Raw genomic sequence first — 57671 nt, forward strand, 5'->3', positions numbered from 1 at the left:
TCAACGGTTATGGTAGTAGCGGTGAATGGTCGGCAACGGCGATGGCGACGGGTGTCTATGTCGATGATTTTACGCTGAAAGTGATCGGTGCTTCTTTGAGTTTTGATAATCGATTCGAGCTGAGCGTTGCGCGGCAAACCTTTGATTTGGATACTATGGGCGGCGAGTTAGGCCAAGATATCTTCGGCGTAAAATACAAGCTTGCCGGAGAGCTGCTTTATACGGCTATGCCGCAAATTACCTTAGGTGCCCAGTATAAAAGAGTCGATGACTTTGCGATTCCTCAGGCGGTTGGGGCGCGGGATGATTGGGGTTTAGATGTATATGTTGCTGCCAGCAAAGTATTTTTTGATGCGGTAGCGGGACGAAATGTATTACTTAATGGGACCGTGCGTGTGACCAAGGCGAATCAAACGGGTTTATTGGGTTTTGGTACTCAAGCCAATCATGATTACCAGTTTGTGCTCGAAGCCTCTGCCGCGGTATTGCTGACGGATAATGTGGCACTGGGTATCGAATATCGCCAGAAACCCGATGAGTTAGCTTTTGCCCGTGAGGATGATTGGCAAGATGTGTTTTTAGCGTGGTTTATCAATAAGCATCTTTCCGTGGTTACGGCCTATGCGAATTTGGGCAGCATAGCGGGTTTTGACGATCAGCAAGGTTGGTATGTGTCGCTGGAGGGGGCGTTATGAGGCGTTTACGGGTGAAGTTAATACCTTTCGTCGCAGTGTTTTTTTTCACTGGCTGTGCGGTGCAAACGACCGAAACCTCAGCATCACAAACTCACTCGAGTCATCAAACCGCAAGCCATCAAACCTTATACCAAGATTTAGGAGGTAACGCAGGCGTATCGGCGATAGTCGATGGTTTGCTGGCACGTATCGCCACCGATCCACGCATAGTGCATCACTTTCAAGAGACAGATATTGCGTTATTTCGTGAGCGTGCCATTGAACATTTTTGTCTGGTTGCCGATGGCGGCTGCGTGTATCACGGTGAAAGTATGCAGCACAGTCATAGAGGATTGAATATTACTCAAGCGGATTTTGATGCCTTAGTCGGTCATTTGATTGAATCGATGAAAGAGCAACATATTCCGCTATCGACCCGTAATGCCTTTCTAAAACGTCTCGCCCCTATGTATACGGACATTACCTATCACTAGTGTGTTGTTTGTATTATCAAAAAGTGGCCTTTAAATATGGCGAAGGTGTTTGATGCGGTTAGTGTGATGAATCGCCTCATTTTTGTCTTGTGACTAGAGCAATAACGCCTCATCGATAGGGTGAAATTGAGAGGCTGCATCCCTTAAGGATTTAGCCGTCAGGGTAGGGACGCCATACACTTGGGTTTCAACGCCATACTTTTGATGAATTTTTTGCAGCAATAAATCGAAATCGCCATCACCAGACAATAAGATCACTGTATCCACTTCACTCGCCGCTTCCATAATATCTATGGTGATCCCCACGTCCCAATCGCCTTTGGCCGAGCCATCGCTGCGCTGAATAAACGGTTTTAACTTCACCTCAAAACCTATGTGCTTTAGTGCGTCTTGAAATTTCAATTGCCCATCGTCGCCCTTATGGATGGCATAAGCCACGGCCAACGCTATATCACCTTCATAACCTAAGTGCTGCCACAGTTTACGATAATTAAATTGGCGACCATAGGCTTCACGGCAGGTGTAATAGATGTTTTGCACATCGACAAATAAAGCGATTTTTTTCAAGGCGTTTTCCAGCGGCTAGGGGAGTAAGGGCACTATAGCATATCGAGGCAATGGTGTTTTCAAGGATGTTAGAGTGTTAGGTTCAGCCGTCGAGATTGTGAACCCAAAGCGTATGTTAGCTTCTATGGTATTTTTGATATTCGCCCGGTGACATGCCGCAGAGTTTTTTAAAGTAACGCCCCATATGACTTTGATTGGCAAAGCCATTATTGAGGGCGATATCGGTCAAGGATTGCGTTGAATGGCTCAAGCTTTGTTTGACCTTTTCAATGCGCACTTGCAGCAAATACTCTTGTGGCGTCATTGCAAATTGGCATTTAAACATACGGCAAAAATGGTACTCGCTAAGTTGGGCAAGCTCGGCCAACTCAGACAAGTAAATCTGCCGATGGGAATGGCAATAAATAAACTCTTTGATTGCTTTGGCCACTTTAGGTGCGAGTCCGCCCTTAATTGGCCCCACCGACAAATTAAAGCCTGAACTTTGCAGCAAAGTCACCAGCACAGTGTCGGTTACCTGTTCCATCATCAGATGGTGATCACTCGTCTGCCAATCGAGCCCTGCAACTTGGTGCCGAAACAGCGCCTCTAATCTCGGATTATCGACAAAGGTCAACTCAGGTAAACGCACTTGGCGTGGATCTTTATCAAAGACTCGCACCGCCAATTTTTTAAGATGTTCATCGCTAAAATATAAATGCATAAACTGCTGCGGTTGCCCCAGTTGCCAATGGCTTTGGCAGCCTTGGGGCATAAGACAAAACTTACTGGGCGCGCCATAGTCGGCCTTGATATCGGTTCTGTGGGTTTCGTAGCCGCCATCCAGATACATACTCAGCGTATGTTGTGCATCGTTTTGGTAATACAGACGCTCGCTCGCATTTTGATAATGAGCCCAAGATAAATCCTCCGTAATCGCTTGTTTACGAATACAGGTTTTGGCGGATTTATCAAAACTGATGTATTTGGGCTCCATGGGTTCCTAGTGATCTCACTGGCTAAGCATTTTGTCTTTCCAAATTATCGCACTTATGGGCGTGGCTCAACGTCCGCTCGCGATTAAAACCGCAATATCGTGTTATGGCCAACAAGATGGTGACATAAGGACGAAAGCCATCGCTGTATAGTTTGCTCATTAAGCATTTTATGAAGGTGTAGGGGACTCATTATGGCTGCTGTGATGTATTTGCTGATGATTTTTGTGTGGGGTTTTTCGTGGATTGCCATTAAGTGGCAGCACGGTGAGGTGGCGACGGAAGTCTCGATTTTCTATCGGTTTGCGATTGCGAGTCTCTTGATGTTCGCCATTGGCTTTGCCCTTAACAAGCTGCAAGCGGTAAAGCTTAGGCAGCATCCTTGGTTTGCGTTACAAGGCGTGTGTCTATTTTGTTTGAACTTTATCGCGTTTTATACCGCAACCCATTATATCGCCAGCGGTTTAACGGCAGTAATTATGGCCACTGCACCCATTTTTAATGCGATACATGGCCGCATTTTTTACGGTACTCCCACCAGTCGCAATTTTTGGTTAGGAGTGGGGGTCGGTCTGGGTGGCATTAGCTTACTCTTTAGCGCCGATTTACTCGCGACTCAGTGGTCACAAAATTTAGTGTGGGGCTTATTGTTTTCGCTGTTAGGTACGTGGTTTTTCTCGATTGGTAACATGATCAGTATGCGCAACTCGCGCGATAATGTGTCGCCCTTTACCTCGACAGCGTATGCCATGTGCTATGGCAGTGCGGCGTTACTGCTCATCATCTGGTTTAAAGATTTAAGCTTTAGTTTACCGCTGACAACCCGTTATCTTGGCAGCTTGTTCTACTTAGCTGTTATCGCCTCTGTGATTGGCTTTACCGCTTATTTGATCTTGGTTGAGCGAATTGGCGCTAATGCCGCTGCATATCTGTTGGTGATTACCCCTGTGGTGGCGTTAAGTGTATCGAGTGTGTTTGAGGATTATCAGTGGACTTGGTATTCAAGCGTGGGACTCTTGCTAGTCGCGCTCGGTAACATGTTAACCCGCCGTCAAAAACCGCTTGGTGCTGGTCTCGGTTTACTTTTAGGCTTAGCCAATAAAGCAAAAAACGCTTAAAATGTTAATGAGAAAAAAGCCAAGACACTGAGTACCTTGGCTTTTTGTTATTCGATTATCAAGAGCTATGATTCGCGTTAGGCTTTAGGTGCGAGTTCCTGCTTTGCGGCCACCTCTTGGGCCGCTAACTCTTGCGCTTTAATCGCCGCTTCGAGCTTAGCTTCAACATAACCCGGTGAATGGGTCGCTGCCGAGATTAATCGATACATGGCAGGGATGACGAGTAGTGTCACAAAGGTGGCGAATGCCATACCGAAGAACACTACAGTACCCACAGCGATACGACTTTCTGAGCCTGCGCCCGTCGAGAAAATTAACGGCACAGCGCCCACTAAGGTGGTGAAGGCTGTCATTAGGATTGGCCGCAAACGACGGGATGACGCATCGATAATAGCTTTATCGAGTTCAAAACCGCGGTCACGCAATTGGTTAGCAAACTCTACGATAAGGATACCGTTTTTAGTTACCATACCAATCAACATGATCATGCCTATCTGGCTGTAGATGTTGATCCCTTGGCTGGTGATCAGTAGTCCTAAGAAACCACCGAATACACCCATAGGCACAGTAAACATCACCACTAACGGGTTGATAAAGCTCTCAAACTGTGCGGCTAATACTAAGTAGGCAACCAGTAAAGCCAAACCAAATACGATAAAGATACTGCTTTGGTTTTCTTTAAAATCTTTGGATTCGCCCGTGTAACCAATCGAAATATCTTTAGGTAATAATTCAATGGCTTTAGCGTCAAGGAACTTTAAGCCTTCACCTAAGGTGTAACCTTCACTGACGTTAGCCTTGAGGGTGATCGATTTTTGCTTATTGGTGTGGCTTAATCTTTGTGCCGAGGCAATTTCTTCTATATGGGTGACAGTATCGAGAGTGACTAATTCACCCTTAGCTGACCGCATGTAGATTTGGCTCAGGTCACCGACATTGTTGAAACTGTTTTCATCACCGCGTAAATACACATCGTATTCTTCACCTCGATCAACAAAGGTCGTTTCGGTGCGTCCACCCAGCATGACTTCTAAGGTTTCCGATACTTGGTCGACACTGATCCCCAGTTCTGCGGCGCGCTCTTTATCGACAGTAACAATGAGTTCTGGCGTTGTTTCTGCGTAGTCTAAGTCAGCCCCTTCCATCATAGGGCTAGCATTAGCCTCTTCTTTCAATATCTGCGCCCACTTAAACAGTTCGGCATAGTCCGAACCACCAAGTACAAATTGCACGGGTTCGCTCGATTGCCCTCTAAAGCCTGGCATCATAGGGCGAACCATTACATCTGGGATATCTTTTAAGGCATTGCTAATAATTCCAAGGGCTTGCTGCGCTGTCACATCGCGGTGTTCCCAATCTTCTAGCTGCATGATGACAAAACCTGTTTGATCACCAGCACGGCCACCAAAGGCGGGAGCTTGTACGCTGAAGGATCGCAGCACACCTTTACCTAGCAAGGGCATGAGTCTGTCTTCGACTATGTCCATGTTGGCTGTCATACGGTTATAACTGGTGCCTTCGGCGCCTTTAATAAAGGCGAACAACACGCCGCGGTCTTCCTGCGGCGCAAGCTGTGACGGTACTTGTTGCATTAACCACGCGCTGCCGCCGATACAAGCGAGGATGACTAGCGGTGCGAGCAGGCGGAGTTTAATCGCTCGAGTCACGGCGACGCGATAAACGCTTTCCATGCGAGCAAAGCCGCTGTCGACCCAACGATTAAAGCGATTCGGTTTGACGTTGGCTTTAAGTAATTTACTGCTCAGTACAGGCGTAAGTGTGAGTGCCACTAAGGAGGAGAACAGCACTGACACCGCCAGCATCACGGAGAACTCGGTAAATAGTAGCCCGACCATGCCCTCCATAAATGAAATTGGGAGGAATACCATCACCAGTACCGCCGTAGTGGCGATAACGGCAAAGCCCACTTCTCGAGTACCTTTATAGGCGGCGAGTAAGGGCTCTTCACCTTTTTCGATATGGTGGAAAATGTTTTCAACCACCACAATCGCATCATCCACCACTAGACCGATGGAGAGGATTAATGCCATCAATGTCAGTAGATTAATCGAATAACCTAGCATGTTGGCGGCGATAAATGCCGAGATCAAAGATACTGGAACCGTCACCGCTGGGATTAACGTTGCTCGTGCTTGTCCAATGAAGATATACAGCACGAGTACGACCAAGGCGCCGGTGACATAAAGGGTGCTATACACTTCGTTAATCGAGCGGTCGATAAATACGGTCGAGTCGAAGTCGACCACTAGGCTAGTGCCTTCGGGCAGGAAGTTTTGTACGCGATCAACTTCTTTATGCACTTCTTTGGCAACGAGCAGGGGGTTGGCATCGGACTGGGCAATAATGCCTAAACTGATGTTAACTATGCCGTCACTTTTGAAGGTCGAGTTTTCGTTTTGTGCGCCAACAGCCACATCTGCCACATCTTTTAAGTAGATAGCCGTGCCATCGCTGGCGGTACGCACCACAAGATAGTCGAAATCCTTCGGCGTGTAGTACAAGCGTTTGGTACGCACCGACATCACAGTGGTGTCGTTGCGCACTTGGCCGCCGGGCGTTTCGATGTTCTCTTTACGCAGGGCGTTGATAATATCCGTTGCGGTAACATTACGTCCTGCCATTTGTTCGGGTCTGAGCTTGACGTACATGACCTTATACAAGCCGCCGGAAATGCTGATAGAACTCACGCCGCTGATTAAGCTGAATTTGTCCTCGAGTACTCGCTGGGCGTAGTCCGTTAATTGAGTACGGTCCATCACACTCGAGCTTAAGTTCACATAGACTGAGGGTTCGCCGGAGCCGTTGTCTTTTGAGACGACGGGGTCTTTTGCATCTTCTGGGAGCCTGCGTTGGGCGCGGGCCACAGCATCACGCACATCGCTGACCCCTTCGGTTAAGTTCCAACCGAGGAGGAATTTAACTGTGATACGCGAGCTACCGTTACGTGTGGTCGAGGTGATTTCGTCAATACCACTGATCCCTGTTAGCTCATCTTCTAAAGTCTTAGTGATCTGGCTTTCCATAATCGCCGCCGATGCACCCGAGTAACTGGTGCTGATGGTGACCACAGGGCTTTCGACGTCGGGCATTTCCCGTATTGACAGTTTAGTGAACGACACTATGCCGAATACACATAGCAGTAAGCTTAAAACGATGGCAACGACAGGGCGTTTAACCGAAACATCGGATAACCACATTATTTCGTCTCCGTTGCTTTAAGACCTGAAAGCTCTGTTGCACGGGCTGAGGCTTTATCATCGAGCGTGACTTCATTGATTTGCAGGCCATCGCGCATATTGACTAAGCCCTGTACCACGACTTTGTCACCTATGTTTAATCCACTTTCGATTAAGACTTGGTTATCGATACGTGCCCCGAGTGTCACTTCTGTGCGGTGGGCAATATGGTCGGCGCTAACTACGTATACGTAACGTTTAGTTCCTGAATATTCAAGAGCTTGTACTGGCACCATAGGTGCTGAAATCGCTGGGAAGGTGATGGTTGACGACATCATCATGCCCGGTTTTAAGCGTTTCTTCGGATTATCGAATAGCACCCGTACTTTGAGGTTTAAGGTTTCCTCATTGACGCGGGGATCGATAGCCACCATTTTGCCAGTAAAGATTTCATTCGGCCAAGCGCGACTGGTGGCTGACACTTGCATGCCAATACTCAGTTGCGATAGGAAATGCTCAGGCACTTGTAAGTCGAGGCGCATGCTGGACAAATCATCTAGCGACATCAACTCAGTGCCCATGCTGACCATCTTGCCTTCGCTGAAATTAATCAGGCCAGTATTACCCGCAAACGGCGCTATCAGCGAGTGGTAATGTAAATCTGCTTGGGCGGAAGATAAGCGTGCTTGGGCGATATCAACACTGGCTTTTTGTGCGTCAATCTCGGTTTGGGTAATGGCGTTACGGCTGATCAGTTTTTCAAATTCTTTGAGTTTACGTTTTTCATCATTGAGGAAAGCATTGGCCTCGGCGACAGCAGCTTGGGCTTTCATATCATCGAGTTCGATCAGTAACTGGCCTTTTTTCACCGCTTGGTTTGAGGTCACTGCGACTTGTTTAATCTTACCTGTGACTTGCGGTGCAATGATCACTGCACGTTCAGCCGCGAGTTTGCCGATAAGAGAGATAGATTGCGCTAATGGATATTCAATCACTTCACCCGTGACCACAGGAACGGTACGCATAAGATGTGGTGCGTTCTCGGGTTTAGCCGCTTGAAGGACATCACTAAAACTCACCGCTGTGGCGATAATCGCGAACAGGGCAATGGCAATAATGGTTTTTTTCATTGTAATTATTATCTCGCGCAAAGGCAGTTTAAAAAGGTAATCGCTCTAATGGCGCTATTCTAGTGAATAACGTACGCCAGTTGGGTAAAAGTTTGTAAAGGTAAGCGAACGAAAATGAAAGAAATTGTGTTTTTTGAGCATTGAGCACAATTCAACGAGAATTGTGCTGTTTTTTTGTACTGCTATTGCTTTTTAAAAGCTGGACGGACTTTAGGGATGGACTTCAGTTCGCGTTTTTTCAATCGGCGCTTGAGTCGTTTCAACCTGAGGATATTGGCTTAAAATTGCCGCTAATCGTCCATCGCGGCGCATACTCTCTAAACCTTGATTAAAATCCGTCACTAACTGCGGATGATCCGCCACAGCCAAAGAGATCCCTAAGTGAAATACCTCAGTCGCTATGGGTTGGCCGACTTGCTCAAAGGCCCCCTCATATTCACTTGGTCCTTTTTTAATTAAATACCTCGCTAAGTTATGGCCAATCAAGACTAAGTCAATACGTTTTAAAAACAGCTTTTTGAGATTCATCTCATCCGAATTTCCTTCCTCTGTGGTGAGCCCCGCGGCGAAGATTTCTGGCGGATTAGCGTAACCGCGACCTATACCGATAGTGAAAGGTTTAAGATCTGAAAGTTGACTGAAACTCAGCGGTGAATCTTTACGTTTATAAAACACAATTTGTACGGGTTGGATAGGCGCAGAATATTGGGCCCATTGCTCGCGCTCTTTACGATACCAGAGCCCAATGATGCCATCAGCTTGGCCTGTTTTAACGAGTAAAGCCGCGCGGGCGAAGGGATAAAACTTGAGACTGGCAGTGTAACCTTGACGTTTAAAAGCTTCTTTGACGACTTGCGCAACGCCGCCCTGTTCAGGTAAAGCATCGGCATAAAAAGGAGGATAGTTAGTGGCGACTAATTGGAGTTCCCTGCCCGCAAATGCTGGGGGATAGAAGCTGAATAGAAACAAGCAAAAGCTAGATAATGTGAGTAATTTCTTCCCCATTTCTACTCCAGCACTTAGGTGAGTCGCACTTGGCTTGAGTATAGTCAGAGTTAATTAGAACAGGCGAACTTATGGATATAAAGATGAGTGCATATTGAGCGCCATACGATTGAGCGTTATGCCGATTGAGTACCATGGTGGGCGCCCATTTTACCCTTGCTCATTCATGCCTTATTTGCCCCAGCGAATTTATGGATTAAGGCGCTAGCTCATTCACGTATTGGGGCAAAAGATATTAGTGAGGCAGGTTATAGCGAAACCTGCTCACCCTGATACAAACCTCGGCGGAGTTTGCCAGCGTCGATAAGTAACAGCTCACCGGATTTACCATTCTTAATGCTGCTATCTATCGCAATGATTTTATTATGATAAAGCCCAAGTACTTGTTCCTGCGATGTGTGCCCTACGACGATATGAACGACCTTGAAATAGCTCAGTATGCTATCGATATCCGACTCTTTCAGTTCATCTTTAAAGTAGCCACGATACCAAGTTGGACCATTGGTAAAAAACAAAAAGTTGAGTAAATCGTCTTGCTTTAAATCGGCTTTTTTATCATCTAAATGCTGACGAAATAATTGGTTAGCATCGCTGATATTTAATTTACGCTCGACCCATTCAGGGCTGATGCCACCGTGCATAAACAAGATATTATTGATTTTGACTAAGGTATGTTTGCTGCGAAGCCATTGGCCTATTTCGGTGTCTTTGTTGTAGAGCTCATCGTAGCTGCGTTTGAGTAAATCTGCCGAGACTTGATAGCGTTCATTGACGTAGCGTAAGTCGCCGCGAAACACCATTTGCTCGTGATTGCCCATGAGTAGATGTAAGCGTCCGCCCGCAGCTTGGGCTTCTTGGTCTAAGGAATATAAAAACCACAATACTTCATTGACTTGATGACCACGGTCAAACATGTCGCCCGTCATCACCATATGACCGTCACCAAAGGCCCAGTGGTTATCTTTGTCGATAATCTGGTGGGCTTTTAGCAAGTTAATCATTACATCAAACTGGCCGTGTACATCGCTAAGGGCGACAATTTTGCTGACCTGGGTGAAGGTATCTGGCTCAACCGTGACAGCTTGTGTATGAAGGTGCGGTTGGGGTAACTCACCGCAATTGGTAGGGCGAGTTAACTGCGCCTTCGCAATCGGTGTTTGTTTTAGCTCGCTTTGGCAAATCCAATAGGCTGTGTCTTTTTGAGCATCATCTAAAAACACATAAGGGCCATCGGTGATGCTGCTTTCTTGAATTTTTAACTCTGTATCAGTTTCACTTGCATTGGTCGTCAGTGAGGTTAACGCAAGTGAGGTAAAGGGGAGTGCGGTGACAAGCCATAACAGTGGCGTGAATTTTCTATGTTGCTTGAGTATCCATTGGCTGGCTCGGCTAAGTCGCGCCATAGATAGCATGATTGGGTGAGCCCCGACTGGCATCGAATTGATTTGCATTAGACCGCATCCTTGTTCTTGTTTTAGTTATTTATTTTGTCATTTTAGACACTTAAGTTAATGAGTCTTAGAACGTGCAGCTTGATGAATTCAATTTCAAGCGCTTAATCCAAACGCTTAATCGCAAGTGCTTAATCTTAAGTACTTAATGTCAAGTGCTCAACCTATTGAAAATACTAAATCATACGGATAAGGCTTATCATCGGCAAGTCGTGGGGCGGGCTAAATTAAACTTGCCCGCCTCATTATTCAGTTATTCCATCATTGCATTTCTATCGTGCATGACTGTCTTTACATAGTATTGGCAGTTACATGGCATTGACGACGGTATAACTATCAACAAACTGCTCGAAACTGACGATTTTTCCGCTGTGTATTTTCCATAAATGGGCGACTCGGGCGCTAAAATACTTGCCCGTTTTGACATAGGTACCTGAATAAGTGCCGAAGGCAAAAACCTTATCGCCTTGGGCGACATAGTCTTCGATATCGACGCGATAGTTATCCCATTCAGTTTCGAGGCGGGCGAACACATTGGCGGCTATCGCGCTAAAACCTATGTAAGTGCCCGCATAGGGAAAACCTACCGCCTCTGTCCAGCGTGCGTCATTTGCCAGTGCATGCTCAAGATTTTTGGCATTTTCGGCAGAGCTGTGTCCTGCGTAAGTACTTTTGACAAGTGCAAGATTCGCATCAGTTTGTCTTGCTGTTTCGATAAGATTTAACTGAGCAGACTCACTCACTAAAGAGCTTGTTGGAACACCATTAAGCGTTGGCATGATTATGACTCAAATTGCGCTTCAAGATGGCTTAACCACTGGGCGGGTTGGCCGTAGAAGCGGTTGATATTAATGGCGGTGATGTTGCCGTTATTATCCTCTATAGCCATCGAAGGGAAACCTTGGGCACCTATCAGATTCAGTAATGCTCTGGATTCAACAATATGCTCATATAGCTTGTCTTCACCTTGGGCATAATGCTGCGCAAAGCTCATAGGGTCGAGCCCAAGTTCAGCGGCTAAGCTTGCGAGATTACCTTCATCACTGGCGCTGTGACCATCACGGTAATGGGCCAGTTGTACTGAGTGTAGATAGGCCAAACTGTCGCCACCCATAGCATCGACTGCGAGCATGGCTTTAATAGGAGGCGCCGAGTCGAGTACGATTGTGGTATCGCGCAGCAGACCATCAAAATAGTTTTCCCCAAAAGGTTGTCCGGTTAGCTCGGCAATACGCAGATCGTGGGGCATAACATAGTCGCGCCAGTTAGCATCGATTTGTTTACGTCTTGGGCCTGTGAGCATACCGCCGCCGTGGAGCTTAATGGTAAAGCCTGCTTTTGCGGCGGCATCGAGTAAAGGCGCTGCGGCATAACACCAACCACATAAAGGGTCGATAATGGCGTGCAGAGTGCGCTCTTTGGCCGTTGCTGTGCTGCTGGTTGTGCTAGTTGGATGAGCTGTTGGCTGAGTCATAGTGTTAAACCTTTTGGCTTAAGTTTTTCGCGATATTGGCAGCTTAAGTCATTGATATGGTTATGTTAAATGGCGTGGTTGGTACGGCTATTGATATGGCTATTTAAGTGCAGCTAGTCAGGTGCAGTTATGTAGATGCAGTTATTTAGGTAAGGACTGGCACTCAATCGAACACGTGCCTGTCTTTAAATGTTTGCACTTAACTATCTTTTACACCTAACTAGCTGTACCTAATCGCCGAGATAGATATGGCTGGGCTTACATAGGCCAGGTCATTTCGCCCATGTAAACTTTGGCGCTGATCTCAAGCCCTGCATCGGCTGGCATTTGTGGGTATAGCGCCAGCATCTTTTGGATTAATTCGGCTGAATCTTTCGAGGCTTTTGCAGCGATTTCAAAGGCTTTTACATATTCACGAGTAAAACCGATGGCGTGGGTATTAAATCGCGCTTTGCCTAAATAGTGCCCTGGGATCACTGTGGTCGGCAGCAGTTTTTCCATTGCATCTAAATGGGTTAACCATTCCTGACGCTCAGAGGCAGTTTGAGTGTCAGCCATCCAAACATGCGTGTTATCAAATACTTCCACGCCACCTGTAATAGTTTTTGCCGATGGCACCCACAGGAAAGTGTGTTTAGGGTGTTTATCATTAAAACCTTTGATAATCACTTGCTCACCGTCGATGGTGAAAGTGTCGCTGTGTATCGCCTTAGGTAACACTAATTCGCTTGGCGCATTATCTTTTAAAATCGGCCCCCAGTAGGCGAGTTTGCCTTCCATTGAGGCTTTAATAGCATCGACAGTGGTTTGAGTCGCGACGATTTGTGCATCGGGGAAATTCTTTTTAATCACGGCTAAACCGAAATAAAAGTCAGGATCGCTATGACTGATATACACCTGAGTCAGCTTTTTACCGCTGGCCTTAATGGTGTCGACCAATGTTTGGGCATCGTTATTTTGAAATTGCGCATCGACTAGCATCATTTCGTGTTCGCCGCTGATAAAGCTCGATGACACGGCAAAGATGCTGTTTTCGCCCGGATTAAAATGGCTCACTTGCAATGGCGCAGCATTGACCGCACTAAGTCCTGCCAGCAACAAGGTGGCGGCTAGGCTTATTTTAGACGAGGCCTTCAATGTGGCGTTAACTGTGTTACGTATTGCATAGGTCGATGTGTTCATTTGGGGCTCACTTATAGTCACAGGGTGAAAGAGTAAAAGGTTCGATTTAGCATTCATTGATTTGCAGCTGCTGCAAAAGTGAGTTAAGTATAGGTTGCAAAAATCAATAGATAAATGCGAGTATCTGCCCATATTTGTTGCATTAATCGGAGGAATAGCCGTATGTACTCTTAGTTATTATTCATGTGGTGACGTGAGTATGTGAGTGGGCCTTCGAGTGATTGAAAGTGAGTGATTGAAAGTGAGTGGAGATAAATCATGGATAGACTCGAAGCGGCTAAGGTGTTTGTGACTATTGTTGAGCGCGGCAGCATGATCAGCGCCGCCAATGCCTTAGATATGTCGCGTTCTATGGTGACCCGTTACTTGAGCGAAATGGAAGAATGGTCTGGTGCTAGGTTGTTGCATCGCTCGACGCGTAGCCTCAGCTTAACGCCCGCGGGTGAGCAAGTGCTGGACTATTGCCATCGGCTGCTCGAACTGGCTAACGAAGTCCCTGCGGTAAGCCATGCCGCTGTGGCTATTCCGCGGGGATTACTACGTATTAGTTGCTCCCAGTTTTTGGCACATCAGATTTTAGCGCCCGTGGTACAGCAATATTTAGCCAGTTATCCGCAGGCGAGCGTGAATTTCCACGTGAGCAGCCAAACCGTCGATTTAGTCGCCGAGCGAATTGATCTGGCGATTCGCATCACCAATGAACTCGATCCCAATCTTATCGCTAGGCGTTTAGGGGAGTGTGAGTCTGTTGTGTGCGCTGCACCGAGTTACCTTGCCGCGCGCGCCGCCGTGCTGCATCCAGAGGATTTAACTCAGCATAACTGTTTAACCTATTCCTATTTTGGCGATGTGATGTGGCGGTTTTATCAAACCGATGTGGTTGCGAAACAGGCTCAGGCGCTTAACTCCGATCCTAAGTCAAACCAAGGTCAAGTATTTAACGTGCCTGTGAATGGGAATTTTAGCGCCAATGATTCCATGGTGGTGCTCAATGCCACGCTGGCAGGTGAGGGGATCGCTATGCAGCCTGTTTGGGCGGCGAAACCCTATTTAGACTCGGGTCAGCTAGTGCCTTTATTAATGGAGTTTAAGCCGCAGTCCCTCGGTGTGTATGGCGTGTATCAATCCCGCAAACACATGCAGCCTGCACTTAGGGTGATGATGGACATGCTGGTGGCCTACTTTGCCAGCTTGAATTGAAATCGTGCCAGTTTGAAATAGTGTTAGCTTGAAATAGTGCCAAAGCTTGCGGCACTTATAGCGTAACGGGATGCCATAAAAAAGGAGCTTAACCCTTTCGAGTTAAACTCCTCAGATACATGCTTGACTAGATTCTAGATTCTAGATTCTAGATTCTAGATTCTAGATCTACTTAATCATGCGCTTGTATTTCAAGCGGTGTGGCTCAACCACATCGGCGCCATAGGTGTTTTTCAACCATGCCGAGTATTCTGTGTAGTTACCTTCGTAGAAGTTCACTTGGCCTTCGTCACGGTAATCCAGAATGTGGGTCGCGATACGGTCGAGGAACCAACGGTCATGCGAAATCACCATAGCGCAACCTGGGAATTCCAGAATCGCTTCTTCCAGTGCGCGCAGGGTTTCAACGTCTAAATCGTTGGTGGGTTCGTCGAGTAATAATACGTTACCACCCGCTTGCAGCAGTTTGGCTAAATGTACTCGGTTACGCTCACCGCCCGACAGAGTGCCGATGATTTTTTGCTGATCGCCACCACGGAAGTTGAAGCGGCCTACATAGGCACGGCTCGGGATTTCCATGTTGTTGATACGCATGATGTCTTGACCACCGGAGATTTCTTCCCAAATGGTGTTCTTATCATTCATCGAATCGCGGAACTGCTCAACCGATGCCAATTGCACTGTTTCACCCAGCTCAATGCTGCCGCTGTCAGGCGTTTCAGTGCCGGATAACATGCGGAACAGCGTCGATTTACCCGCGCCGTTGGCACCGATAATGCCGACGATCGCGCCCTTAGGCACAGAGAACGACAGGTTGTCGATCAATACGCGGTCACCGTAAGACTTGGTCAGGTTATTCACTTCAATAACCTTGTCGCCTAAACGTGGTCCGGGCGGAATAAACAGCTCGTTGGTTTCGTTACGTTTTTGGTAATCGTTAGTGTTCAGCTCTTCAAAGCGCGCCATACGGGCTTTGCCCTTAGACTGACGGCCTTTCGCACCTTGGCGTACCCATTCCAATTCCTTTGCAATGGTTTTTTGACGGGCGCTTTCGGTAGCCGATTCTTGCTTCAGACGGGCATCTTTCTGCTCAAGCCATGAAGAATAGTTACCTTCCCACGGAATACCTTCACCGCGGTCGAGTTCTAAAATCCAGCCAGCAGCATTGTCGAGGAAGTAACGGTCATGGGTAATCGCGACCACAGTACCAGCATATTCCTGCAGGAAGTGCTCAAGCCACGCCACAGATTCAGCATCCAAGTGGTTGGTCGGTTCGTCCAGTAACAGCATTTCTGGTTTTTCAAGCAGCAAGCGACAAATCGCCACGCGGCGACGTTCACCACCGGATAATACTTCGATTTTCTCATCCCAATCTGGCAGACGCAGGGCGTTGGCGGCGCGCTCAAGGACGTACTCTAAGTTATGGGCATCTTGGGCTTGGATAATGGCTTCGAGTTCGCCTTGCTCTTTTGCAAGGGCGTCGAAATCGGCATCCGGCTCGGCGTAGGCGGCATAAACGGCATCGAGGCGAGTCAGGGCATTTTTTGCCTCTGCTACCGCTTCTTCAATCGCTTCACGCACGGTTTGATTCGGATCGAGTTTAGGTTCCTGCGGCAGGTAACCGATTTTCAATCCCGGCATTGGGCGCGCTTCGCCTTCAATTTCGGTGTCGATACCCGCCATAATGCGCAGTAGTGTCGACTTACCTGAACCGTTGAGGCCGAGTACGCCAATTTTGGCGCCGGGGAAAAAGCTTAAAGAAATATCTTTAAGGATCTGCTTCTTAGGCGGAACAATTTTACCCACCCGCAGCATGCTGTAAACAAACTGAGCCATTTTTCTCTATCTTAAGTGACTAATGATGCGGCTAATTCTACTCGATTGCGCGCCGAACTCAACTCGACAATGAGCCAAGTTCAAGCACTCTCTGCAGGAATTTCATGTTTCAAATACTGGGATTGTGACCGCGTTCCGAGTAGAATACCGCGCAACCCTACCTATAAGAATTGGCAGCTGGAGTAAGCAATGCTGAAAAAAGATATGAATATCGCAGATTATGATCCGGAACTGTTTAACGCAATTCAGAATGAAACTCTGCGTCAAGAAGAGCATATTGAGCTGATTGCTTCTGAAAACTACACCAGTCCACGCGTGATGGAAGCGCAAGGTTCACAGTTAACCAATAAGTACGCTGAAGGCTATCCAGGCAAGCGTTACTACGGTGGTTGTGAGTATGTGGACGTAGTTGAAACCTTAGCGATTGAACGTGCTAAACAACTGTTTGGCGCAACTTACGCTAACGTACAACCTCATTCAGGTTCACAGGCAAACAGCGCGGTTTACATGGCATTGTTAAAACCTGGCGATACCGTACTGGGCATGAACTTAGCCCACGGTGGTCACTTGACCCACGGTTCACCCGTTAACTTCTCTGGCAAACTGTACAACATCATTCCTTACGGTATCGACGAGTCTGGCAAAATCGACTACGACGAAATGGAACGTATTGCCTTAGAACATAAGCCTAAGATGATGATCGGTGGTTTCTCCGCCTATTCAGGTATCGTTGATTGGGCAAAAATGCGTGAAATCGCAGACAAAATCGGTGCTTATTTATTTGTCGACATGGCGCATGTTGCCGGTCTTATTGCTGCGGGCGTTTATCCAAACCCAGTACCACACGCGCATGTTGTGACATCTACGACCCACAAAACCTTAGCGGGTCCCCGTGGTGGCGTGATCTTATCTGCTGCTGACGATGAAGACTTGTACAAAAAGTTGAACTCTGCGGTATTCCCAGGCGGTCAAGGTGGCCCATTGATGCACGTTATCGCCGGTAAAGCGGTGGCGTTCAAAGAAGCCCTAGAGCCAGAATTTAAAGTTTACCAACAGCAAGTGGTTAACAACGCTAAAGCTATGGTTGAAGTGTTCCTTGAGCGCGGTTACAAAATCGTCTCTGGCGGAACCAGCAACCACTTAATGCTAGTTGACCTGATTGGTCGTGACTTAACGGGTAAAGAAGCCGATGCCGCCTTAGGTAGCGCTAACATTACCGTGAACAAAAACTCAGTGCCAAATGATCCACGTTCACCCTTTGTGACCTCAGGTGTGCGTATCGGTACGCCAGCGATTACGCGCCGCGGCTTTAAAGAAGCGGAATCGAAAGAGCTGACTGGCTGGATTTGTGACATCCTTGATGATGCGAACAATCCTGCTGTGATTGAACGTGTGAAGGGCCAAGTATTGGCACTTTGCGCACGTTTCCCTGTTTACGGCTAATTTGCCTATGCATCTACGCTTAGTAGATGAAGGGCCGAGATTGACCGCCGACTGACTTGATACTTATCACATCAGGTATTTAGCATCAGGCACTTAACATCAAGTAGTTAACATTAGGTTGTTAAGCTCAGGTAGTTAACCTCAGCCCATAAATAGGATAAAATCCCATGGCCGCATCTTGCGGCCATTTTTATTGGTAAAATCTTAGGCTTAAATCCATTGCGTTTGACTGAGATTTAACAGGTAAAGCCATTAACGCTTTACCACCATTCACTGGCAGGAGGCTCAATGCATTGTCCATTTTGTAGCGCGACAGATACTAAAGTCATCGATTCCCGATTAGTGGCAGAAGGCCACCAAGTGCGCCGTCGCCGAGAATGCACCGAATGTCATGAAAGATTTACCACCTTCGAAGGCGCCGAATTAGTTATGCCTAGGGTGATTAAGCGCGATGGTTCACGCCAACCCTTTGATGAAGAAAAACTCCAAGGTGGCATGTTGCGCGCCGTTGAAAAACGCCCCGTATCTATGGATGAAATAGAGCAAGCACTCAGCAAAATCAAGTCTACTCTGCGCGCCACTGGCGAGCGGGAAGTGCCGTCAGAAATGGTGGGTAACTTAATGATGGAGCAATTGATGAGCCTAGATAAAGTCGCCTACATTCGTTTCGCTTCTGTGTACCGCGCCTTTGAAGACGTGTCTGAATTTGGCGAAGCCATCGCCAAGCTGCAAAAGTAGTCATTGAGTTTTGTCGCCGACAAGGCAGACGTGTACGAGCGATTGGCGTGAAAGCACAAATTTAAAAGACAGGTTTGTAAGACTGGTGAAAGCCGAAACCTTTAACAACAGGGTTGAACATGAGCTTGAACATAAGTTGGTCCGTACTCGATACCCAAATGATGAGCCGCGCGATTCAATTGGCGCGCAAAGGCTTTTACACCACGAGGCCCAATCCCAGTGTGGGCTGCGTTATCGTTAAAGATAATCAAATCATCGGTGAAGGTTATCATCAAAAAGCGGGTGAACCCCACGCCGAAGTGCATGCGCTACGTATGGCTGGCGAACGCGCCCGTGGCGCAACGGCCTATGTCACTTTAGAGCCCTGCAGCCATTATGGGCGCACGCCGCCCTGCGCCTTGGCACTGATCAATATTGGCGTTAAACGTGTAGTAGTGGCGGTGGAAGATCCTAATCCGCAAGTGGGTGGTCGTGGCATTCAAATGTTGCGTGACGCCGGCATTGAAGTGGATGTGGGATTACACCGCGATGAAGCCTATGCCTTGAATTTAGGCTTTATGAAGCGCATGGAATCGGGTTTACCCAGAGTTACGGTAAAATTAGCCGCGAGTCTCGATGGTAAAACCGCGCTGTCTAACGGTGTGTCTAAATGGATAACTGGTCCAGAATCTCGCCGCGACGTGCAGCGATTACGTTTACGTTCTTGTGCACTGGTCACGGGAATTGAAACCATACTGGCGGACGATCCCTCACTCAATGTGCGTTATCAGGAACTTGGCAGCTTAAAAGACCGTCTAACCGAAGCGCAATTACTGCAGCCATTAAGAGTGATACTCGACAGCCGCGCCCGTTTGCCGTTATCGGCCGCCTGCTTGGCTATCGTATCGCCCATACTCTTGGTCTCTACCGTGGCTTATTCCGCAGAGTTTCAAGCACAATTGCCCTCCCATGTGAGTTGCCTCGTGTTACCTGCAATTGCAGGTCGCGTCTCATTGCCTGAACTATTAAGCTATTTAGGCCAAAGCTGTAATCACGTGCTGGTGGAAGCGGGTGCAACCTTAGCGGGCGCATTTTTAGCGCAGGGGCTGGCCGATGAGTTAGTGCTATATCAAGCGATGAAAATCCTCGGTGGGCATGGGCGTAATCTGCTGCAATTGCCCGATTATCAAACCATGGCACACATTCCTGCACTCACGTTGGTCGATGAGCGCAAAATAGGGCCAGATACCCGTTTAATCTTGAGCGTTAAGCTTGATACTTCTTTATTTAATTAAGTGAGTTAACCATGTTTACTGGGATTATTGAAGCCGTTGGCACCCTGCGCAAACTGGAGCGTAAAGGCGATGATATTCGTCTTACCGTGGCGAGCGGCAAACTGGATTTAAACGATGTACGTCTAGGCGACAGTATTGCTACCAACGGTGTGTGCTTAACGGTTGTGCAGCAATTAGCCGACAGTTATGTGGCTGATGTCTCTGCCGAAACCGTGAGTCTAACCGGCTTTGCTCACTACAAAGTGGGCACTAAGGTGAATCTTGAAAAGGCCGTCACCCCAACCACACGCTTAGGCGGCCACATGGTCAGTGGCCATGTGGACGGTATGGCAACGGTTGAGCAACGCTTAGTGCGTGGTCAAGCCATTGAATTTTGGTTAGCCGCACCCGTAGAGCTTGGGCGTTATATTGCCCATAAAGGTTCCATCACCATTGATGGTGTGAGTCTGACGGTTAACGAAGTGGACGGCAGTCGATTCCGCTTGACCATAGTGCCGCATACCGCAGGTGAAACCACGTTAATCGACCTGCAAGCGGGCGATAAGGTGAATATCGAAGTGGATTTAATCGCCCGTTATCTTGAACGTTTGATGAATTATGATGGCAAAGACAGCAAGAGCGGTGGCGTCACCATGGAAATGTTAGCCCGTGCCGGCTTTGTGCGTTAGTGCACAGGAGCAGATTATTTAACTTAAGCTTATCGGCAGCTTAGGTTATTTAGGTATAGAATTTCATAATAACAGCAAAATCATAAGGTCCTACAATGGCGCTGCACAGTATAGAAGAGATCATCGAAGATATTCGTCAAGGCAAAATGGTTATTTTGATGGATGACGAAGACAGAGAAAACGAAGGTGATTTGATCATGGCGGCCGAAATGGTCACGCCAGAAGCGATTAACTTTATGGCGAAATATGGCCGTGGACTTATTTGCCAGACCATGACTAAAGCCCGTTGCCAGCAGTTAAACTTGCCTTTAATGGTGACGAATAATAACGCCCAGTTCTCGACTAACTTTACGGTTTCTATTGAAGCGGCGGAAGGTGTGACTACCGGTATTTCGGCCCACGATCGCGCTGTAACGGTGAAAGCGGCTGTGGCTAAAGAGGCTAAAGCGTCTGATTTGGTGCAACCAGGGCATATCTTCCCGTTAATGGCACAGGACGGCGGCGTATTAACCCGCGCAGGCCACACTGAAGCTGGCTGTGATTTAGCCCGTCTTGCGGGACTTGAGCCATCGGGCGTTATCGTTGAAATTTTGAACGAAGACGGCACTATGGCACGTCGCCCAGATTTGGAGATTTTCTCCGAGTTGCATGGCATCAAAATCGGCACTATCGCGGCTTTAATCGAGTATCGCAATACCAAAGAAACCACGGTTGTGCGTGAAGCTAAATGCAAATTACCGACCCGTTTTGGTGAGTTCGACATGGTGACCTTCAGAGACACTATCGACAATCAACTGCACTTTGCCTTAGTCAAAGGTGAGGTGAAAGAAGATTGTTTGGTGCGCGTGCATTTGCAAAATACCTTCAACGATTTACTCCACTCAGAGCGCGATCAGCAACGCAGTTGGCCACTCGAAAAGGCGATGGAGCGTATTTCTGCAGAAGGTGGTGTATTGGTTTTACTCGGGAATCAAGAACATCCCTGTGAAATCCTCTCTAAGGTGAAAGCCTTTGAAGCCGAAGATCAAGGCCAAGCGCCTGCTTCTGCAAAATGGCAAGGGACGTCGCGCCGTGTGGGTGTTGGCTCGCAAATTCTCGCCAGCCTTGGTGTGACTAAGATGCGCCTGCTCAGTTCGCCTAAACGCTACCACTCACTTTCAGGCTTTGGCCTTGAAGTGACTGAGTATGTGGCGGACTGAAACCCAAAGTTACACTGAAGTAAAATTAACAATTTCTGATAATTTGCATAGGGCTCTGGGCAATTGGCTGTGATATCATGTCGCCACTTTTCGCCCCGAGCTGGGTGCTTTAGCTAAATTAGGTAAGATAATGAACGTAGTTCAAGGTAATATCGAAGCGAAAAATGCCAAAGTTGCGATTGTAATTTCGCGTTTCAACAGCTTTTTAGTTGAGAGCTTGCTTGAAGGTGCACTTGACACGCTGAAACGTTTTGGCCAAGTCAGCGACGACAATATCACTGTTGTCCGTGTACCAGGTGCGGTTGAGTTGCCACTAGCTGCGCGTCGCGTAGCTGCCAGTGGTAAATTCGACGGTATTATCGCATTAGGTGCGGTGATCCGTGGTGGTACTCCTCATTTTGATTTTGTTGCAGGCGAATGTAATAAAGGTCTAGCTCAAGTTGCTTTAGAATTTGATCTGCCTGTTGCTTTCGGTGTTTTGACCACTGATACCATTGAACAAGCGATTGAACGTTCAGGTACCAAAGCGGGTAACAAAGGCGGCGAAGCTGCTCTAAGCCTGCTTGAAATGGTCAATGTTCTGCAAGAACTTGAACAACAGTTGTTATAGTAGGAAAAATAATGAAGCCTTCTGAGCGCCGCAAGGCCCGCCGTTTAGCCGTTCAAGCCATCTATTCATGGCAACTAAGCGGGAATAATATTGCCGATGTCGAGCATGAGTTTTTAACTGAACAAAGTCTCGATGGTGTTGATGTAGCTTATTTTCGTGAGCTATTTTCAGGCGTTGCAACGAAGAAAACCCAATTGGATGAGCTGATCATCCCGCATCTGGAACGCCCTATTGATGAAGTGTCTCCAGTAGAGAAAGCCATAGTTCGTTTAGCGACCTATGAGCTGACTTTCCGTAAAGATGTGCCATACAAGGTCGCGATTAATGAAGCGATTGAGTTGGCAAAAGCTTTCGGTGCGGACGAGAGTCATAAGTTTGTGAACGGACTGCTCGACAAACTGGTTGCACGCAAGTAATAAAGACAAACGGTATCTTAGGATACCGTTTTTCATTGCTAACAAAGGTGGCCGATGTAAGTCGTGCCAAACTGTACAGTGAAAGAATTCCAATTAATTGAATGTTATTTTAGCAACCGCGGCCCCACTCGCCGTGATGTGAAGCTTGGCATCGGTGACGATTGCGCTTTAGTGCAACCCGCAGAAAACAAGTCGATCGCTATCTCCTGTGACACCTTAGTTGAAAATGTCCATTTCTTCCCCGACATGCCTCCCGCTGCCTTAGGTTACAAAGCTTTAGCGGTAAATTTATCTGATCTGGCTGCCATGGGCGCTGAACCCGCGTGGATGACGCTTGCCTTAACGCTACCCGAAGTCGATGAGACTTGGCTAAGTGGCTTTAGTGAAGGCTTGTTTGAAGCGGCCGATTACTATGGCATCGCCTTAATTGGCGGCGATACGACTCGTGGTCCACGGGCGATTAGCATCACTGTGCACGGCCAAGTCCCACAGGGTAAGGCTCTCACGCGTCATGGTGCTAAAGCCGGTGATTGGATTTATGTCACGGGCACGCTCGGAGATTCGGCTTTAGGTCTGGATATCATTCGTGGCGCGCAACAGGCTAGAGCCGAGCATAAAGAATTCCTGATCAATCGCCATTATCGTCCAACACCAAGAGTTTTAGCGGGCCAAGCTTTGCGTTCGCTTGCCTCCAGTGCAATCGACCTTTCCGATGGGTTTATCTCGGATATCGGTCATGTGCTTAAGGCTTCGGCAGTCGGTGCTGTGGTGGACGTTAATTGCATCCCGCTTTCACGCGCGATGCAAGATACCGTCAGCGAGGAGCATGCCTTAGGTTATGCGCTTACGGGGGGCGAAGATTATGAACTGCTGTTCACCGTTCCTGAGGCGCAAAAAGGTGCGCTTGAGACAGCGTTGAGCCATGCAGGAGCAAAGTTTGTTCGCGTTGGACAAATTTGTGCAGGCAGTAAGCTCAAGTTGCAACTCAATGGTGAGCCGTTTACACCGCCGTATCACGGTTTCGAGCACTTTTAAGCGAAGAGCATGTTAATGAAATGGTTGTCAAAGGATCAGGTGCTAACGCGCCTGTCATTAAAAAATCCTGTCCACTTTTTGGCACTCGGTTTTGGTAGCGGACTCGCCGCTAAAGCACCTGGTACTTTCGGTACCTTAGCAGCCATTCCCCTCTATTTATTGATGGCGCCATTACCGCTCACTTGGTATATCGGCTTAACCTTATTGAGCGCATTTGCGGGATTTTATATCTGCGGTAAAGCCGCTCAAGATATGGGGGTACACGATCACGGTGCGATTGTGTGGGATGAAGTGGTTGGGCTACTGATCACTATGATAGCGGCACCAGCAGGTTGGGGTTGGTTGTTAGTCGGCTTCGGTCTATTTCGCTTTTTCGACATCATCAAACCTTGGCCTATTCGATGGCTCGATGCCAAAGTTCATGGTGGCTTTGGCATTATGATTGACGATGTCTTAGCGGGCGTGTTTTCGTTTATTTGTCTGCAAGGGCTAGTCTGGTGTTTTAGCTAACATTATCGCTAGCCTAACATGATAGTTAACCTGACATGTTAGTTAGCATGACCAACAACTAACCCTTAGTTTTTGATATAGCCCCTTAGCTTGTGATATAGAGTGTGTAGATTCAAGCGTTTAGCGACCTTATTCGTTATCTGATCCATATTACTATTGCAGCAGTTCCCTTGCGTTCGCGAGGGTATTGCTGGTGATAGTATCGCCACCTAACAGTCTTGCAAGCTCTTGGATACGCTGCTCACGATCGAGCGATTTCATTGTGGTCTCAGTACTGCCTGCCTTATTAAATTTATCGACGAACATGTGTTGATGACCATTGCCCGCAACTTGCGGCAAGTGAGTCACGCACAGTACTTGGGTCGATTCCCCTAAGCTGCGTAACATGCGGCCCACCACTGCGGCGGTGGGGCCGGAAATCCCGACATCCACCTCATCGAAAATTAATGTCGGTGTGGCAACTTTCTTCGCGGTAATCACTTGGATCCCTAATCCTATGCGTGAAAGCTCACCGCCAGACGCGACTTTCGAAATTGGTTGCAAAGGTTGGCCAGGGTTAGTGGTTACCATAAATTCGATATTGTCACTGCCATTGGCTGACATTTGCTCGGGGTGGAAATTGACTTCGATCGTAAATTTACCCTTAGGCATATTCAGTTCGTGGATTGACTGAGTCACCAGTTTGTCGAGTTCTTTAGCATAGCGGGCACGGCTTTGGCTGAGCTTTTGCGCATTGCTAAGATAAGTGGCTCTACTTGCCTCGACTTGAAGCTGAATTTCTTCAAGTTTACTTTCATCACTGTCTAAGGTGCTCAGCTCAGCCTTTAATGCTAAATGATGCTCGGCCAGTTTATTCGGGCTAACATGATGCTTACGCGCTAGTTGCATGGCTTTTGATAGCCGTTCTTCTAAATAGGCAAAATGGGTCGGATCGAGTTCGAGCTTACTCAAATAGTGCTGCAACTCGCCGGCACTTTCTTGCACTTGGATTAAGGCATCATTGAGCATAGTGTTGATATTGCTTAATGCAGGATCGTAGCTTTGCAGATCTTCGGCGAGGGAAACGACTCGATTGAGCAGCGACTCTATATTGTTCTCTTCGCCCTCTGTGAGTATATCTAAGCTCGCCTGACAGGTATCAATCAACTCAGTGCCATTGGCCAGACGTTTGTGCTCTTGCTCAATCTCATCGAACTCATCAACTTTAAGATCAAACTCATCGAGTTCTTCTACTTGATATTGTACTAATTGCTTACGGGCAATACGTTCATGCTGGGAGGCTTCGAGTTGTTTTAGATCGGCCTCAATTTGCTTGCAGCGTTGAAAGCTAGCGGCAACCGTATCGATAAGCAATCTGTGGTTGGCATAACTGTCGAGCAGGGTGAGTTGATGTTCACTTTTTAACATTGCATGGTGCGCATGTTGACCGTGAATACCGATAAGCAACTGACCCAGTAATTTTAGCTGCGTCAGCGGCACTGGATTACCATTGATGTAGGCGCGTGAACGGCCATCGCTACCAATAGTCCGACGTAGAATGCACTCATCATCGAGTTCAAGATCGTTATCTTCTAACCAACGTTTTGCCAGTGGAATATCATCCAAGGAAAAGCGGGCGCTGACCTCGGTTTTATTGGCTCCGGGACGAACACTGCTGGCATCGGCGCGATTGCCTAGGCATAGGCCTAGCGCATCGATGGCAATCGATTTACCTGCACCGGTTTCACCTGTGATGCTGGTCATACCGGGGCGAAAATCCAGTTCTAAAAAACGGACGATAGCGAAGTTATTAATGCTGAGTTGGCAAAGCATAGTGAATTCCTGTCGAAAAACATACCAAACCACTGTATTGATAAACAGTATATACTGATTTTATATACAGTAAAGTGGCTTGGGTAAATAATCGGCATTATCGGTAGTAAATATTTTTAATTAACTGATTATGCATAGATTCTTACTAAGCTTTCTAAGATAGGCAAACTGAAGAAAGTGACTAAGGTACCAAATAGAATACCCTGAGCACTGGTAGAAGCCTGAGTGTTATAACGCTGGGCAAGTAAGTACACGCTAGCCGCGGTGGGCAGTGCGCTCAAGATCACGCCCATGATCAGGTAGTCACCACTTACTCCAAAACGGTTAAGCATAAAGTAGACGAGTGCAGGTTGGATAGCCAGCTTGAAGAGGTTGATAAGGCTCAGTTCGATAAAATTCTTGGGGCTAAATACGCTGCTATCTTTCTGGTAGCGCATCGCTTTGGCGAGTACCATGCCGATAGCAAATAGGGCGCAGGGGCTTGAGGTATTGCCTATTTGCTGGATCATTAGCGCCAGCCCTGACGGCAGTTTTATCTCTAGCGCCGAAATGCCGACGCCAATTAAGCTACCAATAACGATAGGGTTTTTACCGACCGCCATTGCCATTATGATTAAGGCGTGGTGTTGTCTTTGGGTGTTAGTGGCCAGTTCCATCGAGACTAAGGCGACGGCAAACATCAGCACGGATAATAAGCTGGCAATCGCGGCGGCGACTAAGGCACTTTGTTGGTGCGGAAAGAGGATGATGAGCAGTGGAATACCAATAAACGCCGTATTACCAAAGGTGGCATTGAGGGCTCGAATGGCGGCAACTGCATGCTGTTTAGGGTTAGCGATCAGCGATAGCCCTAGGCAGACAAGATAAGTGATCACCATAGCTGTGCTGTAGCCCGCAATAAATCCCCATTGCAAAATCTCGTCAATCGGCTGCTGGGCGAGGGCGATAAGCATGATTGCAGGGAACGCAATATAGTAGACATATTGGTTTAGCACTTGATCCGTATCGACGGGCAAGAGTTTTAGTTTTTGCACTAGTGTACCGAGCAACATGATCCCGAAGACGGCAAACAGAGGGGTTAAAATGGTCATTTCCCTCACTCATCCTTACGATTAAATTTGAATAAACTCGCCCACCGTCGTCATTTTACTGTCGCTATGATTCTTGGTGGACAGAGTTACAGCACTTGCTTCTTTTTATGTCACTTTAGAGCCAGATTTAGCGCCAGCGCAGTAAAACTCGCCACAAAATAACATACCATTTCAATCTAAGGCTATTGCGCTATGGTCGTATAAGTGAATAATTCAATGTTTAAAACACAATCACTTAGTGAATTTAGCGTTTTAACGTCAATACCCAATATGTGAAATTAGGATATGCAATGAGTGATGATTTAGGCGCTGAACTACAACTTGTCTATCTTTTTGTGCATTTAGTCAATGCGGGCAGTTTTTCGCAGGCGGCGAAGGAGCTCGATATGCCCATCGCCACTGTGAGCCGCAAGTTAGCGAAGTTGGAAGAGAAGCTCGATAAACAGCTCTTTATGCGCAGTACCCGCAAGTTACGATTGACGGAGGAAGGGCTGGCGCTCTTTCAACGCTACCAGAGTGTGGTTGCTCAATTTGATGAACTAAGTGGTTTAGGCAGTGATAAACCCGAGGGAACCTTACGCATCGCCGCGCCGATTTCGATTATTTCCATTGTATTTATTCAAGCATTGAATGAGTTTGGCCGCCTGTATCCCGATATCCGTTTGCACATTTCCCAGAGTAATGAGTTAGTCGATTTGATCGACAAAGGCATAGATGTGGCGATTGTTGGCGGGGCTCAGCCTGATTCTTCTTGGGTGTCGAGTACCTTAGGCGAGCTCGACTATTGCCTGTTTGCCACGCCAGAGTATTTGTCTCAGGCACCTAAACTTGAGCATCCCGATGATCTTGAAGCCCATCAACTGATAAAAGTCTGGCCGCTGTTTAATTGGCATTTAAAGCATCCAAGCGGCGAGTCTTTTTATTTTAATGGCCCGACTAAGCTCACCCTCACGGATTTACACGGAGCGATTCAGGCGACCTTAGGCCATGGTGGGATCTTGTATGGTCCTGAACTATTTGTAAAACAGCAGATTAAAGAGGGAAAACTTAAAGTATTATTGCCAGAATGGATTGGCGAACAGAGGCGAATTTCGATTTTATATCATCAGCGCAGCCAGCAGCCGCTAAAGGTAAGAGTCTTTATTGAGTTTATGCAGTCAAAGGCGCCAGAGTTATTCTCTATGCGTTGATTTAACCGAGTTATTCTTTAATAAGGGAACTGATTTTTAGCGTCTTTTAGGTTTTACCGTGTTTTTGCTCATGGTGTTTTGCGTTTGTTTTGCGTCTTGCAGGCTGGAGCGTGTCGCGGGCAGTATGCCGAGTTCTAAGAAGTATCCCACTAAACGCCGTAGTTCAAATAAAGAACCGATACGCTGTTGATCTTTGATGGTCAGTTTCCAACTGTCAGTGCGTCCTTCGCTATTGGTTAAGATAAATCCTTGATAAACAATCTTTCTCATTGGAATAACTCAATCTTTATTGATGCTATTTATAGCAACTGGATATCTTTGACGGGATTCGTTGGTGAGGGTGTAAAACGATGATCCCTTTCTTATTCTGCATGGATAATAGGTGCTTGAGTAACCCCAAGCACCCCCATCAATTAAGCGACGCTGATACCGATATTTGATACGCCAGCTTCGATAATATCTTTGCGTAAACCCTTGACCAGTTCTGCAGTGATCTTCGGATTTTCTTCAATAATTTCCAGCAGAGAATTTTGTAATTCTTTCTCTTCTTCCATGACTTCATGGGCGAAAACGAAATCATCTAATGCTTCATCCACCAAATCGACATCGCTGATCGCTTCGATGTAGTTAGCCACTGTGCTGGATGACAATTTGCTGATATTGACTATGTCTTCTTCAATTTTGCCTTGAATTGCACCTAGTAAGGTCGATATTGCGACCACTGCATCCATAGCAGGATAGACGCCATAGGCTTCAAAATCAGCAGGATCTGGGGTGTTATCTTCCAAGCGTTGCAGATGCACATCGACATTGAATTTCAGCTTGGAGTCGTACTGGGATTGCCACAATAGTTCTAATGCGGTACTCAACACAGTAGGATCGCCAAACTCACAGACTTCGGAAAACAGTTGATAGTTGGGCAACATACGTTGGCAAAGTGCTGTGGCAAAGAGTTGTTTTTGTGGCAGTGTTAACGCCTTAAGACGTTTAAAGAAGCCCGTTTTTTTGGTCATCTGTTATTTCCGCTGATAGCTGTGATATCACTTGATTTGCCGCAGATTCTACCTTAGTTAACTCATCAAGTAACTCTAGTATTTCGGGTTCGAGATCTTCAACCGATGTTTCACGTTTTAGTGCCGATTCAATTTCTTGGCATAACCTTTGTGTGGTGGGCACGCCGCAGTAGCAGCTCGCACCATGCAGCTTATGGATAGTACTGAGCATGACAGGGTGATCGTTTTGACTTAGCGCCGTTTGAATCGTCGCCACGGTTTGCGGTAATGAGTCGAGCAACATTCTGAGCATATCTAAGGCGAGATCGGCCTTGTGATTGGCTTGGGTTAAGCATAAATCCCAGTTCAGCGTATGCAGGTCAAAATGGGTGAACTTAGGCCGAGTGATCCAGCGATGAATAATGTCTTTGAGCGCCGCTTCATCAATAGGTTTAGGCAAATATCCGTCCATACCACTGCCTAAAATTAGTTCGCGTTCTTCGGCAATGGCATGGGCGGTCACGGCAATTATCGGCGTGTTGCGGTTCATCGAGCCTTGGCGAATTTGCTTCGTGGCGCTAATGCCATCTGTGCCAGGCATTTGGATATCCATAAAAATCAAGTCGAAGGTGCGAGTCTTCGCCTGTTTAACTGCCTCATCACCGCTGTTGACGGCAACCACAGTCGTCACTAATTCGCTGAGTAAAGTATCAATCAGTTTTAAGTTGGCAAAGTTATCATCTACCGCTAGCACGGTTAAAGATTGGCGCGCAACCGGCGTTGATATTGTCGCAGGGGCTATGATGTCGTACTCCATCGGTGGATAGAGTAAGTTGCGCGCAAGCTGATGCTCACTGACTGGCAGAGACAACACCACATCGGCATTCGGGCGAATAAATTGGGTTAAGGCATCCTGTTCTTGGCAATCGTATAGCACTATAAGGCAATCTGTTTTGGTCTTCGCCAAGTTTAGTGTACTCACCAGTTGTGCTGAATCGCTAAACCCATGGCAACTCAAGAGAACATAGTCGTATGGCGCTTCAGCCGTGGTGAGCGTAGTCAACAAGCTTGGAATATGCTGATGATGGGTGACTTTTGTATCCCATTGATTCAATTGGCGGCTCAAGACAGCATGAGTCAGCACTCGCGGTTCGTAAAACAGTATAGTTTTGTCTTTGAGTTTTTCGAGCGGCAGTGAGTCACCGATTTGGAATTGACCTAAGCCGAGCGGCAAACTGAACCAGAAGTTTGAGCCTTTTTCTGGGGATGAAGTAAAGCCGATTTGGCCGCCCATTTGATTCACTAAACGTTTAGTGATCACTAAACCTAAGCCGGTGCCACCAAAGCGGCGCGAAATCGACGAGTCTGCTTGGCCAAAGGCTTGGAATAAAAAGTCCTGTTGGCTTTCATCGATACCAATACCTGTGTCGACCACATCACAGCGCAGTACCACTTGTTCATCCGACTGGCTCTGCAGCTCGATTTTGACCATCACGCTGCCAGAGTCAGTGAATTTAATCGCGTTACCAACCAAGTTATTGATGATTTGGCATACGCGCATGGCATCGCCATTGACATTGTCTGGCACGTTGGGGGCGATATCGACGACGAGTTCTAGGCCTTTGGCCTGGGCGCTGCCCGAGATCAAGGTAATCGTATCGCTTATGGTTTCTCTAAGGCCGAAGGGCATGTTTTCTAGCACCATTTTACCGGCTTCGAGTTTAGAAAAATCGAGAATGTCGTTGATGATACCCAGCAGGTTAGTGGCGCTGCGTTCTATGGTCTTGATGTAATCGACTTGGCTCGAATGCAATGGTGTTTTGACTAATTGCCGCGCAAAACCGATAACACCATTGAGTGGCGTACGTAACTCGTGGGACATATTCGCTAAGAATTCAGATTTAATTCGGCTGGCTTCTAGGGCGCGTTTTTTAGCTAAATCCAGCTCGACGTTTTGGATTTCAATCTGCTCTAAGGTTTCCCGCAGATCCGATGTAGCTTGGTCGATATTTTGCTGCATCTCATCATGGTATTCCGACAACGAACCTGCCATGGCATTGATACCGCGTTTGAGTAAGTCTAGCTCCCCAATCAAGTTGCCATCTAAGCGGGCGTCCAATTTACCTTCACGGATTTTAGCGACGACGCGCACCATTTCAGTAATGGGCTGAGTGACGTTTTTCACTAGCCGGAAAGTAAATAGCAGGTTTAACTGCACGCCGATCAACACGATAATAAAGGCGGCGACTGCAGCTCTATGTTGCTCTAACAAGGCACGTTCTTTATTGATTATTATCGAGATATAACCTAAAAGATGACCATCATCTGTCTGGATATCGTAATTAGCGGGAGCAGCAATGGGGCCTGTGGCAAAAATGGGCGTCCGTAAAATAAGGCTGTCGTCCACATGTTCAATTTCGGTTTTATGCAGCGTGTTGAGGGCTTCTTTGTAGCGCATAATCTCAAAGTCTTTGTGATAGTGGGAGGTCACAAAGAGTTGATTATTGGCATCGAAAATCGCGATGGATTTTACTAAGGTGGATTTGTTGAGCTGTGCCGCCGCGAGTAAGCGTTTGGTCGCCTCGCGATCATTCGCCACTAAGCCGATTTCACTGGCAATCGACAGGGGCTCTATAATATTGCTGCCCTGTTCGACGAGCGTATCTTCGAGCTCATAAAAACGGTTTATGGTAAAGTAGCTGCCCAGAAGGATACCGACCAAGATTGTTGGCGCGAGCGCCAGCACAAGAACCCAAGAACGTAGGCTGTATTTGGTCATGTTGTTGACAGGGTTCATAGCAGCGGCGGTGTTTCCTGTGACAGAGACTAAGATAATTTTATAAGACTGCCAGAAAGAGGGCGGTCTTTGCCAGTATTTTATTGATTTAGAGGCCGAAATGGCGCAATTTTTTAAAGCAAAACCAAATAGTTCCAAACAGTTGTCGGCTAAGTTATCGCTGAGCGTAGAACAGCTCGATCACTTAGGGGCAGGTATAGCACAACATCAAGGTAAAGTCGTGTTTATCCCCGGCGCACTGCCCGATGAAACCGTGACGGTACAGCTCACCGAGCAAAAGAAAAATTATGCCCGCGCCAAGTTGATTAAAGTCGATTCATCAAGTCCTGAGCGCGTCGAGCCTGAGTGTCCACACTACCACACCTGCGGCGGCTGCGACTTACAGCATATGTCATTATCGGGTCAGCGTGAGCATAAAGAAGCCGCGTTGCTGGATATTATGGCTAAGTTTGCTGGCACTGAAGGTGGTGCTTTATCGCCCGCACTCACGGGGGAAGGTTGGCATTATCGTCGCCGCGCCCGTCTTGCAACTTTATTTGATAAAAATACCAAGCACTTAAGTTTAGGCTTTCGCGCCGCCAGTAGCAGCAATGTGGTGCCAATCAGTCAATGTCTGGTGTTAGCTAAGCCGTTATCGGACTTGATCGTACCCTTTGCTAAGTTGCTGAACCAATTGTCGGCTAAAGCCAGCTTAGGTCATCTTGAGTTAATTGCCGCCGATAATGGTCATTTCGCCGTGCTGCGGATCACTAAGGCGCTAAATGATAAAGATCTCGCTAAGTTGTCAGTCTTTGCTGAGCTGCATCAGATCCATATTTGTCTGCAGGACAACGAAGGGCAATTCCAAGGCGTCGGCGCTGAGTTAGTGTTACCTGTTTATCAATTGCTAGATGAAAATGCGCAGTCGGATGCGGTGAGCTTAAGTTTCACCCCAGGTAACTTTGTGCAAGTGAACGGACAGATTAACAAGGCCATGGTCGCTCAAGCGATGGATTGGTTAGCGCCAGCGCCAGATGAGCGCATTTTGGATTTGTTCTGCGGCATGGGTAATTTCAGTTTGCCCTTAGCGAAAATGGGCGCGGATGTGATTGGCGTCGAAGGGGTTGCCGAAATGGTGACTCAGGCACGGGTGAACGCGAAAGCTAACAATCTTGATAAACTGACCTTTTACCACGGCGATTTAAGTGCGGATTTATCCCTTGAGCCTTGGATGGGCAAGATTGATAAATTACTGCTCGATCCCGCTCGTGCGGGGGCATTTGAAAGCTTGCAATGGCTAAAGAAAATGAAGCCGCGCAAAGTCGTGTATGTTTCGTGTAATCCTGCGAGCTTGGCTCGCGATAGCGCTGTACTGTTAGAGCGCGGTTACCGATTACAGCAATTGGGACTTATCGACATGTTCCCACAAACACACCATATCGAAGCCATGGCACTGTTTGAATTAACCAAGTAATTTGCGCTGGCAAAGTAAGCAAAGCGTTTGAATAACGTAAAAAATGTGATTATTACGTCGGTTGGGTTTGACAAGTTCGCGCCAATGCTGAAGATAGGAGAGCTGAAGTGGTGCCCACTTTCTCTCTGAGCACGGATAAGGAAATAAATTAGATGGTCTCTGTTCGCGAAGCGCACTTTAATGATCCCGATTTTCACTTAGAAGATTGGGTAGCTCGCTATGTTGGTCATGCCGATGAAGCGCAGATGCTGCTCTCTTTGATAGGGCAGATTGACGCCTTACCAGCCAAGAGTCCTGCGGCGAAGAGAGAGCTGCTCGAACGTGCTCGAGAGATGATTGAAATCCTCGCACCACTAAACATGGATATTGAAACCCTGCAGGCGGCAATTTTGTTTGTGGTGCTCGATGCTGGGTTATTGACCGAAGAAGCCATCCAAGAGAAATTTGGTGAGCCGCTGGCGCGTTTAGTGGCGAGTGTCGTGACCATGAACGCGATTGGCGCCTTGAAAATCAATCCTAATAGTCGTTCAACCGAGCCGCAAATCGACAATATCCGCCGCATGTTATTGGCTATGGTTGAAGATGTGCGCGCCGTGGTGATTAAGCTGGCTGAGCGTGTGTGTTTGCTACGGGCGGTGAAAAATGCCGACGAAGAAACTCGCGTGCTGTTGGCCCGCGAAATTGCCGATATTTACGCGCCGCTGGCTAACCGTTTAGGGATTGGACAATTGAAGTGGGAGCTGGAAGATATTTCTTTCCGCTACCTACATCCTGATACCTATAAAGACATTGCTAAGCAATTAGATGGCAAACGACTGGATCGTGAAGTTTTTATCGACAAGTTTGTCAGTCAGTTGCAACAAAGATTAGATGAAGATCAAATTCGCGCTAAGGTCTACGGCCGGCCGAAACATATCTACAGTATTTGGCGCAAGATGAAGGGCAAGCACCTCAAATTTGATGAGTTGTTTGACGTGCGCGCCGTGCGTATCGTGACTGAACGTCTGCAGGATTGTTATGGCGCGTTAGGTGTGGTGCATACGCTTTGGCACCATATTCCTCGGGAATTTGACGACTATGTCGCTAACCCTAAGCCTAACGGTTATCAATCGATTCATACCGTAGTGGTGGGGCCTGAGGGCAAAACCGTTGAAATTCAAATTCGTACCCAAGACATGCATGAAGATGCAGAGCTGGGTGTGGCCGCGCACTGGAAATACAAAGAAGGCAATCATTCCGGTAAGCAAAGCGGCTACGAAGAAAAAATTAACTGGCTGCGTAAAATTCTGCAATGGCAGGAAGACGTGGTCGAAAGTGGCAACTTGGTCGAAGAAGTGCGCAGCCAAGTGTTTGAAGATAGAGTCTATGTGTTCACCCCAAGCGGTGAAGTCGTCGACTTGCCACTGGGCTCAACCGTGCTCGACTTTGCCTATTATATTCACTCCCAAGTAGGGCATAAATGTATTGGCGCTAAGGTTGATGGCCGTATTGTGCCGTTCACTTATCAGGTTGAAACGGGCGAGCGAATCGAAATCATCACCTCGAAACAGCCCAATCCTAAGCGCGACTGGCTTAACCCTAACTTAGGTTATATCCGTACCTCGCGGGCGCGTTCTAAAATCCAGCATTGGTTTAAGCAGCAGGACAGAGACAAGAATATTGTCGCCGGCAAAGAAATGCTTGAATCCGAACTCGCGCGGGTGAGCCTTAAAATTAAAGACGCGGCCATCGCGGTCGAGCGCTTTAATATGGCGAGCATGGATGACTTACTGGCGGCCATTGGCGGCGGTGATGTGCGTCTGCATCAAGTGGTTAACCATATTCAAAGCCGTCTGCGACTCGACGAAGTGTCAGAAGAAGATGCGGTCGAAGAATTAGTTAAGAAAGGCCAACACAAACCGACCTCAAGTGGCCGTGGTCAGGTTGAAGTCAACGGTGTGGGTAACTTGCTTAACCATATCGCCCGTTGTTGCCAACCCGTTCCTGGTGATGAGATCTTAGGTTTTATTACAAAAGGGCGTGGTATTTCTGTGCATCGCGCTGATTGTGAACAAGTTAAAGAGTTAATGCGGGTTCACCCAGAGCGTGGCGTCGATGTGGTCTGGGGCGAAAATTACTCCGGCGGTTATCGAATGCGTTTGCGGGTATTAGCCCACGATCGCAGCGGCTTATTGCGTGACTTAACCTCAGTGTTGGCTGCCGAAAAATCCAATGTACTGGCCATGAGTTCGTCATCGGACACTAAAAATCAGACAGCCGCGATTGAGTTGGAACTGGAGCTTTATAACCTCGATGGTTTATCGCGGGTGTTATCTAAACTGACCCAAGTCGATAGCGTGATTGAGGCAAGACGACTTTAAGGCTAGCAACGCCTTTCGAAGCGGTAAGTATCTAGAAACCATCTAGAAGCTAGAAAGAAAGTAATCAAGGATTAGGGCGGCAGGGTGAATTTCACCTGCCGCCTTTTTATTTGGCTTATTTTTTATGGAAATTGAGCTGCATGACTTGTTAGTTCAGCTGCGGTGTTCTTAGTGTTAGCCTGATATCACCCATACAGGTGTGCCATGGCATTCACTCTCAGACACTGTGGATAGAAGCCTAGGGATTCTAAGTTTATGAACGAGAGCCATGGAGGGCTAATATTTCGAGTGAACCAAAGTAATTAAGAAAGGTAATCCTTGCACCCACTTGATCTTGGAGATGACGTATAGATCGCCATGTCTATAAGCAGAAAAAGGTGATGACGATGGCCGCAATCAATGTCAGGAATCGCTGTTGGGCAATTCACTTCGAGCTTTCAGCCAACATTATTCTCATGGTCATGCAGACGCCCTGCGTTATTTGTCTTTTATATCAGTCACTCTTTATCCGGCAATCCCAAAGGCGATGGCGCTCACCGACAAGATAACAATGACTGCCAAACCAACATCCAACACGTTAGGAAGTTTGCAGTAATAAAGCACATCATCAATTTTCCCAAGGATGGTCAACACCAGAAAGTTCGACTGTGGAATGACCTGAAGTTGCGGCTCAAAAACCTTTACCGCAAGCTTGCCACTCTCGACCGCGGCCTCAATGCTCCACACATCCGCCGTCGTTTGGGTGTGAGCGCCTGCTAGAACAAGGTTGGATATTGATGTCTTTTGTTGTGGCATATATTGCTGGGTGTGGGTCGAATTCACCCATTTGGGCTGCGCCGATGTTATGCCTTCGGGAGAAAACGCCCATTCATGCCAAACTTTGATTTTTACAATGGAAAAATCTTGCCAGCTTTTGCCGCCGTTAGCCTTTTTCACCAGTTCATCTAGGGCATCACACTGCTTTAATTGAAATAACACTTCATCAAGGAATTGCTCCTCAGTGCATTGTTCCAAACAAAGGCCATGAACTGGGCCTAGGGCTGTTGAAACACAAGCGGTGACAGTCCACAGTGATTGGATCTCTTCTCCCAGATAACTCGACTCTCCCCACGCTTGTTCCTGAGCAAAAAGTGTCAGGTTAAAAGCGGAGTCTGAAATAACCAGCGCGTATCGCTTTCGCGGCCAAGACATTTTTTCTTTGAAGCCAATTCTAAAGGACACTTGGGTATGCGGCCCCTGTTGTACCAAGGATTTAAAAAGATTGAGTTGCGGTTGATTTTGAAGAAGCGGGGTTCTGTCTAGAATATCTGCCGCAGAAAAGGGATTCAGTGCGAGGACATAGATATCGGCCTGAACGGTTTCGCCATTGTCCAGTTCTGCTGCTGTTATGCGGTTATTTTCAAAACTCAAACGATGAAGTGGGGTCTGCCAATAAAACTCAACCTGCTTTTGCTTCAGGTCATCGACCCACTTATCAAACCAAACCTCACTGCTGGGCCCGTTCAGAAGCAGCCATCCCGTACGGGCCTTGTGTTCCCATGGCCCGCCTTCACTGTCTGCTTGATGACGATAGCAATACTTAGTGACCAATTGCTTACGGAAAAAATGCGCCACATGATGGAAAGAAACATGACACCAGTCAGAGCCCACCCAAGGGCCAAAAGTGGAACTCCAGGTACTCAGTGTTGAAGCTGCTAAATAAGGTCGCCAAGCTTCTTTAGCGTTGATGTTGCTGTACTTTTGGCTACTTCGGGTATTTGAACACCATGCTTTTCCCATCAGCCAACACCAAAGCCATTTTTCTTTGGTCGTCATACTAAACAGGTTCTCCAAATCGACATTGCTGGAGTGAGAGTCACCAAAGTGAGCCGAACCTGAGTTAGGCGCCAAGCCGAATACGACTGGCCGAGAAAGAATGTTGTCATAGAGACTGGAATGCTCATCAAAGGGGATCTCCTTGATGAGTTCGAAAAAATTGTTATACCAAGGGCCCATTCCATGCCAAGAGTATTCAGAAGGCATACCCTGATCTTCTTTCCTTCTGGCACTTCTAAAAAAGCCACCTGCATCCGCATTCGCCTCGTATACCTTGACTTTATACCCAAGTTTTGCAAATTCATGCGCTGCCGTTAGTCCTGCAATACCACCACCAAAAATAGCGACACTTTTCGCTTCTGTGGGTGATTCTGTGGATGTAGAGATAGCTTCAACTAACATTTAGCACCTCTTAACATTATCGTTGTTTGTGTCTAACGTGCTTTTAGGGGGGATTTTATGCTTTCATGTTTCTTGTCATCCAGCCAATAACTGGGGCGACCATAATGATGGTAAATATGCATTTCCGTCTTACGATCCACTGGCACCGTTGGGTTATACGGCGGAGCGTCTTTCACTGCCTGTCGTGTCAGATTGACAGACGCCTTGGCATCGGGCCAACTCACATCTTCGATCCAATCAACAGGAATCAGCACTTGATGACCTAGCCACCAGTTACTCGTATTCACTATCAGGTATCGAATGGCCCAAGTTTCTTCATCGATAAGCAGGTCCTGTATGTGGCCAATGTCACCATCGGTCGCATGAATGCGGTAGTCGATTACCGCCTGACAACTACGCAGATGAATGTCGTCATCTTGGTGCTGCTTGGCTTTAGTTTGTACATTAGTCTTAGCCATTTCTGGATGTTCGACATCAGGTGGAGACGCTAAGCCGACGTAGCCCGTTAACATCATATTCGGATACACACCCCCGCCCCACATCCCGTCACCGCCCCAATAATAGGGATAGCCGTAGTACTCAAGTAAGCGAATTTCTTGCTGTCGAGAGACAGGTTTTTGGGTGCTGATATCGGGGCTGTTCTCGACTTGAACTTTTGTGATAGAGACGGGCAACAGCTTGTCCGCCCAGTTAGCTTGGCCTATCGAGATAGGCGAAATCAGTACTTTTCTACTGGAAAGCCAAGTGCCAGTGTCAACAACGAGATAGCGAATGCACCAAGTTTCGTCATCGAAATAGACATCTTTAACATGACCAATGTTGCCGTCTGTAGCACTGATGACATAGTCCTCCATATTCTTAACTGTGCGTAACATAAGCACTGTCTCCTTCGCATGTTTGTTTTCCTAGAGGGTCGATTACCTATGTAGTATGCAAAAGCGGCGACGCTGTCTAACGTAAGTATCATTTTTGGGAAGTGACGAACTGCCAGATGCCTAAGTCGCCGAGTTCGCAGCCAAATCCAAACTATTAGTGGGTGCGTGAACGCACTGACACCAGACCGCTGGTCATTCACCATAGAAAGACAATCGGTAATGTTAAGGGCTGTGGGAAACATTTTTAGCGGGCGATATGAACACACCAATTAAAAAATGAATTTTAGCGGCAGATCTGGCGCTGGTGTTAGTACCGCTTAGCCACATAGCGCTGGCTGATACTGCGTCTTAGGAGATGAGTTATTTCAGTGTCGCTTGCAGAGTAATCTCTTTAACACCAGCAAGGGCCTTCGATACAGGGCAGTCACACTTTGCCGCAGCCGCAATCTCCTGGAATTTCGCTTCGTCGATGTCCGCAATCTCTGCGATCATAGTCAATGCGATGCGGTCTATAACGAAACCTTCGCCTTGTTTAGCGAGACGTACACTGGCCTTGGTGTCGATATTGGCGGTGATAAACCCTGCCTTGTCGCAGGCGAATGAAAACGCCATCGTAAAACACGCGGCATGGGCGGCAGCTAGTATCTCTTCAGGGTTCGTGCCACGACGGTCATCCTCGAAGCGGCTACCGAAGCCGTAAGGATATTGCTTCAGTGCACCGGTCTCGGTACTTATTTTACCTTGGCCTTTCTTACCTTGACCTTGCCATTGGATAGTTGCGATTTTTTCAATCATGGTGTGTCTCCTAAATATCAAAATTGCTCAAGAAGGGTTTCATTTTCGACGCTAATGATTGGGCAAATTGAGACGACTTATACTGCCAACCTATGCCAGTCTGGACTTGACCATAGGTATCCGTCTGTACGGTATGCAACAGTAGATCAGGCCACCCATTTTAAATTAACGACCTAATGTTCTTTCGGTTTGCCTACAACCTGTTCTGGCTAAAGTGGTTTGAATGAGAGTCATCAAAAGTAGCTGGACTGCATCTGAGGAAAAAACGTGCTAATTCATTTAAAAATGGTGTATTTCAGACATGCTAACTCCCGCCCATTATACGAATGGGCAGTGACTGGGGTGATCGCTATTTAAGGTTGGGTGTCTATGTTCTTTAGTCTCAACTTCCTAGCTATAGTCCAGCAAGATCCATAAACGGTGATTCATCAAACACACTGAGCGACTTTAGTAGGCTTAGTTTTTACGCCAACGTTCCATTTTATCAACTAGTCCTGAATACCGAACTGATACAATGTAAATTGATGGCAATATGAAAATAATTACACAGCCGAGTTCGACTATTGCCTTTTTAAGTTCAGAAAATTCGAGAACATAAGTGGTATCCCATAACTTCTGCATAAAAAACACTGCGAACAATGCAAGAGGAATTGTAAGGAAATAGTGCATAACTAAACTAAATGTGTTTTTTGTCTTTGCAATGATTTTTATTTGGATACGACAATGAATTTCTACAATCAGCGTAGAAATCATAGTAAAAATGAACATCATAATTATAAGATTAATCATAGCTACCTATACTCATAACTTTAAAATGTGAGACTAAAACGAAGCAAATTTTGCGGTTGCTCAGGCTTAATGTGTGTAGTTCATTTACGGACACTTTGTATCATTACTAATTTTAGGTCAACTAGTGAACACTCGACGAAGCTATCTTTCGGTCTCGAAATACACTATGGGCAAGTGTGCAAGCGGCAATATTACGAACTGGCTCTAGGGAGGGCTAACTCGAAAATAGATAAATATATGACTGTCGCTGCTTTTCTACTTTTTACTTTCCTGCTTTCCTGCTTTCCTGCTTTCCTGCTTTCCTGCTTTCCTGCTTTCCTGCTTTCCTGCTTTCCTGCTTTCCTGCTTTCCTGCTTTCCTGCTTTCCCCAATCCTAAGTTCAGGTTAATCGACAACTCTATGCTAGTTGATCATGAATATGGCTCATGTTGTATGTGAAATAAAACCGTTTTTGTTCATGTGCCGAACCACGTATAAATGACTCCAAGCGAAATATTAGACAAGCTTGAAGTTGCACACTAGCTAAGCCATCAGGACTTAAGTCATCGGCACTTAAGTTAAATAGAACCTCAGACATAACACGAATAATGTCTATCAGAGTCGGGTCGAGAAGCTAGAAGAGCAGGGCATAAACTCAGGTTTGAAATCAGACAATGGGATACTGGATCACTATGAATAAGCATTTTACATTTACGATTAACAGCATTTGTCTTGATGAAAATTATCATCCCTCAGACAGGACGCGTATCACGACCAACTTTGCTAATTTGGCCAGAGGTAGTCATCGCCAAGCGAACTTACGCAACGCGTTAAAGATGATTGACAACAGTTTTAATGCCTTAGCGCATTGGGATAACCCCAAAGGTGATCGTTATACTGTCGAACTCGAAATTATCTCCGTTAATCTGGATATTGACGGCAGCGGTCAAACCTTCCCATCGATTGAAGTTTTGAAAACCAATATTGTTGATCATAAAACTAATAAGCGTATTGAAGGTATTGTCGGCAATAACTTTTCATCTTACGTACGCGATTATGACTTTAGCGTATTACTGGCAGAGCATAATAAGGGCCAAGCCAAATTTAGTATTCCAGATGATTTTGGTGGTCTACATGGCAAGCTATTTCAGTCTTTTGTTAATTCTGATGCTTACAAACAGAATTTTAATAAGCCACCGGTTATCTGCCTCAGTGTGTCGGATAATAAAACCTACCATAGAATTGAGAATCAGCATCCAGTATTAGGGGTTGAATATCAGCCAAATGAGTCGTCTTTAACTGAGCAATATTTCAAAAAAATGGGCTTACAGGTGCGCTATTTTATGCCGCCAAATAGTGTGGCGCCTTTAGCTTTTTATTTCTTTGGTGATTTACTCAATGATTACACCCATCTTGAGTTGATAAGCACCATCAGCACTATGGGAACTTTTCAAAAAATCTATCGCCCTGAGATTTATAATGCCAATGCTGTTGCAGGAAAATGCTATCAACCTAATTTGAAAAATCTGGATCATTCTCTGACTCAAATTGTTTATGACCGAGCAGAACGTAGCCAATTGGCGAATGAGCAAGGCAAATTTGCAGCGGAGCACTTTATCAAACCCTATCAAACGTTTTTTGAACAATGGTCTGCTAATTACCTTTAGTCGCTCTGTGCCTAATCGTCACGCTCAATAATTAATCTAATACGGCATCATTATCATGACAACAAGACTTAATAGAACATTGCTTAACCAGACACTGTTACCGACTTCAACTGCGGGCAGTTTGCCTAAACCTTTATGGCTTGCAGAGCCTGAAACACTTTGGTCTCCATGGAAATTGCAAGGAGAGGAATTAATTACCGGTAAACACGATGCACTGCGTTTGTCATTACAGGATCAACAGCTAGCGGGGATTGATATTGTCAGTGATGGCGAGCAAACGCGGCAACATTTTGTCACTACCTTTATTGAGCACCTCAACGGCGTTGATTTTTCAAAACGTAAAATCGTTAAAATTCGTGATCGCTATGATGCGAGCGTGCCCACAGTTGTTGGCCCAGTGAGCCGCCAAAAGTCGGTGTTTGTTGAAGATGCCAAATATTTACGCAAGCAAACCACGCAACCGATTAAATGGGCGCTGCCTGGCCCAATGACCATGATAGATACGCTTTATGATGACCATTATAAAAGTCGCGAAAAGCTTGCTTGGGAATTTGCCAAAATTCTTAATGAGGAAGCCAAAGAATTAGAAGCGGCGGGTGTTGATATTATCCAATTTGATGAGCCTGCCTTTAATGTGTTTTTTGATGAGGTAAACGATTGGGGTATTGCCTGTTTAGAAAGAGCCATTGAAGGGCTAAAATGCGAAACGGCGGTGCATATTTGTTATGGTTACGGCATCAAAGCCAATACAGATTGGAAAAAAACCTTGGGCTCAGAGTGGCGCCAATATGAAGAAGTGTTTCCTAAACTGCAAAAGTCTAATATCGATATTATCTCGCTAGAATGTCACAACTCCCATGTGCCAATGGAGCTACTTGGACTCATTCGCGGTAAGAAAGTCATGGTCGGCGCGATTGATGTCGCCACCGACACGATTGAAACCGCTGAGGAAGTCGCCGACACCCTACGAAAAGCCCTTAAATTTGTCGATGCCGACAAGCTCTATCCTTGTACCAACTGTGGCATGACGCCTTTATCCCATCAAGTCGCAAGAGGCAAACTCAACGCCTTAAGTGCAGGCGCAGAGATCGTCAGAAAAGAACTCTTGGCATTAAGATAAGACGCGTTAAGTGTTGCTGTCTGTTTTACAGCAGCATGTTTTATAGCAGCATAAGTCCAGCTTTGTTGAAGGGATATCGACATTTGTGTTAAAAAAACGGGATTGGCATCTTGATGCCAATCCTGTTTTTATTTCTAAGCTCTTACATTTAGTGCTTAGGTTGATGCATTGTCTTAGCGCTTATTCCCCAAGCTTTGGCGTGCGTGGCGGGATCATGCGCCTGTCATCTGTTGACTCAAATGCACCTGCAAATTTAAGCAGATTGTTATCGTCATAGGCACGACCTGCGAAGGTCAAACCGACTGGCATGCCAATATCGGCCATCACTCCCATAGGCACAGTCACAGTCGGCACGCCTAAATGGCGAATCGCAAGGTTTCCGTTAGCGACCCAAACTCCGTTGCTCCAAGCGATATCGGCGGAAGCCGGATTCACATGCGCATCGGCAGGGCCGACATCTGCCACGGTTGGGAACAGCACGGCATCGAGCTTTAGCTCGTCCATCCAGTCTTCGAGATCTAGCTTACGCGTCTTCTCTAAGCCACGCAGACCATCGGGAATACTGTCGATCTGGTCATAGGATTTAAGACCACGCTTAGCCATGTTGACGTACTCTTCCATGCCTGCCGCTAAGTCACCTTCACGGTTAGGCAAGGTGCCTAAGTCGTGGGGGAAAATCAGATAGCCGTTAACATCTTCAAGCTTGTTGAGTTTAGGGTCATTGTTAGCACGCAGGAATTCATCGAACGCCCAACCTGAGAGTTCCCATAATTCATCATGGAGGAACTGAGGCGTGACGATACCGCGGTTAAACACGGTCGGCGCACCTGGGCGGTCGCCTTCGCAATTTGATACCAACGGGAAATCGACTTCAATCACTTCGGCGCCAGCGGCTTCCAAGGCTTTGCGTGCCGCTTCCCATAGATCGATAACCGATTGGCGGGTATGAATACGTTGACCCGTTGGCCCCCCGATACCTGGGTTTTCGCTAGTGCCAGCCAATTCATCTTTATTGATGTACATGCGCGGCACACCAAAACGCTTACCTTTAAGCGTGTCGGCTTGAGCGGCAAGCTCCAGATAAGATGCTGGACGGACACTTGATGCTTTAGGGATTTGGACCCAAGGTTGCAGACGCCAGAGATCGCCACGGGTGATAGGATCGTCGGCCACAATAACATCCAGCACTTCAAGCATATCGGCCATAGTGCGGGTATAAGGCACGACGACATCCATGGTCGGCGTTAACGGCCAGTTACCGCGCACGGAAATCACGCCCCGTGACGGAGTGTAAGCACACAAACCGTTATTGGACGCAGGACCTCGACCGCTTGACCAAGTTTCTTCAGCAAGACCAAAAGCAGAGTAACTTGCCGCTGTGCCCGTGCCCGCCCCATTAGAAGAGCCCGAAGCGAAGGGCGCAGTAAGATATTCAGCATTGTATGGGCTTTCAGCGCGGCCATAGTGACCACGCTGCATACCGCCATTGGCCATAGGTGGCATATTGGTTTTGCCTAGGCAAATGGCACCCGCGGCGCGTAGGCGCTCAACGGCAAAGGCATCATATTGCGCCACTAAATCCTTAAAGGCTGGGCTGCCAGACGCCGCCGTCAGTCCCTTCACTAAATAGCTATCCTTGGCGGTATACGTAATACCATCGAGCGGGCTTAAGGTTTCACCACGGGCGCGGCGTGCATCTGAGGCTTCAGCTTCTTTGAGCGCATCGGGATTGTGTACCACTAACGCATTGAGCTTAGTCTTTGTCGCAGGGCCGTCATACGCCTCAACCCGCGCGAGATACGACTTAACCAACTCCACTGCGGTGGTGCGGCCAGATTCGAGCGCTGCACGCAGCTCGGCAATGGAAACTTCAGTGACTTCAAACATCTTACGCCCTCCCGCTGAAAGCCAATTGTGGTGCAATAACAGTGACATCAATCGTCATGCTGTTCTCCTTGGGTTACTTTCCAGCAGGGATTTGCTGAGTAATACAATGGATATTGCCGCCACCTAATAAAATCTCACGGGCTGGCACACCCACAATTTCATGCTCTGGGAAGATTTCCTGCAGTTTTTCGGCTGCGATATCATCGGTTGCAGGGTCAAGCAGTGGGAACACGATGCGATTATTGGTGATTAAAAAGTTCACATAAGAACCTGCTAAACGCTCACCCGCCGTGCGTGGCACGCCAGTGCCTTCGGTCACACCTTTTGATTCTTCTTCGGTGCAATACAGCGGCCCCGGTTGTGGCAATAGATGGATTTTTAACTTACGGCCTTTGGCATCCACGGTATTTTGCAGTACATCGAGCGCGGCTTTTGAACGTGGATACTGGGGATCAGTCTCATCATCAGTCCAGTGCAGAATGACTTCACCAGGACGGGCAAAACAGCACATATTGTCGATATGACCATCGGTCTCATCCATATACACGCCATCTTGCAACCAGATAAACTGCTTAACATTCAAATAGTCACGCAGTAAGTCTTCAATCTGTTCTTTTGTCAGTTCAGGGTTACGGTTGGCATTGAGTAAACATTCTGCACTCGTCATACAGGTGCCTTCACCATCGACATGGATGGAGCCACCTTCGAGGATCAGCGGCGCGCTGTAACGGGCAAAACCATGCTGCGCAAGCATTTGCTGCGCGACTTGCTCGTCCTTATCCCATGGGAAGTACAAACCACCGTTATGGCCGCCCCAAGCATTAAAACCCCAGTCAACACCACGGCATTCGCCATTATCATTCACAACGACGGTTGGCCCAGTGTCACGAGCCCAGCAATCGTTACTGTCCATTTCAACCAAGGTAACGTGGGATGGCATTACCGTTTTAGCTTCGGCTAAAAACGTCTTAGGAACACCCATATAAACAGGGGTTGCCGCACCAATGGCATCGGCCACCTTAGCAAAGGTCGCCTGAGCATAAGCACCAGCTGCACGCCAGTTATCAGGACGATAGGGCCAAATCATCCACACCGCTTGCTGCGCAGCCCATTCGCCAGGCATATAAAAACCATCTTGGGATGGCTTAGTCGTTAACTGCGTGGCATCCACTGTCACGTTTGTCATGAGTTTTGTCTCCAGTAATGCTTAAAAACGATAAGGGTGTGCGTCCTAACATCGGACGACAGAATCGAAATAGACCTAACATCAATCAAATGAATAAATTGAAAGACCGCATTTATCATGTGCATAGTTTGGCCGAAATTGTCAGGTCTTCACTCGGTGAGTTTTAGCTTCATTGAAATATTGCTGCGTATCTTATCATTTAAGATGGCTTGCGCTAAATACTTGTATGCAGGACATAGATGAGAATTTGTAGGGGAGGAAGGTTGTCAATTTATTGCTCACGAGATGAGTGAATTACGAAATGGAGCGAATACTCTTTAGTTAAAATAAGTCTTAGTTGAAATACAGCACTAAAATCTGATCTCAGCATCAAAATAGCGCTTTTATTTTACCTAGCTTATCATCATCGCTTTATTGTAGCCTTTTGCTAAAAAACACTGCGGAGGCGTATTTTTTGTTCTTTCTCAATATTCGCCCGTTGCAGTATTTATCTTTAAAGGATATCAGCATGACTTCCCACACGGCGCCATTAACCTCATTTTCTACTACTGAACCTTCTCTCACTGAAACTTCTACAACGGAACCTTCTACAACGGAACCTTCTACAACGGGATTTTCTATAACAGATGTTGAGCCGCTGCTTAACATTATGGAAAAACTGCGCGACCCACAAACAGGTTGCCCGTGGGATAAAGCACAAACCTTTCAAACTATAGTGCCTTTTACTTTAGAGGAAGCCTATGAAGTTGCCGATACCATAGAGCGTTTAGCCTGGGATGAGTTACCCGATGAACTCGGGGATTTGTTATTTCAAATCGTATTCTATTGTCAGCTTGGTAAAGAGCAAGGCAAGTTTGATTTTTCGAGCGTGATTGAGAAAATCAGCGACAAGTTAACCCGTCGTCATCCCCATGTGTTCGGTGAGCAAAATCCGCAAATAGGCGATAGCGCCCAAGCGATGAAAGCCAATTGGGAGGCGATTAAAGCGATTGAGCGTGAACAAAAGGCCCTGCAAGTCGCGGGTGAAACCCAAGCAGATACTGTGGTTTCTGCGTTAGACAATATTCCGCGTACCCAACCTGCGCTGTCGCGCTCAATCAAAATTCAGCAAAGGGTGGCGCGAGTCGGTTTCGATTGGGCCGAACTTGAACCTGTGGTCGCTAAAATCCATGAAGAAATCGATGAAGTCTTGCATGAAGTGAATCAACCCGAGCAAGACCAAGCTAAAGTGCAGTCCGAAATGGGCGACTTGCTGTTTGCCGTGGTGAATTTAGCTCGACATCTTAAGGTCGATCCAGAACAAGCGTTGCGACAAGCCAATCTTAAATTTGAACGCCGTTTTCGCGGCGTTGAACAGTTGGCGAGTGACAGCGGTAAAAGCATGGAAGAGCACACATTAATGGAGCTCGATGCCTATTGGGACCAAGTAAAAGCGACAGAGACGAGATAAACGGCAAATTATCCCGATTGGTGTTTGTCGAATCGCGCCGCCTTTGGTATACTACTGCCCCGTCCTAGTGCTTTCTTACAAGCACGTATTTTCAAACTCATTTTCTCAGGTTCAGCATGACTACAAGGTATATCTTCGTTACTGGTGGCGTTGTTTCATCACTAGGTAAAGGCATTGCAGCAGCATCATTAGCTGCAATTTTAGAGGCCCGCGGTCTCAATGTAACCATCATGAAACTGGACCCTTACATTAACGTTGATCCGGGTACCATGAGCCCAACCCAACATGGCGAAGTATTTGTTACTGAAGACGGTGCAGAAACAGATCTCGACTTGGGTCACTACGAGCGTTTCATTCGTACTAAGATGAATCGTCGTAACAACTTCACTACCGGTCGTATTTACGAAGAAGTATTACGTAAAGAACGTCGTGGCGATTATTTGGGCGCAACTATTCAGGTTATCCCACACATCACTAATGCGATTAAAGAAAAAGTATTAGCAGGTGGCGAAGGCCATGATGTGGCTATCGTCGAAATCGGCGGTACTGTGGGTGATATCGAATCTTTGCCGTTCCTAGAGTCTATCCGTCAGCTCGGTGTTGAGCTGGGTCGTGATCGTACTCTGTTCATGCATTTAACCTTAGTGCCTTTCTTAGGTGCTGCTGGCGAAGTGAAAACTAAGCCAACTCAACACTCAGTGAAAGAGCTGCGTTCTATCGGTATTGCACCAGATGTGCTGGTTTGCCGTGGTGATCGTGCTATTCCTGCGAATGAAAAAGCCAAAATTTCGCTGTTCTGTAACGTTGAAGAGCGTGCGGTTATTTCATTAAAAGATGTTGATAGTATTTATAAAATCCCAGCTTTGTTACGTTCACAAGGTTTGGATGACTTAGTGGTTAAGCGTTTCGGTTTAGAATGCCGTGAAGCGGATCTGTCTGAGTGGGAAAATGTTATTTATCAAGAAGCTAATCCAAACGGCGAAGTCGTTATTGGTATGGTGGGTAAATACATTGAACTGCCAGATGCCTATAAGTCAGTCAACGAAGCATTAAAACACGCAGGCCTTAAAAACCGCGTATCAGTGACCATCAAGTATATTGATTCACAAACCGTAGAAGCTAAAGGCGAAGAAGTCTTACAGGGCTTAGACGGTATCTTAGTACCAGGCGGTTTTGGCGAGCGTGGTGTTGAAGGTAAGATACTGGCGGCAAAATTTGCCCGTGAAAACAATCTACCGTATTTCGGTATTTGTTTAGGTATGCAAGTTGCCCTGATTGAATTTGCGCGTAATGTTGCTGGCATGGCTGATGCACATTCAACTGAATTCAATAAAGAAACACCATTCCCAGTGGTGGGTTTGATCACTGAATGGATTGACGAAGAAGGTAATGTTGAGCAGCGCCATGAAGCGTCTGACTTAGGTGGCACTATGCGTTTAGGCGCTCAATTGTGTCATTTACTCGAGGGTTCAAAAGCGGCTCAAGCCTACAAAGGCAACAGCTGTGTAGAACGTCATCGTCACCGTTACGAAGTGAACAACAAATACAGAGAGCGTTTAGAGCAAGCTGGCATGATTTTCAGCGGTTTGTCTTCTGATCGTAAACTGGTGGAAATGATCGAATTAAAAGATCACCCATGGTTTGTTGCAGGTCAATTCCATCCTGAATTCACCTCAACGCCGCGCGATGGTCACCCATTGTTCGAAGGGTTTATTGCTGCGGCAAGTGCGCATCAAAAACGTGATCTGAAGTAAGAATATGTGAGGCCGGACCCGCGACAGTGGGGCCGGCCTTTTGCTACACTCGTTGCTACTTGAAACATAAGAATTTAATACTTCTGGGTGTAAACAGCATGCGTATCCGTTGCATCTGTATGGACGCAAACCGTAAATGGAATTTGGTTATTTTCTGCGGTATGTGACTTCCATTTATTCCCATAGGTATTGGTTTTTTCTTTTATCTTTAAACTTAAATCGAGGGTGTTATGGCTAAGATTATTAACGTGATTGGTCGCGAGATTATGGATTCTCGTGGTAACCCAACTGTTGAAGCCGAAGTGCATTTAGAAGGTGGTTTTGTGGGTATGGCTGCGGCGCCTTCTGGTGCATCAACCGGTAGCCGCGAAGCGTTAGAATTACGTGATGGCGATAAGAGCCGTTATTTAGGCAAAGGCGTATTAACAGCGGTTGCTAACGTAAACGGTGTCATCCGCGCTGCATTATTAGGCAAAGATGCGACGGCACAAGCTGAGCTTGATCAAATCATGATCGACTTAGATGGCACAGAAAACAAAGACAAGTTAGGCGCAAACGCGATTCTGGCTGTGTCTTTAGCGGCTGCTAAAGCAGCTGCAGCATCTAAAGGTATTCCTTTATACGCGCATATCGCTGAATTAAACGGTACACCAGGCCAATATTCTATGCCTGTGCCTATGATGAACATCTTAAACGGTGGCGAGCACGCGGATAACAACGTTGATATCCAAGAATTCATGGTGCAACCTGTTGGCGCGAAAACTTTCCGTGAAGCACTGCGCATGGGCGCTGAAATTTTCCATACGCTGAAAAAAGTATTGCACGACAAAGGCCTAAGCACTTCTGTGGGTGACGAAGGTGGTTTTGCACCTAACTTAGCGTCAAACGCTGATGCGTTAGCCATTATCAAAGAAGCGGTTGAACTGGCTGGTTACAAGTTAGGTACTGATGTGACGTTAGCGCTGGATTGCGCTGCATCTGAATTCTACAAAGACGGCAAATACGATTTAGCGGGCGAAGGCAAAGTCTTCGACTCGAATGGTTTCTCTGATTTCTTAAAATCATTGGCTGACCAATATCCAATCGTGTCTATCGAAGATGGCTTAGACGAATCAGATTGGGATGGTTGGGCTTACCAAACTCAAATCATGGGCGACAAGATCCAATTAGTGGGCGACGATTTATTCGTTACTAACACTAAAATCTTAACCCGTGGTATCGAAAACGGTATTGCAAACTCAATCCTTATCAAGTTCAACCAAATCGGTTCATTGACTGAGACTTTAGCGGCCATTCGCATGGCGAAAGAAGCGGGTTACACAGCAGTGATTTCACACCGTAGTGGTGAAACTGAAGATTCAACCATTGCTGACTTAGCCGTAGGTACTGCAGCTGGCCAAATCAAAACCGGTTCACTGTGTCGTTCTGACCGTGTTGCTAAGTACAACCAATTGCTGCGCATCGAAGAGCAATTAGGTGAAAAAGCCCCATACCGTGGTTTGAAAGAGATCAAAGGTCAGGCGTAATTTAATATTTGATGTAAAAAGGCCACCACTTGGTGGCCTTTTTTGTTGTACTATCTGCTGTATATTTTTTTAATCCAAGATACTGACGCTAATTCCTCCATGAAATTTTTTGTCATTGCACTCATAGTGCTACTCGGTGTACTGCAATTCCGTCTTTGGTCGGGAGGTAATAGTCTTCCTGAATATTTCGTTCTGCAAAAACAAATTGCCGCCCAGCAAGAAGGTAACGCCAAACTCAATGAGCGTAACCAAGTGCTAAAGGAAGAAATCATCGATCTGAAAAGTGGTACAGAAGCCATCGAAGAGCGCGCACGTAACGAACTTGGCATGGTTAAAGAAGGCGAGACCTTCTATCGCGTCGTGGGTGGTGAGCGCTCGGTATCGAGTCCATCTCAGTAATATGGAGTTAGGATGACAGAGCTAGGACATTTAGATCTTGGATTAAATGAACAATCCAATCCCGATAGTCAATCTGATCTGGTAACACAAATTGAATTGCAGCGCCAAGCTGAGCATGTCACTCAAGCTGTGGTTGCCATCGTTCCCGCCGCAGGCATAGGTAGCCGTATGGGCGCCGACAGACCTAAGCAATATCTTGAGGTGTGCGGCCAGAGTATTCTTGCTCATACCTTAGATAAGCTCTTGTCCCATCCGCACATTTCTCAAGTGATCGTTGCCTTACATTCGAACGATACTATCTTCGATACCTTGCCACAGGCCGTGCACCCCAAATTGATTACAGTAATAGGTGGCGGTGAGCGCGCTGATTCTGTGTTGGCGGCGCTGCAAATTGTGCCCGAGCACAGTTGGGCCTTAGTGCATGATGCGGCAAGACCTTGTTTAACCGCGACGGATATCGACAAGTTACTCGCATCTAGAGTGCAATTCCCCCAAGGTGCTATTTTGGCAATGCCTGTACGCGATACCATGAAGCGCGCGAATAAACAGGGTGAAATCAGTGCCACTGTGTGCCGCGATAATTTATGGCATGCATTGACGCCGCAGTTATTTCCAGCGCAGCAATTAAAAAATTACCTCAATGCGGCTCTGGCTGCAGGTGCGGTAGTCACAGATGAGGCTTCTGCGATGGAATGGGCGGGGATATCACCCGGACTCGTTTCGGGCCGTGCTGATAATATAAAAGTAACGCATCCCGACGATTTAGGGCTAGCCGAACTGTTTTTGATGCGTGCCGTTAAATAGTCATAATCAAAGTAAAATAATACGTTAGGAATATTAAATGAAAATCCGTATCGGCCATGGTTTCGATGTGCATAAATTTGGTGCGGCGCGGCCACTTATCCTTTGTGGCGTGGAAGTACCCTATGAAACAGGCCTAGTCGCACATTCAGATGGTGATGTGGTACTGCATGCGATTTCCGATGCCATCCTCGGTGCTTTAGCGCTCGGTGACATAGGAAAACATTTCCCCGATACCGATGCCGCCTATAAGGGTGCCGATAGCCGCGTATTGCTGCGTCATTGCTATGCTTTAGCGAGAGCGAAAGGCTTTGTGCTCGGCAATCTTGACGTCACTATCATAGCCCAAGCTCCTAAAATGGCACCGCACATAGAGGCAATGCGCCAGATATTAGCCGCCGATTTAACCGCGGAACTTGACGATATTAATGTCAAAGCGACCACAACTGAACAGCTTGGATTTACCGGGCGTAAAGAAGGTATTGCGGTAGAAGCCGTGGTACTTATGGCCCGCAAACACGATTAACTTAAGAGTAAAAAAGTCCCATGAGCGAATTACATTATCTGTATGGTAAGCCTTTAGGTACAGCAGATCTAAGAACCCAAAATAGCGATTTTATCGTGAAAGAGATTTTGCCTTTTAGCCCGACGGGTGAAGGTGAACATCATATGCTGCATGTACGCAAAGAAGGGCTAAATACAGTACAAGTCGCGGAAATGATCGCTAAGTTTGCTAAGGTGCATCCAAAGGAAGTCACCTACGCTGGGCAAAAAGATAAAAATGCCATCACAGAACAATGGTTTGGTGTGCGTATTCCAGGTAAAGAAACGCCTACTTGGAAGGAGCTCAATAGCGATCGTTTGACTATATTGTCGAGCAGCCGCCACAGCAAGAAACTGCGAATCGGTGCCTTAGTCGGTAACCGCTTTATTCTTACCCTGAGAAATGTCACCCAAGTGGAAGACATTATCAGTCGTATCGAAAAGGTCGCTCAAGTGGGCGTGCCCAATTACTTTGGTGAGCAGCGCTTTGGTCACGATGGCAAAAACTTAGTGTTTGGTCGCCAAATGATGGCGGGTAAAAAAGTCAAAGACAGAAATAAGCGCAGCATGTATTTGTCTGCCGTGCGCTCAAATCTGTTTAACACTGTGGTGTCATATCGTTTAGCCAACCATGGCACTAAGCCTTTAGCGGGTGATTGTGTGATGTTAGCGGGCAGCAAAAGCTTCTTCGTGACGCCTGAATGGGATCTCATCGTATTGAAGCGTCTGATTGAAAAAGACATTCAACTTTCTGCACCATTGTGGGGGCGCGGCATGATGTTACCCCAAGGTGAAGCTGCTGCGGTGGAAACCTTAGCTATGAGTGAGTTAGCTGACGATTGCTATGGTTTAGAGCACGCCGGATTAGAGCAAGAACGCCGTCCGTTACTGCTTGAGCCCCAAGGCCTTAAATACGAACAAACCGCCGATGGCTTAGTGCTGGAGTTTGTGTTGCCTGCGGGCAGTTTTGCAACATCGTTATTGAGAGAGTTAGTTAATTATCAAGATGTTAAAGAGCAGCAATGGCAAGCTACATTGGTGCAGGAGCCTGCGCCTGAGGTAACTAACGCTAACGTAGTGGCTAACACTGATACTGTTAAGACTGAAGCAGAGTCATGATCCGTATCCTTGTTAGCAATGACGATGGGATTAATGCTCCAGGTATCAAAGCCTTATCTGAGGCTTTGGCTGAAATTGCGACAGTGCTGACTGTGGGGCCGGATCGAAATTGCTCTGGTGCGAGCAACTCATTAACCTTGACTAATCCATTAAGAATTAATAGGTTAGATAATGGCTATATTTCCGTTCACGGTACACCGACAGATTGCGTTCATTTGGCTATCCGAGAATTATGTGATGGCGAACCTGATATGGTGGTGTCTGGCATCAATGCGGGGGCAAATATGGGTGATGACACCTTATATTCGGGGACGGTTGCCGCCGCGATGGAAGGACGCTTTTTAGGTTTTCCTGCAATAGCGATTTCGCTTAATGGCCGTAAATTCGAACATTATCAATCGGCGGCTGTTTATGCTCGGCGGATAGTTCAAGGTTTGTTGGCCCAGCCTTTGGCAAAGGATCAGATCTTAAATGTGAATGTGCCTGACTTGCCACTTGATCAAATTAAAGGGATCAAAGTGACTCGCCTCGGCGCTCGTCATAAGGCCGAAGGCATAGTGCGAACGCAAGATCCTGCCGGACGTGAAATCTTCTGGCTTGGTCCACCGGGACAAGAGCAGGATGCCACAGAGGGCACTGATTTTCATGCTATCGCCAATGGCTATGTTTCAATTACGCCCTTGACGGTTGATTTAACCGCCTACGGACAACTAACGGCATTGCAAAATTGGGTAGATAAAATATGACTCGAGTTGCCTTAACATCGGCGGTGAATTTAGCTAAAAAGCTTCAAGATGCGGGGATCCGTAATCAAGCCGTGTTAAAGGCGATATCGCATACGCCGCGAGAAATGTTTCTCGATAATGCGCTAGCCCATAAAGCCTATGAAAATACGGCTTTGCCAATTGGACAAGGGCAAACCATTTCGCAGCCTTATATCGTTGCCCGTATGAGCGAACTCTTACTGCACAAGATGCCACAGCGAGTGCTAGAAGTGGGGACGGGATCGGGCTATCAGGCAGCCATTTTGGCTCAATTGGTGCCTCAGCTTTGTACTATCGAACGGATCAAAGGTTTACAAATTCAAGCAAGACAGCGTTTAAAACGATTAGATTTGCATAATGTGTCGTTCAAATATGGTGATGGTTGGTTGGGATGGGCTAATCGTAGTCCGTTCGATGCCATTATGGTGACTGCGGCGGCGGCGACTATACCAGAAGCTTTGCTGTCTCAATTGGCTGATGGAGGGGTGTTAGTCTTACCTGTGGGAGAGGATACTCAACAATTGATGCGTATTACGCGCACTGCTGACCGCTTTAGTTCTGAAACCATTGAAACGGTTAAATTTGTACCTTTAATTAATGGAGAGTTAGCTTAACCTTGTGTTGTGCTACTGTGTTAAGCGAAGTGCTTGTTTTGCACAGAAGGCGTCATTTTCTCATCATAAACAGTAATACAACCTTACCAAGGAGTTTTTATTGTTGAATGCGGGTTTACTCTTAAACCTTTGCTTTATATTTCTGCTTGTAGGCTGTAGCTTTCAGGCCAGCAGACCCGCACCCGTCGAAAATATTTCCCATAGCTACTCTAAAAATAGCAAAGGCCACATTAAATCGAATTCATATAAAGTTAAAAAAGGTGACACTCTCTACTCTATTTCTTGGGGGGCAGGGAAAGACTTTTCTGAAATAGCTAAACTTAATCAATTAGATAACCCTTATACAATTTACCCTGGACAGATTTTATATTTAACTAATGCTAAATCTAGTAACCAATCAAAATCTACGACTTTAGATGGAAATATAACGGGTAATTCAGATGCTAATTCAAGTAAAGGTGATAAAAAACAATTAGATGGTAAGGTTTATCAGTCTAATGCTAAGTCAAGTAACGATCTGAAAAAAACACTTGATCAGAAAGCTAAGCCCGCGTACCTTGTAACAAGTTCCCAACAAAACGTTAACCAGCTAATGGTTCCACCCACCTCAACACTGCCAGCCAGTGTGAGTCAGTGGCAGTGGCCAGTAAGAGGGAAGTTAATCGGAACTTATTCTGCCAATGAGCAGGGAAATAAAGGTATTAAGATCGCGGGAAATCGGGGAGATATCATCAAAGCAGCTGCAGATGGGCGGGTGGTATACGCAGGAAGTGCTCTTAGGGGTTACGGTAATTTAGTGATTATTAAACATAGTGACGATTACCTTAGTGCTTATGCTCATACGGACAAGATCTTAGTCAAAGAAAAGCAACATGTCCTCGCAGGGCAGACTGTTGCAAAAATGGGCAATACAGGTGCCAATCGGGTAATGTTACATTTTGAAATTCGTTACCATGGACAGTCTGTAAACCCACTTACTTATTTACCTAAACAATGATTGTTTGGGGCCTTGTTGGCAAATGGAGGATAGGAAATTGCACTAATTCAGCAGTTTAATTAGGTTTGGGAGATTTGATCATGAGCCGCATAAATAGCACTGCCGCAGAAGCACTAGTAGATTTTTCCGTAGAAACCGTAGACTTTGATCTTGAAAAAGAAGAAGTTGCCACCGATCTAGTCCAAGAGCTAGGAATAGAACAACAGGTCCAAGATGACCTTCAAAAAAATCTTGATGCCACTCAACTTTATCTAGGTGAGATTGGTTTTTCCCCACTGCTTAGCGCAGAAGAAGAAGTTTACTTTTCCCGTAAGGCCTTAAAAGGTTGTGCAAAATCCCGTAATCGCATGATCGAAAGTAATTTACGTCTCGTCGTAAAAATTGCACGTCGTTACAATAACCGCGGCTTAGCACTGCTTGATCTTATCGAAGAGGGTAATTTAGGTTTAATTCGTGCCGTAGAAAAGTTTGACCCAGAAAGAGGTTTTCGTTTTTCAACCTATGCGACTTGGTGGATCAGACAGACAATTGAACGCGCTATCATGAATCAAACTCGTACTATTCGTTTGCCGATTCATGTTGTTAAAGAACTCAACGTATACTTGCGCACAGCCCGCGAATTAGCACAAAAACTGGATCATGAACCTACAGCGGAAGAAATTGCTGAAAAACTGCAAGTTTCTAGCTCTGATGTGAGCCGCATGCTTAAGCTGAATGAAAAAATTACCTCTGTTGATACGCCTTTGGGGGGCGATAACGAGAAAGCATTATTAGATGTACTGGCCGATGATGATAGTGTTGGCCCTGACTATAAAGTGCAAGATGAAGACATCTCTAACTCGGTGGTGAAATGGCTTAACGAGTTGAACACAAAACAAAGAGAAGTATTAGCCCGTCGTTTTGGTTTGTTAGGTTATGAACCTTCTACGCTTGAAGATGTGGGGGCTGAAATTGGTTTAACCCGTGAACGTGTTCGTCAAATCCAAGTGGAAGCATTAAAACGCTTACGTGATTTATTGGGTTCTCAAGGTTTATCTGTTGAAGCTTTATTTAGAAACTAATATCTGTCTTCTGGTGCCTTTCAGAGAAGCTATCCAGAAAATATACTTAGTGTGAGATCACGTCATAAAGTAAAACGCCCACTATAGAGTGGGCGTTGTTATTTTTAGGCTTTTATTTAGATCACCTGATGTCTAGCTCAAGCGTTTCAGTTCATAGAGCAAATCAAGCGCCTGTTTTGGCGTTAAGTTATCGGGATTAATGCTACTTAATTTAGTCAAAGCTGGATTTTCAACCGGT

General features: G+C 46.6%; 50 protein-coding genes (2 of these 50 running past the window's edge). 29 read left to right on the plus strand and 21 right to left on the minus strand.

The window, feature by feature from the left end; all coding sequences use genetic code 11:
- Both HUB64_RS17970 and HUB64_RS17975 read left to right on the plus strand, forming a co-directional pair.
- A protein-coding gene (locus HUB64_RS17970; RefSeq protein WP_173497528.1) for a DUF3034 family protein crosses the window boundary here: on the plus strand, positions 1–695 show its 3' portion. It extends 187 nt beyond the left edge of the window; only the last 695 of its 882 coding nucleotides appear in the window; its start codon lies off the left edge, out of view; its stop codon occupies positions 693–695.
- On the plus strand, positions 692–1168 hold the full coding sequence (locus HUB64_RS17975) for a group 1 truncated hemoglobin (protein WP_173497529.1): 477 nt from the start codon (positions 692–694) through the stop codon (positions 1166–1168). Before HUB64_RS17970 ends, HUB64_RS17975 begins: the two co-directional genes overlap by 4 nt.
- 93 nt (positions 1169–1261) lie before the next feature.
- Here HUB64_RS17975 and HUB64_RS17980 read toward each other — a convergent pair whose 3' ends face one another.
- A complete protein-coding gene (locus HUB64_RS17980) occupies positions 1262–1735 on the minus strand; it encodes an NYN domain-containing protein (RefSeq protein ID WP_006082658.1) in 474 nt (157 codons plus the stop codon).
- A gap of 115 nt (positions 1736–1850) precedes the next feature.
- A complete protein-coding gene (locus HUB64_RS17985; RefSeq protein WP_173497530.1) occupies positions 1851–2711 on the minus strand; it encodes an AraC family transcriptional regulator in 861 nt (286 codons plus the stop codon).
- Between the two features lie 192 nt (positions 2712–2903).
- Here HUB64_RS17985 and HUB64_RS17990 point away from each other — a divergent pair, with 192 nt between their 5' ends.
- Complete coding sequence (locus tag HUB64_RS17990) at positions 2904–3827, plus strand: DMT family transporter (RefSeq protein ID WP_173497531.1); 924 nt, start codon at positions 2904–2906, stop codon at positions 3825–3827.
- A 77-nt stretch (positions 3828–3904) separates the two neighbouring features.
- Here HUB64_RS17990 and HUB64_RS17995 read toward each other — a convergent pair whose 3' ends face one another.
- The 7 genes from HUB64_RS17995 to HUB64_RS18025 all read right to left on the minus strand — a co-directional run bounded on the left by HUB64_RS17995 (position 3905) and on the right by HUB64_RS18025 (position 13266).
- The gene (locus tag HUB64_RS17995; protein ID WP_173497532.1) at positions 3905–7045 is read right to left on the minus strand and encodes a multidrug efflux RND transporter permease subunit; all 3141 of its coding nucleotides are present in this window, start codon (positions 7043–7045) and stop codon (positions 3905–3907) included.
- Positions 7045–8154 carry an efflux RND transporter periplasmic adaptor subunit gene (locus HUB64_RS18000; RefSeq protein ID WP_173497533.1) on the minus strand — a complete coding sequence of 370 codons (1110 nt, stop codon included), beginning with the start codon at positions 8152–8154 and terminating at the stop codon, positions 7045–7047. Before HUB64_RS18000 ends, HUB64_RS17995 begins: the two co-directional genes overlap by 1 nt.
- A 210-nt stretch (positions 8155–8364) precedes the next feature.
- On the minus strand, positions 8365–9159 hold the full coding sequence (locus HUB64_RS18005) for an ABC transporter substrate-binding protein (RefSeq protein WP_105251742.1): 795 nt from the start codon (positions 9157–9159) through the stop codon (positions 8365–8367).
- A 248-nt stretch (positions 9160–9407) separates the two neighbouring features.
- The gene (locus HUB64_RS18010; RefSeq protein ID WP_173497534.1) at positions 9408–10610 is read right to left on the minus strand and encodes a metallophosphoesterase; all 1203 of its coding nucleotides are present in this window, start codon (positions 10608–10610) and stop codon (positions 9408–9410) included.
- 308 nt (positions 10611–10918) lie between these two features.
- A complete protein-coding gene (locus HUB64_RS18015; RefSeq protein ID WP_173497535.1) occupies positions 10919–11389 on the minus strand; it encodes a nuclear transport factor 2 family protein in 471 nt (156 codons plus the stop codon).
- 2 nt (positions 11390–11391) lie between these two features.
- The gene (locus HUB64_RS18020; protein ID WP_173497536.1) at positions 11392–12084 is read right to left on the minus strand and encodes a DsbA family protein; all 693 of its coding nucleotides are present in this window, start codon (positions 12082–12084) and stop codon (positions 11392–11394) included.
- Between the two features lie 258 nt (positions 12085–12342).
- On the minus strand, positions 12343–13266 hold the full coding sequence (locus HUB64_RS18025; RefSeq protein ID WP_173497537.1) for an MBL fold metallo-hydrolase: 924 nt from the start codon (positions 13264–13266) through the stop codon (positions 12343–12345).
- 258 nt (positions 13267–13524) lie between these two features.
- Here HUB64_RS18025 and HUB64_RS18030 point away from each other — a divergent pair, with 258 nt between their 5' ends.
- Positions 13525–14466, plus strand: coding sequence for a LysR family transcriptional regulator (locus tag HUB64_RS18030; RefSeq protein WP_173497538.1), 942 nt, complete (start codon positions 13525–13527; stop codon positions 14464–14466).
- Between the two features lie 168 nt (positions 14467–14634).
- Here the strand turns inward: HUB64_RS18030 and ettA are convergent, their stop codons facing one another.
- Entirely contained in the window at positions 14635–16302 is a 1668-nt protein-coding gene (gene ettA, locus HUB64_RS18035) for an energy-dependent translational throttle protein EttA (protein WP_105251746.1), read from the minus strand.
- A gap of 189 nt (positions 16303–16491) precedes the next feature.
- Between ettA and glyA the strand changes: the two genes are divergently transcribed.
- From glyA to HUB64_RS18080, 9 genes are all read left to right on the plus strand, one after another.
- Complete coding sequence (glyA, locus tag HUB64_RS18040; protein WP_131523579.1) at positions 16492–17745, plus strand: serine hydroxymethyltransferase; 1254 nt, start codon at positions 16492–16494, stop codon at positions 17743–17745.
- A gap of 288 nt (positions 17746–18033) precedes the next feature.
- On the plus strand, positions 18034–18483 hold the full coding sequence (gene nrdR, locus HUB64_RS18045; protein ID WP_006082643.1) for a transcriptional regulator NrdR: 450 nt from the start codon (positions 18034–18036) through the stop codon (positions 18481–18483).
- 119 nt (positions 18484–18602) lie between these two features.
- Positions 18603–19757 carry a bifunctional diaminohydroxyphosphoribosylaminopyrimidine deaminase/5-amino-6-(5-phosphoribosylamino)uracil reductase RibD gene (ribD, locus tag HUB64_RS18050; protein WP_173497539.1) on the plus strand — a complete coding sequence of 385 codons (1155 nt, stop codon included), beginning with the start codon at positions 18603–18605 and terminating at the stop codon, positions 19755–19757.
- 11 nt (positions 19758–19768) lie between these two features.
- Complete coding sequence (locus HUB64_RS18055) at positions 19769–20425, plus strand: riboflavin synthase (protein ID WP_028761389.1); 657 nt, start codon at positions 19769–19771, stop codon at positions 20423–20425.
- A gap of 95 nt (positions 20426–20520) precedes the next feature.
- A complete protein-coding gene (gene ribBA, locus HUB64_RS18060; RefSeq protein WP_028761388.1) occupies positions 20521–21624 on the plus strand; it encodes a bifunctional 3,4-dihydroxy-2-butanone-4-phosphate synthase/GTP cyclohydrolase II in 1104 nt (367 codons plus the stop codon).
- 130 nt (positions 21625–21754) lie between these two features.
- Positions 21755–22234 (plus strand): 6,7-dimethyl-8-ribityllumazine synthase, encoded by a 480-nt coding sequence (gene ribE / locus HUB64_RS18065; protein ID WP_006082639.1) that lies wholly within the window; start codon positions 21755–21757, stop codon positions 22232–22234.
- A gap of 11 nt (positions 22235–22245) precedes the next feature.
- The gene (gene nusB / locus HUB64_RS18070) at positions 22246–22650 is read left to right on the plus strand and encodes a transcription antitermination factor NusB (protein ID WP_006082638.1); all 405 of its coding nucleotides are present in this window, start codon (positions 22246–22248) and stop codon (positions 22648–22650) included.
- 78 nt (positions 22651–22728) lie between these two features.
- Entirely contained in the window at positions 22729–23685 is a 957-nt protein-coding gene (gene thiL / locus HUB64_RS18075; RefSeq protein ID WP_049821775.1) for a thiamine-phosphate kinase, read from the plus strand.
- Between the two features lie 15 nt (positions 23686–23700).
- On the plus strand, positions 23701–24195 hold the full coding sequence (locus HUB64_RS18080) for a phosphatidylglycerophosphatase A (protein ID WP_028761385.1): 495 nt from the start codon (positions 23701–23703) through the stop codon (positions 24193–24195).
- A gap of 153 nt (positions 24196–24348) precedes the next feature.
- Here the strand turns inward: HUB64_RS18080 and recN are convergent, their stop codons facing one another.
- Positions 24349–26007 (minus strand): DNA repair protein RecN, encoded by a 1659-nt coding sequence (gene recN, locus HUB64_RS18085; RefSeq protein WP_173497540.1) that lies wholly within the window; start codon positions 26005–26007, stop codon positions 24349–24351.
- Between the two features lie 128 nt (positions 26008–26135).
- Complete coding sequence (locus HUB64_RS18090) at positions 26136–27098, minus strand: AEC family transporter (RefSeq protein ID WP_173497541.1); 963 nt, start codon at positions 27096–27098, stop codon at positions 26136–26138.
- Positions 27099–27388: 290 nt separating this feature from the next.
- Between HUB64_RS18090 and HUB64_RS18095 the strand changes: the two genes are divergently transcribed.
- The gene (locus HUB64_RS18095; protein ID WP_173497542.1) at positions 27389–28288 is read left to right on the plus strand and encodes a LysR family transcriptional regulator; all 900 of its coding nucleotides are present in this window, start codon (positions 27389–27391) and stop codon (positions 28286–28288) included.
- 36 nt (positions 28289–28324) lie between these two features.
- On the opposite strand, the gene HUB64_RS18100 is transcribed toward HUB64_RS18095, so the two are convergent.
- The 3 genes from HUB64_RS18100 to barA form a co-directional block, all read right to left on the minus strand.
- Complete coding sequence (locus HUB64_RS18100; RefSeq protein WP_131523583.1) at positions 28325–28558, minus strand: DUF3319 domain-containing protein; 234 nt, start codon at positions 28556–28558, stop codon at positions 28325–28327.
- Positions 28559–28701: 143 nt separating this feature from the next.
- Positions 28702–29301: a YjaG family protein gene (locus tag HUB64_RS18105; protein WP_028761381.1), complete on the minus strand. Its 600-nt coding sequence runs from the start codon at positions 29299–29301 to the stop codon at positions 28702–28704.
- The gene (gene barA / locus HUB64_RS18110; protein ID WP_105251754.1) at positions 29276–32077 is read right to left on the minus strand and encodes a two-component sensor histidine kinase BarA; all 2802 of its coding nucleotides are present in this window, start codon (positions 32075–32077) and stop codon (positions 29276–29278) included. The genes HUB64_RS18105 and barA overlap by 26 nt, the downstream gene beginning before the upstream one ends.
- Before the next feature lie 100 nt (positions 32078–32177).
- Between barA and rlmD the strand changes: the two genes are divergently transcribed.
- Both rlmD and relA read left to right on the plus strand, forming a co-directional pair.
- On the plus strand, positions 32178–33530 hold the full coding sequence (gene rlmD, locus HUB64_RS18115; protein ID WP_028761379.1) for a 23S rRNA (uracil(1939)-C(5))-methyltransferase RlmD: 1353 nt from the start codon (positions 32178–32180) through the stop codon (positions 33528–33530).
- Between the two features lie 152 nt (positions 33531–33682).
- Positions 33683–35890 (plus strand): GTP diphosphokinase, encoded by a 2208-nt coding sequence (relA, locus tag HUB64_RS18120; RefSeq protein WP_028761378.1) that lies wholly within the window; start codon positions 33683–33685, stop codon positions 35888–35890.
- A gap of 504 nt (positions 35891–36394) precedes the next feature.
- Here the strand turns inward: relA and HUB64_RS18125 are convergent.
- The 3 genes from HUB64_RS18125 to HUB64_RS18135 all read right to left on the minus strand — a co-directional run bounded on the left by HUB64_RS18125 (position 36395) and on the right by HUB64_RS18135 (position 39777).
- Positions 36395–38107 (minus strand): FAD-dependent oxidoreductase, encoded by a 1713-nt coding sequence (locus HUB64_RS18125; RefSeq protein WP_173497543.1) that lies wholly within the window; start codon positions 38105–38107, stop codon positions 36395–36397.
- A gap of 32 nt (positions 38108–38139) precedes the next feature.
- Positions 38140–38982 (minus strand): PRC-barrel domain-containing protein, encoded by an 843-nt coding sequence (locus HUB64_RS18130; RefSeq protein ID WP_173497544.1) that lies wholly within the window; start codon positions 38980–38982, stop codon positions 38140–38142.
- Between the two features lie 360 nt (positions 38983–39342).
- Positions 39343–39777 (minus strand): OsmC family peroxiredoxin, encoded by a 435-nt coding sequence (locus HUB64_RS18135; RefSeq protein WP_173497545.1) that lies wholly within the window; start codon positions 39775–39777, stop codon positions 39343–39345.
- A 1460-nt stretch (positions 39778–41237) separates the two neighbouring features.
- On the opposite strand from HUB64_RS18135, the gene HUB64_RS18140 reads away from it, so the two are divergent.
- Positions 41238–42212, plus strand: coding sequence for a DUF1852 domain-containing protein (locus tag HUB64_RS18140; protein WP_173497546.1), 975 nt, complete (start codon positions 41238–41240; stop codon positions 42210–42212).
- A gap of 55 nt (positions 42213–42267) precedes the next feature.
- Positions 42268–43332: a methionine synthase gene (locus HUB64_RS18145; protein WP_173497547.1), complete on the plus strand. Its 1065-nt coding sequence runs from the start codon at positions 42268–42270 to the stop codon at positions 43330–43332.
- A 180-nt stretch (positions 43333–43512) separates the two neighbouring features.
- Here HUB64_RS18145 and HUB64_RS18150 read toward each other — a convergent pair whose 3' ends face one another.
- Positions 43513–45219 carry an amidase gene (locus HUB64_RS18150; protein WP_173497548.1) on the minus strand — a complete coding sequence of 569 codons (1707 nt, stop codon included), beginning with the start codon at positions 45217–45219 and terminating at the stop codon, positions 43513–43515.
- Positions 45220–45292: 73 nt separating this feature from the next.
- The gene (aguA, locus tag HUB64_RS18155; RefSeq protein ID WP_173497549.1) at positions 45293–46405 is read right to left on the minus strand and encodes an agmatine deiminase; all 1113 of its coding nucleotides are present in this window, start codon (positions 46403–46405) and stop codon (positions 45293–45295) included.
- A 508-nt stretch (positions 46406–46913) separates the two neighbouring features.
- Here aguA and mazG point away from each other — a divergent pair.
- From mazG to rpoS, 11 genes are all read left to right on the plus strand, one after another.
- Entirely contained in the window at positions 46914–47855 is a 942-nt protein-coding gene (mazG, locus tag HUB64_RS18160) for a nucleoside triphosphate pyrophosphohydrolase (protein WP_173497550.1), read from the plus strand.
- 116 nt (positions 47856–47971) lie between these two features.
- The gene (locus HUB64_RS18165) at positions 47972–49609 is read left to right on the plus strand and encodes a CTP synthase (protein ID WP_012587102.1); all 1638 of its coding nucleotides are present in this window, start codon (positions 47972–47974) and stop codon (positions 49607–49609) included.
- 230 nt (positions 49610–49839) lie between these two features.
- Positions 49840–51135: a phosphopyruvate hydratase gene (eno, locus tag HUB64_RS18170; RefSeq protein ID WP_105251763.1), complete on the plus strand. Its 1296-nt coding sequence runs from the start codon at positions 49840–49842 to the stop codon at positions 51133–51135.
- Between the two features lie 99 nt (positions 51136–51234).
- Positions 51235–51534: a cell division protein FtsB gene (gene ftsB, locus HUB64_RS18175; RefSeq protein WP_105253074.1), complete on the plus strand. Its 300-nt coding sequence runs from the start codon at positions 51235–51237 to the stop codon at positions 51532–51534.
- A 12-nt stretch (positions 51535–51546) separates the two neighbouring features.
- On the plus strand, positions 51547–52338 hold the full coding sequence (gene ispD, locus HUB64_RS18180; protein ID WP_173497551.1) for a 2-C-methyl-D-erythritol 4-phosphate cytidylyltransferase: 792 nt from the start codon (positions 51547–51549) through the stop codon (positions 52336–52338).
- Positions 52339–52375: 37 nt separating this feature from the next.
- Positions 52376–52861, plus strand: a complete 486-nt coding sequence (gene ispF, locus HUB64_RS18185; RefSeq protein ID WP_168822943.1) for a 2-C-methyl-D-erythritol 2,4-cyclodiphosphate synthase — start codon at positions 52376–52378, stop codon at positions 52859–52861.
- A 20-nt stretch (positions 52862–52881) separates the two neighbouring features.
- Positions 52882–53997, plus strand: a complete 1116-nt coding sequence (gene truD / locus HUB64_RS18190) for a tRNA pseudouridine(13) synthase TruD (protein WP_173497552.1) — start codon at positions 52882–52884, stop codon at positions 53995–53997.
- On the plus strand, positions 53994–54743 hold the full coding sequence (gene surE / locus HUB64_RS18195) for a 5'/3'-nucleotidase SurE (RefSeq protein WP_105251808.1): 750 nt from the start codon (positions 53994–53996) through the stop codon (positions 54741–54743). Before truD ends, surE begins: the two co-directional genes overlap by 4 nt.
- Positions 54740–55375 carry a protein-L-isoaspartate(D-aspartate) O-methyltransferase gene (locus HUB64_RS18200; RefSeq protein WP_028761363.1) on the plus strand — a complete coding sequence of 212 codons (636 nt, stop codon included), beginning with the start codon at positions 54740–54742 and terminating at the stop codon, positions 55373–55375. The genes surE and HUB64_RS18200 overlap by 4 nt, the downstream gene beginning before the upstream one ends.
- Before the next feature lie 100 nt (positions 55376–55475).
- Positions 55476–56372 carry a peptidoglycan DD-metalloendopeptidase family protein gene (locus tag HUB64_RS18205; protein WP_173497553.1) on the plus strand — a complete coding sequence of 299 codons (897 nt, stop codon included), beginning with the start codon at positions 55476–55478 and terminating at the stop codon, positions 56370–56372.
- An 80-nt stretch (positions 56373–56452) separates the two neighbouring features.
- The gene (rpoS, locus tag HUB64_RS18210) at positions 56453–57433 is read left to right on the plus strand and encodes an RNA polymerase sigma factor RpoS (RefSeq protein WP_028761361.1); all 981 of its coding nucleotides are present in this window, start codon (positions 56453–56455) and stop codon (positions 57431–57433) included.
- 132 nt (positions 57434–57565) lie between these two features.
- Here rpoS and mutS read toward each other — a convergent pair whose 3' ends face one another.
- A protein-coding gene (mutS, locus tag HUB64_RS18215; protein ID WP_173243509.1) for a DNA mismatch repair protein MutS crosses the window boundary here: on the minus strand, positions 57566–57671 show its final stretch. Its footprint extends 2465 nt past the window's final position; the window shows 106 of its 2571 coding nt (coding positions 2466–2571); its start codon lies beyond the right edge, outside the window; it ends in the stop codon at positions 57566–57568.

The sequence above is a fragment of the Shewanella sp. ISTPL2 genome (genome assembly GCF_013283205.1).
Lineage (GTDB): Bacteria > Pseudomonadota > Gammaproteobacteria > Enterobacterales > Shewanellaceae > Shewanella > Shewanella oncorhynchi.

Coding starts and splice junctions, on each gene's coding strand:
- HUB64_RS18125 (WP_173497543.1), bottom strand. CDS start 38,107: ATGTTAGTTGAAGCTATCTCTACATCCACAGAATCACCCACAGAAGCG.
- glyA (WP_131523579.1), top strand. CDS start 16,492: ATGCTGAAAAAAGATATGAATATCGCAGATTATGATCCGGAACTGTTT.
- HUB64_RS18150 (WP_173497548.1), bottom strand. CDS start 45,219: ATGTTTGAAGTCACTGAAGTTTCCATTGCCGAGCTGCGTGCAGCGCTC.
- rlmD (WP_028761379.1), top strand. CDS start 32,178: ATGGCGCAATTTTTTAAAGCAAAACCAAATAGTTCCAAACAGTTGTCG.
- HUB64_RS18165 (WP_012587102.1), top strand. CDS start 47,972: ATGACTACAAGGTATATCTTCGTTACTGGTGGCGTTGTTTCATCACTA.
- HUB64_RS18005 (WP_105251742.1), bottom strand. CDS start 9,159: ATGGGGAAGAAATTACTCACATTATCTAGCTTTTGCTTGTTTCTATTC.
- HUB64_RS18025 (WP_173497537.1), bottom strand. CDS start 13,266: ATGAACACATCGACCTATGCAATACGTAACACAGTTAACGCCACATTG.
- HUB64_RS17975 (WP_173497529.1), top strand. CDS start 692: ATGAGGCGTTTACGGGTGAAGTTAATACCTTTCGTCGCAGTGTTTTTT.
- surE (WP_105251808.1), top strand. CDS start 53,994: ATGATCCGTATCCTTGTTAGCAATGACGATGGGATTAATGCTCCAGGT.
- nusB (WP_006082638.1), top strand. CDS start 22,246: ATGAAGCCTTCTGAGCGCCGCAAGGCCCGCCGTTTAGCCGTTCAAGCC.
- HUB64_RS18020 (WP_173497536.1), bottom strand. CDS start 12,084: ATGACTCAGCCAACAGCTCATCCAACTAGCACAACCAGCAGCACAGCA.
- HUB64_RS17990 (WP_173497531.1), top strand. CDS start 2,904: ATGGCTGCTGTGATGTATTTGCTGATGATTTTTGTGTGGGGTTTTTCG.
- ettA (WP_105251746.1), bottom strand. CDS start 16,302: ATGGCTCAGTTTGTTTACAGCATGCTGCGGGTGGGTAAAATTGTTCCG.
- ftsB (WP_105253074.1), top strand. CDS start 51,235: ATGAAATTTTTTGTCATTGCACTCATAGTGCTACTCGGTGTACTGCAA.
- HUB64_RS18130 (WP_173497544.1), bottom strand. CDS start 38,982: ATGTTACGCACAGTTAAGAATATGGAGGACTATGTCATCAGTGCTACA.
- HUB64_RS18200 (WP_028761363.1), top strand. CDS start 54,740: ATGACTCGAGTTGCCTTAACATCGGCGGTGAATTTAGCTAAAAAGCTT.
- HUB64_RS17985 (WP_173497530.1), bottom strand. CDS start 2,711: ATGGAGCCCAAATACATCAGTTTTGATAAATCCGCCAAAACCTGTATT.
- HUB64_RS18140 (WP_173497546.1), top strand. CDS start 41,238: ATGAATAAGCATTTTACATTTACGATTAACAGCATTTGTCTTGATGAA.
- ribD (WP_173497539.1), top strand. CDS start 18,603: ATGAGCTTGAACATAAGTTGGTCCGTACTCGATACCCAAATGATGAGC.
- truD (WP_173497552.1), top strand. CDS start 52,882: ATGAGCGAATTACATTATCTGTATGGTAAGCCTTTAGGTACAGCAGAT.
- ispD (WP_173497551.1), top strand. CDS start 51,547: ATGACAGAGCTAGGACATTTAGATCTTGGATTAAATGAACAATCCAAT.
- barA (WP_105251754.1), bottom strand. CDS start 32,077: ATGAACCCTGTCAACAACATGACCAAATACAGCCTACGTTCTTGGGTT.
- rpoS (WP_028761361.1), top strand. CDS start 56,453: ATGAGCCGCATAAATAGCACTGCCGCAGAAGCACTAGTAGATTTTTCC.
- recN (WP_173497540.1), bottom strand. CDS start 26,007: ATGCTTTGCCAACTCAGCATTAATAACTTCGCTATCGTCCGTTTTTTA.
- HUB64_RS18010 (WP_173497534.1), bottom strand. CDS start 10,610: ATGCAAATCAATTCGATGCCAGTCGGGGCTCACCCAATCATGCTATCT.
- HUB64_RS18055 (WP_028761389.1), top strand. CDS start 19,769: ATGTTTACTGGGATTATTGAAGCCGTTGGCACCCTGCGCAAACTGGAG.
- aguA (WP_173497549.1), bottom strand. CDS start 46,405: ATGACAAACGTGACAGTGGATGCCACGCAGTTAACGACTAAGCCATCC.
- mazG (WP_173497550.1), top strand. CDS start 46,914: ATGACTTCCCACACGGCGCCATTAACCTCATTTTCTACTACTGAACCT.
- HUB64_RS18105 (WP_028761381.1), bottom strand. CDS start 29,301: ATGACCAAAAAAACGGGCTTCTTTAAACGTCTTAAGGCGTTAACACTG.
- ribE (WP_006082639.1), top strand. CDS start 21,755: ATGAACGTAGTTCAAGGTAATATCGAAGCGAAAAATGCCAAAGTTGCG.
- HUB64_RS17995 (WP_173497532.1), bottom strand. CDS start 7,045: ATGTGGTTATCCGATGTTTCGGTTAAACGCCCTGTCGTTGCCATCGTT.
- eno (WP_105251763.1), top strand. CDS start 49,840: ATGGCTAAGATTATTAACGTGATTGGTCGCGAGATTATGGATTCTCGT.
- ribBA (WP_028761388.1), top strand. CDS start 20,521: ATGGCGCTGCACAGTATAGAAGAGATCATCGAAGATATTCGTCAAGGC.
- HUB64_RS18030 (WP_173497538.1), top strand. CDS start 13,525: ATGGATAGACTCGAAGCGGCTAAGGTGTTTGTGACTATTGTTGAGCGC.
- HUB64_RS18015 (WP_173497535.1), bottom strand. CDS start 11,389: ATGCCAACGCTTAATGGTGTTCCAACAAGCTCTTTAGTGAGTGAGTCT.
- HUB64_RS18100 (WP_131523583.1), bottom strand. CDS start 28,558: ATGAGAAAGATTGTTTATCAAGGATTTATCTTAACCAATAGCGAAGGA.
- HUB64_RS18145 (WP_173497547.1), top strand. CDS start 42,268: ATGACAACAAGACTTAATAGAACATTGCTTAACCAGACACTGTTACCG.
- HUB64_RS18080 (WP_028761385.1), top strand. CDS start 23,701: ATGAAATGGTTGTCAAAGGATCAGGTGCTAACGCGCCTGTCATTAAAA.
- HUB64_RS18000 (WP_173497533.1), bottom strand. CDS start 8,154: ATGAAAAAAACCATTATTGCCATTGCCCTGTTCGCGATTATCGCCACA.
- ispF (WP_168822943.1), top strand. CDS start 52,376: ATGAAAATCCGTATCGGCCATGGTTTCGATGTGCATAAATTTGGTGCG.
- nrdR (WP_006082643.1), top strand. CDS start 18,034: ATGCATTGTCCATTTTGTAGCGCGACAGATACTAAAGTCATCGATTCC.
- HUB64_RS18135 (WP_173497545.1), bottom strand. CDS start 39,777: ATGATTGAAAAAATCGCAACTATCCAATGGCAAGGTCAAGGTAAGAAA.
- HUB64_RS18090 (WP_173497541.1), bottom strand. CDS start 27,098: ATGACCATTTTAACCCCTCTGTTTGCCGTCTTCGGGATCATGTTGCTC.
- relA (WP_028761378.1), top strand. CDS start 33,683: ATGGTCTCTGTTCGCGAAGCGCACTTTAATGATCCCGATTTTCACTTA.
- HUB64_RS18095 (WP_173497542.1), top strand. CDS start 27,389: ATGAGTGATGATTTAGGCGCTGAACTACAACTTGTCTATCTTTTTGTG.